The 56,040-nt window shown below is 64.2% G+C and carries 55 protein-coding genes, 6 tRNA genes and 1 pseudogene (2 of these 62 cut by a window edge); 43 read left to right on the forward strand and 19 right to left on the reverse strand.

Annotation, left to right across the window (positions count from 1 at the left end; all coding sequences use genetic code 11):
* From rplB to P7644_RS02125, 8 genes are all read left to right on the forward strand, one after another.
* A protein-coding gene (gene rplB, locus P7644_RS02090) for a 50S ribosomal protein L2 (RefSeq protein WP_404301365.1) crosses the window boundary here: on the forward strand, positions 1–804 show its 3' portion. The gene continues 21 nt to the left of window position 1, outside the view; 804 of the gene's 825 nt are visible here — the last part of the coding sequence; the start codon falls outside the window, past its left edge; the stop codon is at positions 802–804.
* 9 nt (positions 805–813) lie between these two features.
* Positions 814–1,092, forward strand: a complete 279-nt coding sequence (rpsS, locus tag P7644_RS02095; RefSeq protein WP_024813777.1) for a 30S ribosomal protein S19 — start codon at positions 814–816, stop codon at positions 1,090–1,092.
* A gap of 9 nt (positions 1,093–1,101) precedes the next feature.
* Complete coding sequence (rplV, locus tag P7644_RS02100; RefSeq protein ID WP_020229468.1) at positions 1,102–1,434, forward strand: 50S ribosomal protein L22; 333 nt, start codon at positions 1,102–1,104, stop codon at positions 1,432–1,434.
* Positions 1,435–1,450: 16 nt separating this feature from the next.
* Positions 1,451–2,320: a 30S ribosomal protein S3 gene (rpsC, locus tag P7644_RS02105; RefSeq protein ID WP_404301366.1), complete on the forward strand. Its 870-nt coding sequence runs from the start codon at positions 1,451–1,453 to the stop codon at positions 2,318–2,320.
* Positions 2,321–2,322: 2 nt separating this feature from the next.
* On the forward strand, positions 2,323–2,739 hold the full coding sequence (rplP, locus tag P7644_RS02110; RefSeq protein ID WP_013517326.1) for a 50S ribosomal protein L16: 417 nt from the start codon (positions 2,323–2,325) through the stop codon (positions 2,737–2,739).
* An 11-nt stretch (positions 2,740–2,750) separates the two neighbouring features.
* The gene (gene rpmC, locus P7644_RS02115) at positions 2,751–2,948 is read left to right on the forward strand and encodes a 50S ribosomal protein L29 (RefSeq protein ID WP_187735275.1); all 198 of its coding nucleotides are present in this window, start codon (positions 2,751–2,753) and stop codon (positions 2,946–2,948) included.
* Between the two features lie 13 nt (positions 2,949–2,961).
* Positions 2,962–3,231 (forward strand): 30S ribosomal protein S17, encoded by a 270-nt coding sequence (rpsQ, locus tag P7644_RS02120; protein ID WP_317700493.1) that lies wholly within the window; start codon positions 2,962–2,964, stop codon positions 3,229–3,231.
* A 116-nt stretch (positions 3,232–3,347) separates the two neighbouring features.
* Positions 3,348–3,854, forward strand: a complete 507-nt coding sequence (locus P7644_RS02125; RefSeq protein ID WP_404301367.1) for a peroxiredoxin — start codon at positions 3,348–3,350, stop codon at positions 3,852–3,854.
* Positions 3,855–3,968: 114 nt separating this feature from the next.
* Here the strand turns inward: P7644_RS02125 and P7644_RS02130 are convergent, their stop codons facing one another.
* Together P7644_RS02130 and P7644_RS02135 are read right to left on the reverse strand one after the other, a co-directional pair.
* Positions 3,969–4,412 carry a GNAT family N-acetyltransferase gene (locus P7644_RS02130; protein ID WP_404303103.1) on the reverse strand — a complete coding sequence of 148 codons (444 nt, stop codon included), beginning with the start codon at positions 4,410–4,412 and terminating at the stop codon, positions 3,969–3,971.
* Between the two features lie 213 nt (positions 4,413–4,625).
* Entirely contained in the window at positions 4,626–5,129 is a 504-nt protein-coding gene (locus P7644_RS02135) for a TlpA disulfide reductase family protein (RefSeq protein ID WP_404301368.1), read from the reverse strand.
* 237 nt (positions 5,130–5,366) lie between these two features.
* On the opposite strand from P7644_RS02135, the pseudogene P7644_RS02140 reads away from it, so the two are divergent.
* The 3 genes and pseudogenes from P7644_RS02140 to ptsP all read left to right on the forward strand — a co-directional run.
* Positions 5,367–5,814: pseudogene (locus P7644_RS02140) on the forward strand (PTS sugar transporter subunit IIA); the annotation flags it as partial.
* Positions 5,786–6,055 (forward strand): HPr family phosphocarrier protein, encoded by a 270-nt coding sequence (locus tag P7644_RS02145; RefSeq protein ID WP_404301369.1) that lies wholly within the window; start codon positions 5,786–5,788, stop codon positions 6,053–6,055. The pseudogene P7644_RS02140 and the gene P7644_RS02145, both read left to right, overlap by 29 nt.
* A gap of 21 nt (positions 6,056–6,076) precedes the next feature.
* Positions 6,077–7,846, forward strand: a complete 1,770-nt coding sequence (ptsP, locus tag P7644_RS02150; protein WP_404301370.1) for a phosphoenolpyruvate--protein phosphotransferase — start codon at positions 6,077–6,079, stop codon at positions 7,844–7,846.
* Positions 7,847–7,976: 130 nt separating this feature from the next.
* On the opposite strand, the gene lipB is transcribed toward ptsP, so the two are convergent.
* Positions 7,977–8,669 carry a lipoyl(octanoyl) transferase LipB gene (lipB, locus tag P7644_RS02155; protein ID WP_404301371.1) on the reverse strand — a complete coding sequence of 231 codons (693 nt, stop codon included), beginning with the start codon at positions 8,667–8,669 and terminating at the stop codon, positions 7,977–7,979.
* Positions 8,670–8,680: 11 nt separating this feature from the next.
* A complete protein-coding gene (locus P7644_RS02160; protein ID WP_404301372.1) occupies positions 8,681–8,977 on the reverse strand; it encodes a YbeD family protein in 297 nt (98 codons plus the stop codon).
* 233 nt (positions 8,978–9,210) lie between these two features.
* On the opposite strand from P7644_RS02160, the gene P7644_RS02165 reads away from it, so the two are divergent.
* From P7644_RS02165 to P7644_RS02205, 9 genes are all read left to right on the forward strand, one after another.
* On the forward strand, positions 9,211–9,699 hold the full coding sequence (locus P7644_RS02165; protein WP_404301373.1) for an ATP synthase subunit I: 489 nt from the start codon (positions 9,211–9,213) through the stop codon (positions 9,697–9,699).
* Positions 9,700–9,721: 22 nt separating this feature from the next.
* Positions 9,722–10,585 (forward strand): F0F1 ATP synthase subunit A, encoded by an 864-nt coding sequence (gene atpB / locus P7644_RS02170; RefSeq protein ID WP_404301374.1) that lies wholly within the window; start codon positions 9,722–9,724, stop codon positions 10,583–10,585.
* 51 nt (positions 10,586–10,636) lie between these two features.
* A complete protein-coding gene (gene atpE / locus P7644_RS02175) occupies positions 10,637–10,885 on the forward strand; it encodes a F0F1 ATP synthase subunit C (protein ID WP_011803767.1) in 249 nt (82 codons plus the stop codon).
* Positions 10,886–10,923: 38 nt separating this feature from the next.
* Complete coding sequence (locus P7644_RS02180; protein ID WP_404301375.1) at positions 10,924–11,394, forward strand: F0F1 ATP synthase subunit B; 471 nt, start codon at positions 10,924–10,926, stop codon at positions 11,392–11,394.
* A 10-nt stretch (positions 11,395–11,404) separates the two neighbouring features.
* Positions 11,405–11,947 carry a F0F1 ATP synthase subunit delta gene (locus P7644_RS02185; protein WP_404301376.1) on the forward strand — a complete coding sequence of 181 codons (543 nt, stop codon included), beginning with the start codon at positions 11,405–11,407 and terminating at the stop codon, positions 11,945–11,947.
* 45 nt (positions 11,948–11,992) lie between these two features.
* Positions 11,993–13,552: a F0F1 ATP synthase subunit alpha gene (gene atpA / locus P7644_RS02190; RefSeq protein WP_404301377.1), complete on the forward strand. Its 1,560-nt coding sequence runs from the start codon at positions 11,993–11,995 to the stop codon at positions 13,550–13,552.
* 18 nt (positions 13,553–13,570) lie between these two features.
* Positions 13,571–14,437, forward strand: a complete 867-nt coding sequence (atpG, locus tag P7644_RS02195) for a F0F1 ATP synthase subunit gamma (protein WP_404301378.1) — start codon at positions 13,571–13,573, stop codon at positions 14,435–14,437.
* 33 nt (positions 14,438–14,470) lie between these two features.
* Positions 14,471–15,877, forward strand: a complete 1,407-nt coding sequence (gene atpD, locus P7644_RS02200; RefSeq protein ID WP_404301379.1) for a F0F1 ATP synthase subunit beta — start codon at positions 14,471–14,473, stop codon at positions 15,875–15,877.
* 84 nt (positions 15,878–15,961) lie between these two features.
* Positions 15,962–16,378, forward strand: a complete 417-nt coding sequence (locus P7644_RS02205) for a F0F1 ATP synthase subunit epsilon (protein WP_404301380.1) — start codon at positions 15,962–15,964, stop codon at positions 16,376–16,378.
* Between the two features lie 148 nt (positions 16,379–16,526).
* Here the strand turns inward: P7644_RS02205 and tnpC are convergent, their stop codons facing one another.
* The 6 genes from tnpC to P7644_RS02235 all read right to left on the reverse strand — a co-directional run bounded on the left by tnpC (position 16,527) and on the right by P7644_RS02235 (position 21,109).
* Positions 16,527–18,041, reverse strand: coding sequence for an IS66 family transposase (tnpC, locus tag P7644_RS02210; protein ID WP_404299153.1), 1,515 nt, complete (start codon positions 18,039–18,041; stop codon positions 16,527–16,529).
* A gap of 82 nt (positions 18,042–18,123) precedes the next feature.
* Positions 18,124–18,456, reverse strand: coding sequence for an IS66 family insertion sequence element accessory protein TnpB (tnpB, locus tag P7644_RS02215; RefSeq protein WP_404299152.1), 333 nt, complete (start codon positions 18,454–18,456; stop codon positions 18,124–18,126).
* A gap of 7 nt (positions 18,457–18,463) precedes the next feature.
* Positions 18,464–18,892, reverse strand: coding sequence for an IS66-like element accessory protein TnpA (tnpA, locus tag P7644_RS02220; protein ID WP_404299151.1), 429 nt, complete (start codon positions 18,890–18,892; stop codon positions 18,464–18,466).
* Between the two features lie 104 nt (positions 18,893–18,996).
* Entirely contained in the window at positions 18,997–19,548 is a 552-nt protein-coding gene (locus P7644_RS02225; RefSeq protein ID WP_404301381.1) for a TPM domain-containing protein, read from the reverse strand.
* A gap of 28 nt (positions 19,549–19,576) precedes the next feature.
* Positions 19,577–20,482 (reverse strand): TPM domain-containing protein, encoded by a 906-nt coding sequence (locus P7644_RS02230; RefSeq protein WP_404301382.1) that lies wholly within the window; start codon positions 20,480–20,482, stop codon positions 19,577–19,579.
* A gap of 21 nt (positions 20,483–20,503) precedes the next feature.
* Complete coding sequence (locus P7644_RS02235; RefSeq protein WP_404301383.1) at positions 20,504–21,109, reverse strand: LemA family protein; 606 nt, start codon at positions 21,107–21,109, stop codon at positions 20,504–20,506.
* A 138-nt stretch (positions 21,110–21,247) separates the two neighbouring features.
* Here P7644_RS02235 and P7644_RS02240 point away from each other — a divergent pair, with 138 nt between their 5' ends.
* Together P7644_RS02240 and P7644_RS02245 are read left to right on the forward strand one after the other, a co-directional pair.
* Positions 21,248–21,694 carry a YybH family protein gene (locus P7644_RS02240; RefSeq protein ID WP_404301384.1) on the forward strand — a complete coding sequence of 149 codons (447 nt, stop codon included), beginning with the start codon at positions 21,248–21,250 and terminating at the stop codon, positions 21,692–21,694.
* Positions 21,695–21,738: 44 nt separating this feature from the next.
* Positions 21,739–22,269 (forward strand): DUF2946 family protein, encoded by a 531-nt coding sequence (locus P7644_RS02245; RefSeq protein WP_404301385.1) that lies wholly within the window; start codon positions 21,739–21,741, stop codon positions 22,267–22,269.
* 54 nt (positions 22,270–22,323) lie between these two features.
* Here P7644_RS02245 and P7644_RS02250 read toward each other — a convergent pair whose 3' ends face one another.
* The 4 genes from P7644_RS02250 to P7644_RS02265 form a co-directional block, all read right to left on the reverse strand.
* Positions 22,324–22,842 carry a c-type cytochrome gene (locus tag P7644_RS02250; protein WP_404301386.1) on the reverse strand — a complete coding sequence of 173 codons (519 nt, stop codon included), beginning with the start codon at positions 22,840–22,842 and terminating at the stop codon, positions 22,324–22,326.
* A 121-nt stretch (positions 22,843–22,963) separates the two neighbouring features.
* Positions 22,964–24,406 carry an efflux transporter outer membrane subunit gene (locus P7644_RS02255; protein WP_404301387.1) on the reverse strand — a complete coding sequence of 481 codons (1,443 nt, stop codon included), beginning with the start codon at positions 24,404–24,406 and terminating at the stop codon, positions 22,964–22,966.
* A 24-nt stretch (positions 24,407–24,430) separates the two neighbouring features.
* The gene (locus P7644_RS02260) at positions 24,431–27,583 is read right to left on the reverse strand and encodes an efflux RND transporter permease subunit (RefSeq protein ID WP_404301388.1); all 3,153 of its coding nucleotides are present in this window, start codon (positions 27,581–27,583) and stop codon (positions 24,431–24,433) included.
* 17 nt (positions 27,584–27,600) lie between these two features.
* The gene (locus P7644_RS02265; RefSeq protein WP_404301389.1) at positions 27,601–28,854 is read right to left on the reverse strand and encodes an efflux RND transporter periplasmic adaptor subunit; all 1,254 of its coding nucleotides are present in this window, start codon (positions 28,852–28,854) and stop codon (positions 27,601–27,603) included.
* A gap of 176 nt (positions 28,855–29,030) precedes the next feature.
* Between P7644_RS02265 and P7644_RS02270 the strand changes: the two genes are divergently transcribed.
* From P7644_RS02270 to P7644_RS02370, 21 genes are all read left to right on the forward strand, one after another.
* Positions 29,031–29,651, forward strand: coding sequence for a TetR family transcriptional regulator (locus P7644_RS02270; protein ID WP_404301390.1), 621 nt, complete (start codon positions 29,031–29,033; stop codon positions 29,649–29,651).
* Between the two features lie 78 nt (positions 29,652–29,729).
* Positions 29,730–29,805, forward strand: a tRNA-Arg gene (locus tag P7644_RS02275).
* Positions 29,806–29,889: 84 nt separating this feature from the next.
* Positions 29,890–29,975, forward strand: a tRNA-Tyr gene (locus P7644_RS02280).
* Positions 29,976–30,022: 47 nt separating this feature from the next.
* A tRNA-Gly gene (locus tag P7644_RS02285) sits at positions 30,023–30,096 on the forward strand.
* A 38-nt stretch (positions 30,097–30,134) separates the two neighbouring features.
* Positions 30,135–30,209 (forward strand) — tRNA-Thr (locus tag P7644_RS02290).
* Positions 30,210–30,256: 47 nt separating this feature from the next.
* On the forward strand, positions 30,257–31,447 hold the full coding sequence (tuf, locus tag P7644_RS02295; protein ID WP_317700467.1) for an elongation factor Tu: 1,191 nt from the start codon (positions 30,257–30,259) through the stop codon (positions 31,445–31,447).
* A gap of 12 nt (positions 31,448–31,459) precedes the next feature.
* Positions 31,460–31,535 (forward strand) — tRNA-Trp (locus P7644_RS02300).
* A gap of 89 nt (positions 31,536–31,624) precedes the next feature.
* Positions 31,625–32,008: a preprotein translocase subunit SecE gene (gene secE / locus P7644_RS02305; protein WP_404301391.1), complete on the forward strand. Its 384-nt coding sequence runs from the start codon at positions 31,625–31,627 to the stop codon at positions 32,006–32,008.
* On the forward strand, positions 32,008–32,598 hold the full coding sequence (gene nusG / locus P7644_RS02310) for a transcription termination/antitermination protein NusG (protein WP_404301392.1): 591 nt from the start codon (positions 32,008–32,010) through the stop codon (positions 32,596–32,598). Before secE ends, nusG begins: the two co-directional genes overlap by 1 nt.
* 126 nt (positions 32,599–32,724) lie before the next feature.
* Positions 32,725–33,156 (forward strand): 50S ribosomal protein L11, encoded by a 432-nt coding sequence (rplK, locus tag P7644_RS02315; RefSeq protein WP_404301393.1) that lies wholly within the window; start codon positions 32,725–32,727, stop codon positions 33,154–33,156.
* 1 nt (position 33,157) lies between these two features.
* Positions 33,158–33,853 (forward strand): 50S ribosomal protein L1, encoded by a 696-nt coding sequence (rplA, locus tag P7644_RS02320; RefSeq protein ID WP_404301394.1) that lies wholly within the window; start codon positions 33,158–33,160, stop codon positions 33,851–33,853.
* Positions 33,854–34,091: 238 nt separating this feature from the next.
* Positions 34,092–34,598 carry a 50S ribosomal protein L10 gene (rplJ, locus tag P7644_RS02325; RefSeq protein WP_011797539.1) on the forward strand — a complete coding sequence of 169 codons (507 nt, stop codon included), beginning with the start codon at positions 34,092–34,094 and terminating at the stop codon, positions 34,596–34,598.
* Between the two features lie 50 nt (positions 34,599–34,648).
* The gene (rplL, locus tag P7644_RS02330) at positions 34,649–35,023 is read left to right on the forward strand and encodes a 50S ribosomal protein L7/L12 (RefSeq protein ID WP_404301395.1); all 375 of its coding nucleotides are present in this window, start codon (positions 34,649–34,651) and stop codon (positions 35,021–35,023) included.
* A gap of 320 nt (positions 35,024–35,343) precedes the next feature.
* A complete protein-coding gene (rpoB, locus tag P7644_RS02335) occupies positions 35,344–39,468 on the forward strand; it encodes a DNA-directed RNA polymerase subunit beta (RefSeq protein ID WP_404301396.1) in 4,125 nt (1,374 codons plus the stop codon).
* A gap of 132 nt (positions 39,469–39,600) precedes the next feature.
* Positions 39,601–43,830: a DNA-directed RNA polymerase subunit beta' gene (gene rpoC / locus P7644_RS02340; RefSeq protein ID WP_404301397.1), complete on the forward strand. Its 4,230-nt coding sequence runs from the start codon at positions 39,601–39,603 to the stop codon at positions 43,828–43,830.
* 139 nt (positions 43,831–43,969) lie between these two features.
* Positions 43,970–44,521, forward strand: coding sequence for a LemA family protein (locus P7644_RS02345; protein ID WP_404301398.1), 552 nt, complete (start codon positions 43,970–43,972; stop codon positions 44,519–44,521).
* Positions 44,522–44,565: 44 nt separating this feature from the next.
* Positions 44,566–45,888, forward strand: coding sequence for a 16S rRNA (cytosine(967)-C(5))-methyltransferase RsmB (gene rsmB, locus P7644_RS02350; RefSeq protein ID WP_404301399.1), 1,323 nt, complete (start codon positions 44,566–44,568; stop codon positions 45,886–45,888).
* Positions 45,833–46,492 carry a DUF4390 domain-containing protein gene (locus P7644_RS02355; RefSeq protein WP_404303104.1) on the forward strand — a complete coding sequence of 220 codons (660 nt, stop codon included), beginning with the start codon at positions 45,833–45,835 and terminating at the stop codon, positions 46,490–46,492. The genes rsmB and P7644_RS02355 overlap by 56 nt, the downstream gene beginning before the upstream one ends.
* Positions 46,489–48,777 (forward strand): ATP-binding protein, encoded by a 2,289-nt coding sequence (locus tag P7644_RS02360; RefSeq protein WP_404301400.1) that lies wholly within the window; start codon positions 46,489–46,491, stop codon positions 48,775–48,777. Before P7644_RS02355 ends, P7644_RS02360 begins: the two co-directional genes overlap by 4 nt.
* A gap of 39 nt (positions 48,778–48,816) precedes the next feature.
* The gene (locus P7644_RS02365) at positions 48,817–49,509 is read left to right on the forward strand and encodes a response regulator (RefSeq protein ID WP_404301401.1); all 693 of its coding nucleotides are present in this window, start codon (positions 48,817–48,819) and stop codon (positions 49,507–49,509) included.
* A gap of 64 nt (positions 49,510–49,573) precedes the next feature.
* A tRNA-Phe gene (locus P7644_RS02370) sits at positions 49,574–49,649 on the forward strand.
* 517 nt (positions 49,650–50,166) lie between these two features.
* Here P7644_RS02370 and P7644_RS02375 read toward each other — a convergent pair.
* The 5 genes from P7644_RS02375 to P7644_RS02395 form a co-directional block, all read right to left on the reverse strand.
* Positions 50,167–51,273, reverse strand: coding sequence for a hypothetical protein (locus P7644_RS02375; RefSeq protein WP_404301402.1), 1,107 nt, complete (start codon positions 51,271–51,273; stop codon positions 50,167–50,169).
* 269 nt (positions 51,274–51,542) lie between these two features.
* A complete protein-coding gene (locus P7644_RS02380) occupies positions 51,543–53,339 on the reverse strand; it encodes a CotH kinase family protein (RefSeq protein WP_404301403.1) in 1,797 nt (598 codons plus the stop codon).
* Between the two features lie 69 nt (positions 53,340–53,408).
* A complete protein-coding gene (gene proC / locus P7644_RS02385) occupies positions 53,409–54,251 on the reverse strand; it encodes a pyrroline-5-carboxylate reductase (RefSeq protein WP_404301404.1) in 843 nt (280 codons plus the stop codon).
* 127 nt (positions 54,252–54,378) lie between these two features.
* Positions 54,379–55,884: a glycerol kinase GlpK gene (gene glpK / locus P7644_RS02390; RefSeq protein WP_404301405.1), complete on the reverse strand. Its 1,506-nt coding sequence runs from the start codon at positions 55,882–55,884 to the stop codon at positions 54,379–54,381.
* 20 nt (positions 55,885–55,904) lie between these two features.
* On the reverse strand, positions 55,905–56,040 hold the final stretch of the coding sequence (locus P7644_RS02395; protein ID WP_404301406.1) for a DeoR/GlpR family DNA-binding transcription regulator. The gene runs 635 nt beyond the window's last position; only the last 136 of its 771 coding nucleotides appear in the window; the start codon falls outside the window, past its right edge; the stop codon is at positions 55,905–55,907.

Below are 56,040 nucleotides of genomic sequence, written 5' to 3' on the forward strand. Positions count from 1 at the left end.
CCGACTTCCCCGGGCCGTCGCGGCACGGTGAAGATCTCGCGTGACCACCTGCACAAGGGAGAGGCGTTCGCTGCGCTGCTGGAGCCCCAGTTCCAGAAGGCCGGCCGCAACAACAACGGTCACATCACCACCCGTCACAAGGGCGGTGGCCACAAGCACCACTACCGCGTGGTGGACTTCCGTCGCAACAAGGACGCCATCCCCGCCAAGGTGGAGCGCATCGAGTACGACCCCAACCGCTCGGCCCACATCGCCCTGGTGTGCTATGCCGACGGCGAGCGTCGCTACATCATCGCCCCGCGCAACCTGGAAGTGGGCGCCTCCATCGTGAGCGGCTCCGAAGCCCCGATCCGCGTCGGCAACACGCTGCCGATCCGCAACATCCCGGTGGGTTCGACCATTCACTGCATTGAGCTCAAGGCCGGTGCCGGTGCGCAAATCGCCCGCTCGGCCGGCACGTCCGCCACGCTGCTGGCGCGCGAAGGCATGTACGCCCAGGTGCGCATGCGTTCGGGCGAAGTGCGCAAGATCCATATCGAGTGCCGCGCCACGATTGGCGAAGTCGCCAACGGCGAACACAGCCTGCGCCAGCTCGGCAAGGCCGGTGTCAAGCGCTGGATGGGCATTCGTCCGACGGTGCGTGGTGTGGCCATGAACCCGATCGACCACCCGCACGGTGGTGGTGAAGGCCGTACCGGCGAAGGCCGTCACGCAGTTGACCCATGGGGCAATCTGACGAAGGGCTACCGCACCCGTAACAACAAGCGTACGCAGACCATGATCGTGTCGCGTCGCAAGAAGTAAGGCAAGCAAATGACTCGTTCTCTCAAAAAGGGTCCGTTTGTTGACCATCACTTGCTGGCTAAGGTCGAAAAGGCCATCGCCACCAAGGACAAGAAACCAGTCAAGACCTGGTCGCGTCGCTCCATGGTTCTGCCCGAGTTCATCGGACTGACCATTGCCGTGCACAACGGAAAACAGCACGTGCCGGTTTATGTCACCGACCAGATGGTGGGCCACAAGCTGGGCGAGTTCGCCCTGACGCGCACCTTCAAGGGTCACCCCGCGGACAAAAAAGTCCAGAAGAAGTAAGGAACGACCATGTCTGAAACACGTGCAGTCCTCCGGGGCGTCCGTCTGTCGGTGGACAAGGGTCGCCTGGTTGCTGACCTGATCCGCGGCAAGAAGGTGGATCAGGCTCTGAACATCCTGGCTTTCACGCAGAAAAAAGCAGCCGTGATCGTCAAGAAGGTGCTGGAGTCCGCCATTGCCAACGCCGAGCACAACGACGGCGCCGATATCGACGAACTGAAGGTCAAGACCATCTTCGTCGAGCAGGGCACCACGCTCAAGCGCTTCACGGCGCGAGCCAAGGGCCGCGGCAATCGCATCAGCAAGCCGACCTGCCACATCTATGTGACCGTGGGTAACTAAGGGCCAGAGGAAGAATATGGGACAGAAAATCCATCCTACCGGCTTTCGCCTGTCGGTCAGCCGCAACTGGGCCAGCCGCTGGTACGCGAGCAACCGTGACTTCGCCGGCATGCTGGCCGAAGACATCAAGGTGCGCGAGTTCCTGAAGGCCAAGCTGAAAAACGCCGCCGTCTCGCGCATCCTGATCGAGCGCCCCGCCAAGAACGCGCGCATCACCATCTTCTCGGCACGTCCGGGCGTGGTGATCGGCAAGAAGGGCGAGGACATCGAGAACCTGAAGAAGGAACTCGCCACGCGCCTGGGCGTGCCGGTGGCCGTGAACATCGAGGAAGTGCGCAAGCCCGAGATCGATGCCAAGCTGATCGCCGACTCGATCACCCAGCAGCTCGAGAAGCGCATCATGTTCCGCCGCGCCATGAAGCGCGCCATGCAGAACGCCATGCGCCTGGGCGCCCAGGGCATCAAGATCATGTCCGCCGGCCGCCTGAACGGCATCGAAATCGCCCGTACCGAGTGGTACCGCGAAGGTCGTGTGCCCCTGCACACCCTGCGCGCCGATATCGACTACGGCACCTCTGAAGCCAAGACCACCTACGGTGTGATCGGCGTGAAGGTGTGGGTCTACAAGGGCGACACGCTGGGCCGCAATGATCTGCCCGCCGCTGAGACGCCGCGCCCTGAAGAGGAGCGCCGTCCCCGCGGTCCGCGCCGCGACGGCCGTGGTGATGGCCGCCGTGACGGCGCCGGCCGTGGTGGCCGCCGCCCCATGGGCGCTAATGCAGCCCCTGCCGACGGTAGCGATAAGCCTGCCGGCGCCGGTGGCGATTCCGTTAAGCGCGTCAAGAGCGCGCCCGCTGCCGCAGCGGCGGACGGCAAAGGAGAATAAACATGCTGCAACCTGCTCGCCGCAAGTTCCGTAAGGAGCAAAAAGGCCGCAACACCGGTATCGCCACGCGTGGTAATTCGGTGGCTTTTGGTGACTTCGGTCTGAAGTGCACGGATCGTGGCCGTTTGACGGCCCGCCAGATTGAGGCCGCACGTCGTGCGATCTCGCGTCACGTCAAGCGTGGCGGTCGTATCTGGATCCGCGTCTTCCCCGACAAGCCGATTTCCACCAAGCCCGCCGAAGTGCGTATGGGTAACGGCAAGGGCAACCCCGAGTACTACGTGGCCGAGATCCAACCCGGCAAGGTGGTGTTCGAGATCGTTGGCGTGCCCGAAGAACTGGCCCGCGAAGCGTTCCGCCTGGCTGCTGCCAAGCTGCCGCTGCGCACCACCTTCGTTGCCCGTCAGATTGGCGCCTAAGGAGAATCAACATGACTAAAGCTGCTGAACTCCGCCAAAAAGACGTGGCCGGCCTGGAAGCCGAAATCAAGTCGCTGCAAAAGGCCCACTTTGGCCTGCGCATGCAAAAAGCCACGCAACAACTGGGCAATACCAATACGCTGCGTACCACGCGCCGTGACATTGCCCGCGCCAAGACCATTCTTGCTGAAAAGCAAGCCGCCAAGTAATCCAGGAGCGAACATGACGGAAGCTAAACCATCCCTCAAGCGCACCTTGGTTGGCAAGGTGGTCAGCGACAAGCGTACCAAGACCGTGACCGTGCTCGTGGAGCGCCGTGTCAAGCACCCCATCTACGACAAGATCATGATCAAGTCGAGCAAGTATCACGCCCACGACGAAAACGGCGAGTACAAGATGGGCGACACCATCGAGATCACGGAAAGCCGTCCGCTTTCCAAGACCAAGAACTGGGTGGCCACGCGCCTGGTGCAAAAGGCCGCACTGGTCTAAGTCTTAGCCGGCCTAGCGCCTGCATGACAACGAGAAACGACCCACAATGTGGGTCGTTTTTCTTTTTGGGGTTTGCGCTTGTGCGCCCCTGTCAACCTTGCAACCAGGAGAGTCACATGATCCAAGTTGGTGATCAGCTGCCCGCCATCACGCTGATGGAGTATTCGGAAGTCGAGGGCAATGGCTGTAGCCTAGGCCCCAACCCCGTGGATGTGCAAAAGGCGGCCGCCGGCAAGACGATCGCCCTGTTTGCCGTGCCGGGCGCATTCACGCCCACCTGTTCGGCCAAGCATGTGCCGGGCTATGTGGCGCAGGCCGAGGCCCTCAAGGCCGCCGGTGTGGATGAGATCTGGTGCCTGTCGGTGAATGATGCCTTTGTCATGGGCGCCTGGGCGCGCGACCAGAAGGTCGAGGGCAAGCTGCGCATGCTGGCCGACGGCGATGCCGCGTTTGCCAAGGCCACGGGCCTGACGCTGGACTTGAACGGCAAGGGCCTGGGCCTGCGCAGCAACCGCTATTCGATGCTGGTCAAGGATGGCAGGGTGAGCGTACTGAACGTGGAGGCACCAGGCAAGTTCGAGGTCAGCGACGCTGCCACTCTGCTGGCCCAGACGAAGGCCTGATCAGGCCCCGTGAATACCGTGCAGGCCCGTGGGTTTGCACGGTATTTGCAACTAAAATGATAGCTTTATACGCTTGTTGGACGTGCGTTTTGCTCGAAAATAACCCTGCAAGCATCAGCTGATGTCGGCCTTCAGATAATGCGACCCGGCCACAGGGTTGTGGTAGTAGGGCGGTATCTCGACGAACCCCAGTTCGGCATACAGTGCGCGCGCGGCCTCCATGCCGTCCAGCGTATCCAGCAGCACGCAGGCGTAGCCGACCTGGTGGGCGGCGTCCAAAATCGCCTCGGCCAGCTGGCGCCCCAGGCCGAAGCCACGAAATGGCTTGCGCACGTACAGGCGCTTCATCTCTCCGGCGTTGGCGTAGTCCACGTTGTCCAGCGGCCGCAGGGCGCAGCAGCCGGCGATGCTGCCGTCCACCTCGGCCAGTAACAGCCGGCCGCGGGGTGCTGCGTATTCGCCCGGCAATTGGGCGAGTTCGTCGCTGAAGCCCTGGAACTCCAGATCTACGTCCAGACTGTCCGCATATTCTTGGAAGATGGCCCGTACGGCATCCATCTCATGGGGCTGGTCGGGGGTGAACAGACGAATGGGGGGCGAGGGATCCACTGCTTGAAAACGAGGGTGGTTATGGGCGATGTCTCAGTTTAGCGGCAAGTCAGGTGGCCCTCAGACCCGATACCCACCACGCCAATGCGGTGCTCGGTGCTGCCACCACCGCCGCGCTGCACAGGTCCAAGCCCAATGTGCAGGCCGAGCATGCCGGGGTCGTCAGGCTTCGGCCAGCAGTCGTTCTATGAGCTTGTGCAACTCCCCGAAGTCAGGCGCGCCCACGTAGCTTTTAACGATCTCGCCGCGCTTGTTGACGATGTAGGTGGTGGGCGTGAGCTTCACATCTCCCCAGGCCTTGGCCACGGCGCCGGTGTTGTCTATGGCCACCTTGAACGGCAGTTTGCGCGTTTCGGTGAAGTTCACCACGTAGCTTGGCGGGTCATAGCTCATGGCCACGGCCAAGGTTTCAAAGCCCTGTTCCTTGTATTTTTCGTAGGTGGCGACGATTTCCGGCATTTCGGCGACGCAGGTGGTGCAGCTGGTAGCCCAGAAGTTCACCAGGGTCACCTTGCCCTTGAGGTCGGCCGTGGTGTTCTGCGAACCGTCGAGCAGCACAAAGGTTGTTTGCGGCGCCTGTGATGTGCCCGAACCCCATACGACCACCGCGCCGATGACGGCACATGCGGCCACTGCGCCGGCCACGAGCCACTGTTTGATTTGCATACCACGTTCCTTACTGTGCGCCGGATCAGGGCGCTGCCTGCGGGCGATTGTGCCGCAGGCAGCGATACACCCCGTTGATCATGGGATTGGCTCGCAAGCGGAAAGTTCGCCCGCCCGTGCCGTGCCGGAGTCCTTGGGAAGAATCGCCCTCATGCTTGCCAGCCTGATGATGCAGTGATGGGCCAGCCGGCACGGCGCATGATGGGCACGGCGATAATGCGTGACATTGTTGCCGCCATGAATACACGCATCCTCCTCATTGCCCACGCCCCCTTGGCCAACGCGCTGCGCGAATGCGCGCTGCATGTGTTTCCCGACTGTGCCGATGATGTGCTGGCGCTGGACGTTCCGCCCCGTGAGCCACCGGAGCAGACGCTGGCCGCTGCCCGGGACCTGCTGGCGCGCCAGGGGCCGGCGTCCGTGCTGGTGCTGGCGGATGTGCTTGGCGCCACGCCGTGCAACGTGGCCCAGCGACTGGTCGACGATGAGCACTCGCGTCTTGTCGCCGGCGTGAATCTGCCCATGCTGCTGCGTGCCGTGTGCTATCGCAGCGAGCCGCTGGCGGCCTTGGCGGTACGCGCCTTGGCCGGCGCCACCCAAGGGGTGGTGCAGGTGGCTGCGGCCAGCTCAGCAAGCCCCAAACCGACTTGCCTTTCATGATCAAGAACAGTATCACCATCAGCAACAAGCTGGGCCTGCACGCCCGCGCCTCGGCCAAGCTCACCAAGCTCGCAGGCAGTTATCCCTGTGATGTGTGGATGAGCAAGGGCGAGCGCCGCATCAACGCCAAGAGCATCATGGGAGTAATGATGCTGGCGGCGGGCCTGGGTTCTCAGGTCGAGATCGAGACCGACGGCGCGCAGGAGGGCGAGGCCATGCAGGCGCTGCTGACGCTGATCGACGGCAAGTTTGGCGAGGGCGAATAGGTAGCAAGCAAAGGGACGCGCATGACCTTCTCCATTCATGGCCTGGCAGTCGCACGCGGCATTGCCATAGGACGTGCGGTGCTGGCAGCCTCCAGCCGCATGGAGGTGGCGCATTACTTCATCGAGCCGCAGCAGGTGCAGGACGAGATTGCGCGCGTGCGCAACGGCCGCAACGCCGTCATAGAGGAACTGCAGCGCCTGCGCGCCGACATGCCCCAGGATGCTCCGCCCGAGCTTGCTGCACTGCTGGACGTGCACCTGATGCTGCTGCAGGACGAGATGCTGGTCAGCGGCGTCAAGTACTGGATCACCGACCGTCTCTACAACGCCGAATGGGCGCTGACCACGCAGCTGGAGATCATCAGCCGCCAGTTTGACGAAATGGAGGACGACTATCTGCGCGAGCGCAAGGCCGACCTGGAACAGGTGGTGGAGCGCATCCTGCGCCGCATGAAGGGCGTGGCCGGACCCGTCGCGCCGCCGCCCGCAGGCCCGCGCCGCCAGGCCGAGGCCGGTGCCGAGGCCGAGTACCTGCAGGGTGACGCCGTCGACGTGCCGCTGGTGCTGGTGGCGCACGACCTGTCACCCGCCGACATGCTGCAATTCAAGCAGAGCGTATTCGCCGGTTTCATCACCGACGTGGGTGGCAAAACCAGCCACACGGCCATCGTGGCGCGCAGCATGGACATCCCGGCCGTTGTCGGCGCACGCGGCGCGAGCCAGCTGGTGCGCCAGGACGACTGGATCATCATCGACGGGGATGCCGGCGCAATCATCGTCGATCCTTCGCCCATCATCCTGGCCGAATACGGGTTTCGTCAACGCCAGATCAATCTGGAGCGCGAGCGCCTGACGCGACTGCGCCATACGCCGGCCGTGACGCTCGATGCCCAGGCCATAGAGCTGCTGGCCAACATCGAGCAACCGGGGGATGTCGCCGCAGCCCTGCGCGCGGGGGCGGCGGGTGTCGGGCTGTTTCGCAGCGAGTTTCTGTTCATGGGGCGCAACGGTCGCCTGCCCGATGAGGAGGAGCAATACCGCGCCTACCGAGAGGCGGTGGAGGGCATGCAGGGCCTGCCCGTGACCATACGCACCATCGACGTGGGGGCTGACAAGCCGCTGGACAAGGGGCACAAGGACAGCTCGCTGAACCCTGCGTTGGGCCTGCGCGCAATTCGCTGGAGCCTGGCCGATCCGGCCATGTTCCGCACCCAGCTGCGTGCCGTGCTGCGCGCCGCCGTGCATGGGCCGGTGCGGCTGTTGTTTCCCATGCTGGCGCATGTGAGCGAGATTCGCCAGACCCTGGCCCAGGTGGACCTGGCGCGCGCCGAACTCAATGCACGCGGCGCCGTCTATGGGGCGGTGCAGCTGGGCGCGATGATCGAGGTGCCGGCCGCGGCGCTGATGGTGCGGCAGTTCCTGCGCTACTTCGACTATTTGTCCATAGGCACCAACGACCTGATCCAGTACACGCTGGCCATAGACCGGGCCGACGAGGCCGTGGCCGACCTGTACGACCCGCTGCACCCGGCCGTGCTACGCCTGGTGGCCGACGTGATCGCCGCAGGTGCAAGCCAGGGCAAGAGCGTGAGCGTGTGCGGCGAGATGGCCGGCGACGTGGCCATGACCCGGTTGCTGCTGGGGCTGGGGCTGCGCAGCTTCTCCATGCAGCCTGCGCAAATCCTGGCCGTCAAGCAGGAAGTGCTGCGTGCCGACGTGCGCAAGCTGACCGAATGGGCGCAGCAGGTGCTGGCCGCGGACGACCCAGGCGTCTGCCTGGCTGCCTCCTAGCTATTTAATCAGTAGCTGATTGCGCCATTACGGCGCGCGTTGGCGCCTATTTCTCTTTAATTTTGGTGAATGGCTTTGCCCATCGCTCTCGCCTACGGCAGGCGCAAGCCCAGAGGACCGGCAATCCATGTCAGGGCGCGAGACGGATGGCCAGCTGCTGGCCCAGCACGCTCGCCACGTCGTCCCAGGTCGTGTGCACGCCGACCGTGCGCAAGTCCACCGTCTGCAGCCCTGCGTAGCCACAAGGGTTGATGCGGGAATAGGGCTCCAGATCCATGGCCACGTTTAACGCCAGGCCGTGGTAGGTGCAGTGGCGCGAAACCTTGATGCCGAGCGCGGCGATCTTGCCCAGGCCGGTGAATATGGGTTCGGGGCGCTTGCCGTCCGCGCCGCGTCTTTGTGGACGCTGCGCCAGCATGGCGTGGCCGCCAGGGTCGTTCAGGCGCACATAGATGCCGGGCGCTCCATCCACGCGGTGACCGGTGACGCCATAGTGGGCCAGAGTGCGGATCACGGCTTCTTCGAGCCGGTAGACATATTCCTTGACGTAGTAGCCGGCGCGCTGCAGGTCGACAAGCGGGTAGGCCAGCACCTGGCCGGGGCCGTGGTAGGTGACCTGGCCGCCACGGTTGGTGGCCACTACAGGGATGGTGCCAGCTGCCAGTATGTGATTGTTTTTGCCAGCAAAGCCTTGTGTATAAACCGCTGGATGCTCGCATATCCATAGCTCATCCAGGGTGTCGCTGTCGCGCTCCTCGGTAAAGCGCTGCATGGCGCCAAGGGTCTCGCTATAGTCCACGCGGCCAAGGGTGCGCAGTTGCATGGCAGAGCGGCTCACAGCACAACCTTGACCATGGGGTGCGCAGACAGGGCGTGGTACAGGCCGTCGAGCTGCTCGCGGCTGGTGGCGGTGACGGTGATGGTCACGCCCAGGTAGTTGCCCGCGCGGCTGTCGCGCAGTTCGATGGTGGAGGCGTCAAACTCCGGGTCGAAGCGGCGCGCCACCTCCGTGACCGCATGCACAAAGCCATTCACATTGGCGCCCATGACCTTGATGGGAAAGCGCGATGGATATTCGATCAAGGAGTCTTTGCGAGGGTCGGCGGTGGGCTTGTCGGTTGGTGTTGTCATGGTGTGGCTTTCTGGGGTGTGCGAGGGCGGCTGGCAGCAGGTGGAGCAGTGGTTAGGTCATGCGGATGCCGCGGCATGTCCGGCGCGATGATTCTGGCGGTGTGCGGCGGCGGTCGTTGGTGTGACGCCACACTCGCACTGCGGCACCTCGGTTTCGCGTGCTGTCGGCGACGCCATTGTGGAATAGGCGGGGTTTTTACCTATAATGAAGAGCTTTGTGAGAGTTCTGGTCCGTGGCGCAGGAATCCACCCGCGAGAAATCAACCGCCTCTGAGGCTGAATCTGAGGCTGAAGATTCCGACTTCAAGCCCCTGACTGCGCGGCAGGCTCAGGAGTGGCGCAAGCGCCAAGTTCCGCTGTCGGTCTGGCGCATTGTCGCCATTCAGGCGGTGATGGGTGTGCTGGTGGCGCTGCTGGCCTGGTGGCTGACGGGGCGCCCGCAAGTGGCCTGGTCTGCTGGGTATGGGGCCTTATCCGTGGTATTGCCTGCGGCGCTGTTTGCGCGTGGCGTGTCGCGTTCGCGCTCATCCGCCGGGGCGGCCATGGTGGGTCTCTTCGGCTGGGAGCTGGTGAAGATTGCTTTGACCGTCGCCATGCTGGTGGCGGCGCCCAGGCTGGTGCCGGGGCTTAGTTGGCTAGCGTTGCTGGCCGGCATGGTAGTAGTCATGAAAACGTACTGGATCGCGCTGCTGGCGCGGCCCGGTGTCCGACGAACCGATTGATATTTGAGAGAAGAGTTGTCCGATGGCCGCAGAAGCGAATGCACCGACCGCCAGTGAATACATCGTTCACCACCTGCAGCATCTGCAGAACGTCAAGCAGGGTTTCATCGTTGACTTTTCGGTGGTCAACCTCGATTCCATCGCCGTCAGTGTGCTGCTTGGCGTGCTGATGCTGCTGGTCTTCTGGTCTGCTGCGCGCAAGGCCAGTTCGGGCGTGCCAGGGCGTTTCCAGGCTGCTGTCGAGATCATGGTCGAAATGGTGGATAACCAGGCCAAGGCCAACATCCACAATGCCCAGAGCCGCAAGTTCATTGCCCCGCTGGCGCTCACCGTGTTCGTCTGGATTTTCCTGATGAACGCCATGGACATGCTGCCCGTCGATCTGCTGCCCGTGCTGTGGCAGGGCGCCACGGGCGATCACCATGCCTATCTGCGTGTGGTTCCCACGGCCGACCTGTCCACCACGCTGGGCTTGTCCTCTGCCGTGCTGTTGCTGTGCTTTTATTACAGCATCAAGATCAAGGGCCTGGGCGGCTGGATTCACGAGCTGTTCACGGCGCCGTTCGGCACCAGCAAGAACCCGCTGTTCGCAGCCATCCTCGGCGTGGTGAATTTCGCCATGCAGGTCATCGAATACCTTGCCAAGACGGTCTCGCATGGCATGCGACTGTTTGGCAACATGTACGCTGGTGAGTTGGTGTTCATGCTGATCGCCCTGATGGGCGGCGCGGCTGCCATGTCGCTCTCTGGTGTGTTGCTCCCTCTGGGGCACATCATTGCGGGCTCTATCTGGGCGATCTTTCACATTCTGATCATCACCCTGCAGGCCTTCATTTTCATGATGCTGGCGCTGATTTACCTCGGCCAGGCGCATGACGCTCACTGAGCTTTTCCTTTCCTTTCTCAACCTTTCTTTCTTTTCATCCTAGGAGTCATCATGGAAAACATTCTCGGCCTCGTCGCTCTGGCTTGCGGTCTGATCGTTGGTCTCGGTGCCATCGGCGCCTCGATCGGTATCGCTCTGATGGGCGGCAAGTTCCTGGAATCGTCGGCTCGCCAGCCTGAGCTGATCAACGAGCTGCAAACCAAGATGTTCATCTTGGCCGGTCTGATCGACGCGGCCTTCCTGATCGGTGTGGCCATCGCGCTGCTGTTCGCCTTCGCCAACCCCTTCGTCCTGGCCTGAGCGCTCCGATCAACGCCAACGAATAGAAAGGTGTTGCCGTGAGTATCAACGCGACCCTGTTCGTTCAGGCCATAGTCTTTCTGATTCTGGTGTGGTTCACGATGACCTTCGTGTGGCCCCCGATCGCGAAGGCTCTGGATGAGCGAGCCCAGAAAATCGCCGATGGTCTCGCCGCTGCCGATCGTGCCAAGACCGAGCTCGCCGCTGCAGACCAGCGCGTGAAGCAGGAACTGGCCGCCGCCAGCAACGAAACCGCGACCCGCCTGGCTGACGCCGAGCGCCGCGCCCAGGCCATCATCGAAGAGGCCAAGGCGCGCGCCACCGACGAAGGCAACAAGATCGTCGCTGCCGCCCGTGCCGAGGCCGAGCAGCAGGCCATGGCCGCACGTGAGGCCCTGCGTGAGCAGGTGGCCGCACTGGCTGTCAAGGGTGCCGAGCAGATTCTCCGCAAGGAAGTCAACGCCGGCGTGCATGCCGATCTGCTCAATCGCCTCAAGACCGAGCTGTAAGGAACGCAACATGGCAGAACTCGCCACCATTGCCCGCCCTTACGCCGAGGCGCTGTACAAGGCCTGCACCGGCAAAGCCGGTGTCGATCTTGGCGGCTCCGCAGCCTGGGTGGACGAGCTGGCGGCGATTGCCGCCAATCCCCAATTGCGTCAGTTGCTGGACAATCCCAAGGTGTCGGCCGAACAGTTGTTTGCGCTTATCACTGGGGTGGCCCGTGCGGCTTTGCCGGACATGGCGCACAACTTCCTGCGCACCCTGATCGACAACGGTCGTGTGCAGGTGCTGCCCGAGATCGCGGCACAGTTCCGCGCGCTGGTGAATCAAGGCAACGGATCTTCGGATGCCGTCGTCTACAGCGCCTTCCCCCTGGATGCCAATGCCCTGACCGAGCTTAGTGCCACGCTGCAAAAGCGCTTCGGCCGCACGCTCAACCTCACCGTGCAGACGGATGAGTCCCTGATCGGCGGCGTGCGCGTGGTGGTGGGCGACGAGGTGCTCGACACTTCCGTCAAGGCACGTCTGGAACAAATGAAAGCGGCCCTCATTGCCTGATCGGGTGGTGAGGTCTGGGCTTATTAAAGAAAGAAGGAAAGAGTCATGCAACTCAATCCCGCAGAAATTTCTGAACTGATCAAGAGCCGCATCGAAGGGCTGGCAGCCAGCAGCGACATCCGCAACCAGGGCACCGTGGTGTCCGTGACCGACGGTATCGTGCGCATCCATGGCCTGTCGGACGTGATGCAAGGTGAAATGCTGGAATTCCCCGCCGACGCGGACGGCCAGCCCAGCTTCGGCCTGGCGCTGAACCTGGAGCGCGACTCCGTGGGCGCCGTGATTCTGGGGGCCTACGAGCACATCTCCGAAGGCGACACCGTCAAGTGCACGGGCCGCATTCTGGAAGTGCCGGTGGGCCCCGAACTGGTGGGCCGCGTGGTCAACGCCCTGGGCCAGCCGATCGACGGCAAGGGTCCGATCAATGCCAAGATGACGGACGTGATCGAGAAGGTCGCTCCCGGCGTGATCGCACGCCAGTCCGTGGACCAGCCGCTGGCCACCGGCCAGAAGTCCATCGACTCCATGGTTCCCGTGGGCCGCGGCCAGCGCGAGCTGATCATCGGTGACCGCCAGACCGGCAAGACCGCCGTGGCCATCGACGCCATCATTGCCCAGAAGGGCCAGGGCGTGACCTGTATCTACGTTGCCATCGGCCAGAAGGCTTCGTCGATCAAGAACGTGGTGCGCTCGCTGGAGCAGGCCGGCGCCATGGACTACACCATCGTGGTAGCCGCCTCGGCCTCCGAATCTGCTGCGATGCAGTATGTGTCGGCCTATTCCGGCTGCACCATGGGCGAATACTTCCGCGACCGCGGCCAGGATGCGCTGATCGTCTACGACGACCTGTCCAAGCAGGCCGTGGCTTACCGCCAGGTGTCGTTGCTGCTGCGCCGCCCGCCGGGCCGCGAAGCCTTCCCCGGCGACGTGTTCTATCTCCACAGCCGCCTGCTGGAGCGCGCTGCACGTGTGAACGCCGACTACGTCGAAGCCTTCACCAAGGGTGAGGTCAAGGGCAAGACCGGTTCGCTGACGGCCCTGCCGGTGATCGAAACCCAGGCCGGCGACGTGTCCGCCTTCGTGCCGACCAACGTGATTTCGATCACCGACGGCCAGATCTTCCTGGAAACCAGTCTGTTCAACGCCGGTATCCGCCCCGCCATCAACGCCGGTATCTCGGTGTCGCGCGTCGGTGGCGCCGCCCAGACCAAACTGATCAAGGGCCTGTCCGGCGGTATCCGTACCGACCTGGCGCAGTACCGTGAGCTGGCAGCGTTTGCGCAGTTCGCCTCCGACCTGGACGAGGCCACCCGCAAGCAGCTCGATCGCGGTGCACGCGTGACCGAACTGCTCAAGCAGCCGCAATACAGCCCGCTGCCCATCAGCCTGATGGCCGCCTCGCTGTTTGCGGTGAATAAGGGCTTCCTGGACGACGTGGACGTGAAGAAGGTGCTGTCCTTCGAATCCGGCCTGCACCAGTTTCTCAAGACCAGCCACGCTGCCTTGCTGGAGCGCCTGGAAGCCAACCGCGCCTTCGACAAGGAGGGCAAGGACGAGGCCGAACTGACGCAAGCCATTACCGCGTTCAAGAAGTCCTTCGTTTAACCCGGACGAGGAACCGACATGGCAGCAGGCAAGGAAATACGCGGCAAGATCAAATCGGTGGAAAACACCAAGAAGATCACCAAGGCCATGGAAATGGTGGCCGCGTCCAAGATGCGCAAGGCGCAGGATCGCATGCGCGCCGCCCGTCCCTATGCCGAGAAGGTCCGCAATATCGCGGCTCATCTCGGTCAGGCCAACCCCGAGTATGTTCACCCCTTCATGAAGGTGAACGATGCAAAAACGGCCGGCGTCATCGTGGTGACGACAGACAAGGGTCTGTGCGGCGGCATGAACACCAACGTGCTGCGTGCCGTCACCACCAAGCTGCGTGACCTGCAGGCCGCTGGCATGCAAACGCAGGCCGTGGCCATCGGCAACAAGGGATTGGGCTTTCTCAACCGCGTTGGTGCCAAGGTCGTGGCGCAGTCTGTCGGCCTGGGTGACACGCCGCATCTCGACAAGCTCATTGGCCCCGTCAAGGTGCTGCTGGACGCATATGCCGAAGGCAAGATCAACGTGGTGTACCTCGCGTACACCAAGTTCATCAATACCATGAAGCAGGAATCGGTGGTGGAGCAGTTGCTGCCCCTGTCCTCCGAGCAGCTGCAGGCCGACAAGTCCGGCCACGGGTGGGACTACATCTATGAGCCCGACGCGCAAAGCGTGATTGATGAGCTGTTGGTGCGCTATGTCGAGTCGCTGATCTATCAGGCTGTGGCCGAGAACATGGCCTCGGAGCAGTCGGCGCGCATGGTGGCCATGAAGGCCGCTACCGACAATGCGGGCAACGTCATCAACGAGCTCAAGCTGGTCTACAACAAGACGCGCCAGGCCGCGATCACGAAGGAACTTTCGGAGATCGTCGCAGGGGCCGCGGCCGTTTAACGCCGACCCGGTTTAAATTTTTGGAGCAAACAAATGGCTCAAGTGCAAGGCAAGATTGTTCAATGTATCGGCGCCGTGGTGGACGTGGAGTTCCCGCGTGACCAGATGCCCAAGGTCTACGACGCCCTCAAGCTCGAAGGCTCGGCCCTGACGCTGGAAGTGCAGCAGCAGCTGGGCGACGGCATCGTGCGTACCATTGCCCTCGGCTCGTCCGACGGTCTGAAGCGCGGCATCATGGTGACCAACACCGGCAACCCCATCACCGTGCCCGTGGGCAAGGCCACCCTGGGCCGCATCATGGACGTGCTGGGCAACCCCATCGACGAGCGCGGCCCGGTCAGCCAGGAGCTCACCGCCTCCATCCACCGCAAGGCTCCGGCGTACGACGAACTGTCGCCGTCGCAGGAACTGCTGGAAACCGGCATCAAGGTGATCGACCTGGTGTGCCCGTTCGCCAAGGGCGGCAAGGTCGGCCTGTTCGGCGGCGCCGGCGTGGGCAAGACCGTGAACATGATGGAGCTCATCAACAACATCGCCAAGGCGCACTCGGGTCTGTCCGTGTTCGCCGGCGTGGGTGAGCGTACCCGCGAGGGCAACGACTTCTATCATGAAATGTCGGACTCCAAGGTCGTGGTGCAGGAAGACCTGAGCCAGTCCAAGGTGGCCATGGTCTACGGCCAGATGAACGAGCCTCCGGGCAACCGCCTGCGCGTGGCCCTGACCGGACTGACCATCGCCGAGTCCTTCCGCGACGAAGGCCGTGACGTGCTGTTCTTCGTGGATAACATTTACCGCTACACCCTGGCCGGCACCGAAGTGTCCGCCCTGCTGGGCCGCATGCCTTCCGCCGTGGGCTATCAGCCGACGCTGGCCGAGGAAATGGGCCGCCTGCAAGAGCGTATTACCTCCACCAAGGTGGGTTCGATCACCTCGATCCAGGCCGTGTACGTGCCTGCCGACGACTTGACCGACCCTTCGCCCGCGACAACCTTCGCCCACTTGGATTCCACCGTGGTGCTGTCGCGTGACATCGCCGCCCTGGGTATCTACCCCGCAGTCGATCCGCTGGACTCCACCAGCCGCCAGCTCGACCCCCATGTGGTGGGCGAGGAGCACTACAACGTCGCCCGCCAGGTGCAGGGCACGTTGCAGCGCTACAAGGAACTGCGCGACATCATCGCCATTCTGGGCATGGACGAGCTGGCCCCCGAGGACAAGCTCACCGTGGCCCGCGCGCGCAAGATCCAGCGCTTCCTGTCGCAGCCCTTCCACGTGGCCGAAGTGTTTACGGGTTCGCCCGGCAAGTACGTCCCCTTGTCGGAGACCATCCGTGGCTTCAAGATGATCGTCGCCGGCGAGTGCGATCACCTGCCCGAGCAGGCCTTCTACATGGTTGGCACCATCGACGAAGCCTTCGAGAAGGCCAAGAAGCTGGCGTGATATGAGGTTGAGCGTTGAGTGTTGAGGGTTCAGCGTGACCTGCACTCAACGCCAGACGCAAAACGCTCAACCCAAGGAGTTTTCATGAACACCATCCACGTCGATGTGGTCAGCGCCGAAGAGTCCATCTTCTCCGGCGAAGCGCGCTTTGTTGCGCTGCCGGGCGAGGCGGGCGAATTGGGTATTTATCCACGCCACACACCGCTTATCACCCGTATCAAGCCAGGTTCGGTGCGTATCGAACTGCCCGACGGCAACGAAGAGTTTGTTTTCGTGGCCGGTGGCATTCTGGAAGTGCAGCCCAACTGCGTGACCGTGCTGTCCGATACGGCCATTCGCGGCCGTGACCTGGACGACCAGAAGGCACAAGAGGCCAAGGCTGCCGCTGAAGAAGCGCTGAAGAACGCCAAGAGTGAGATCGATTTGGCACGCGCCCAGTCTGAACTTGCCATCATGGCCGCGCAGATCGCGGCGCTGCGCAAGTTCCGCCAGAAGCACTGAGGCGCCAGGGCGCCAAGGCCTTGCCACCAAACCTAGAGGAACGCTTGTCGCGTTCCTTTTTTTTGGAGTTAGGGGTATCCCCATCGCTCCATGGCGGTAAGCGCGCGGCAAACCCATGTTGACCGCCGCTGGCGGCCATGGCTGATGATCAGATGTCGATGGGTTGCCAGCGATGCGGCAGCAGTTCTTCAATCCGGCTGGCCTTGTGCGTGGGCAGCCGGGTCAGCACATCCTTGAGATAGGCATATGGGTCGTGCCCGTTCATGCGCGCTGACTGGATCAGGCTCATCACGGCGGCCGCCCGCTGGCCCGCGCGCAGGCTTCCTGCGAATAACCAATTCGAGCGCCCCAGGGCCACAGGCCTGATCTGGTTTTCGATCCAATTGTTGTCCGGCGGCAGCTGCGGGTCATCAACGAAGCGCGTGAGCGCAGCCCATCGCTTGAGGCTGTAGTCCAGCGCCTTGGCCGTCGCCGAGTTGCCCGCCACCTGCTGGCGTTGCAGCACCATCCACTGGTGCAACGCGTCCAGAATGGGCCGACTGTGCTGCTGGCGCACCTGCAGCCGCTCTGGTGCCGCCAGGGGCTGAACTTGCCGTTCGATCTCATAGACCCGGGCGAACTGCGCCAGGGCCAATTCGGCGATCTCGCTCTTGCCCGCCGCGTGCAGGTCGAAGAACTTGCGCCGGGCGTGTGCCAGGCAACCGGCTTCGGTCACGCCCTGGCTAAAGCTGGCCTTGTAGCCGGCATAGTCGTCACAGATCAGGCTGCCGCGCCACTCACCCAGGAAGGCGCGGGCGTGTTCTCCGGCGCGGGACTCGCAGAAGTCATAGACCACGGCCCGCGTGGCTTCAAACGCTCCCGGGGCATAGGCCCACAGGTAGGCCCGGTGCGTTTTACCGTTGCCCGGCTTGAGCATGGCCACCGGGGTCTCATCACCGTGCAACACCCGGTGGCCGAGCACCTCGGCCTTCAGGGCATCGACCAGCGGTTGCAGCCGCGCACCGCAGGTGCCCACCCACTGCGCCAGGGTGGATCTTGGAATCGCCAGACCGGCGCGACCAAAGATGTTCTCCTGCCGGTACAAGGGCTGGTGATCCTGGTACTTGGCCACCAGCACCTGGGCCAGCAGGCCGGCAGTCGGGATGCCTTTATCGATCACATGGGCCTCGACCGGCGCCTGGGTGATGGTTTCGCACTGGGTGCACGCCCACTTGCCACGGATGTAGCGCTCCACGGTGAACACGCCCGGCACGTAGTCCAGCTTCTCGGCCACGTCTTCGCCGATGCGCTTCATTTGGCAGCCGCAGGCGCAGGTGGTCGACTCAGGCTCGTGGCGGATCTCGCGGCGCGGCAGGTGGGCAGGCAGGCTCTGGCGTTTGGGCTGTTGCTTGGCTTCGGGCGCAGCCGCAAGCGGCTGGAGTTGCTCAATCTCGACGGCGACCGCCGCCAGGTCGGCATCGATCTCGTCTTCCAGCAGGCTCCTCTGATCGGCGCTGTGCCGCTCGGATTGGGCGGCGAACTTCAGCCGCTTGAGCAGCGCGCACTCATAGGTGAGCTTCTCGTTGAGCGCGCGCTGGTGACGCAGTTCGGCCAGCAGGCGCTGGGTCACTTCGCGCAGTTGCTCTGCGTCCAGCTCGCTCAGGGCTTGCTCGTCGATCACCATGGCTGGCAGTGTGCCCGCTCACCCTGGGTCCAGCCATTGACGCATCTCCCGATTGCCACGGCCACGCCCTTACGCCGACGATTCAGACCACGGTGATGGCACCTTGCGAGCCCACACGCTGCCAGGGCAGGCCCAGCACCAGGGCGTTGAGCTGGGCGTGTTCCAACGCCACGTTCGGACTGCCCGCAGGTGCCCAGACAAACTTGCCCTGGTGCAGCCGGCGCGCGGCCAGCCACAGTCCCACGCCGTCATGTACCAGGACTTTCAGGCGGTTGGCGCGCTGGTTGGCGAAGACGTACGCATGATGTGGCTGGGCCGCGCCGAAGGTGGCGATCACCCGCGCCAGGGCGGTGTCGGTGCCCGCGCGCATGTCCAGCGGGGTGGTGGCCAGCCAGGCCGCGTCGATCCTGATCATGTGCGAATCACCGCAGTAATTCGCGCAGCATCTGGGCGCACTCGGTCGCAGCGGATAAGGGCCAGTGCACGGTCACGGACATGCCGGGGCGCTGGCATTCGATGCGGATGCCATCCGCTGGCGTTGGCAAGGACGCGGATGGTAGCTCACCAGCAGACGCCTGCGGTACTGCGCTCAGGTCGATGGGGATAAAGGCCGGGGGTTGGGAAGCAACGACCGCAGTGCTGACGCCAACTTCAAGACGGTGAAGTCCCTGCGCCCATTCCTTGAGCCAGCGGTGTAGCACGTTGGCGTTCATGCCATGTTGCAGGGCCACCGCCGCGACCGATGCGCCTGGCTGTCGGCAGGCAGCCACCAGCTCGGCCTTGAATTGCGGGGTGTAGGTGCGGTGCGTACGCCGCTGCGCATAGCGCGGGGTCTGAGGGTCTTTGAGCATCGTGTCCACGCCAATGTTGCGTGCACACGATCTTGCTCAGCCTTACCACCTCATTCAAGATGGGTTCGCCAGCCGCATACCCATGGCGGGCAGGCCGCACGGCTTCAGGGCGCGACCACGGGAGCGTCCGGCAGTTCATTGCCCCTGTCGCCAGAGTCCTGCGCCGCATCCCGCGGAAAGTACCTGACCAGTAGAGCGGACACCTCGGAAAGCGCCTGCGTCAATCCATCCTCATAGCGCCCGGCGCGAAAGGCTGCGCGCATCTGCGTCACCAGCGTGTGCCAGGTGGCGGGGGCAACATATGAGGTGAGACCGCGATCAGCGACGATCTCGATGGCATGCTCGGCCAGCAGCAGATAGATCAGCACGCCGTTGTTGTATTCCGTGTCCCACACACGCAGCTTGCCGAACTGCGTGATGGCACGTTCGCGTGCGCCGGCGCCACGCCAGATGTAGGACAGGGGCAGGCCGCCTTCCACGCAGATACGAATCTGGCCCGTGTGGCGTCGCTCGCTGGCCGTGATGCGCTGCCCGAGCCGCTGCAGCATGTCGGGCGGCAGCGTCTGGTGCAGCCCGCCATCGGCCCAGCGATGGCGCAGCAGGCGCGCCAGACCGCGCAAGGCAGAGGGTGGTGTATGTGGCGTGGATGAAATCATGGTGATTGTGATGCCCCTTGTGCCCCGCCTACCAGTCGCCGGAGGCGCCGCCACCGCCAAAATCCCCACCGCCGCCGGAGCCGAAACCGCCGCCAAAACCGCCGCCGGAATCGCTTCCCCAGCCGCCGCGACCGCCACTGCGGATGCCGCCATGGCCTATGGCGGGCATGCTGCGGCCGGCGAAGATCCAGGTGTAGAGCAGCGCTGCGAGCGCCGCGCCGCCGGCCAACAGCAGGCTGGAGGTGAGGACAAAGGCCAGCACGCCCGCAGCAGTGCCCATGACGAAACCGCCCAGGCGCTGGCCGAACAAGCGCCGGACCATGGGGCCGGCGACCATGACGCCGAAGAACAGGAAGATGGCCAGATCGGTCCAATTCGTGTCGTCCAGCTGCGGCGTACCGCGCCCTTGATTGGCGCCCTGGGGCAGCGGCAGGCCTTCGCCGGCGATGCGCGCGCCTATCTGCTGCACGGCCGCGTCCAGGCCGCCGGCAAAGTCCCCCGTGCGAAAGCGCGGCTTCATCGCATCATCGATGATGCGCGCGGCGGCAATGTCGGGGATGGCGCCTTCCAATGCCTTGGCGACCTCGATGCGCATGCGCCTGTCGTCCTTGGCCACGACCACCAGCACGCCGTCGCCCACCTGTTTGCGCCCGATCTTCCAGGCATTGCCCACGCGGTTGGCAAAGCTTGCAATGTCCTCGGGGGCGGTGCTGGGCACCATCAGCAGCACCACCTGCGAGCCATGCTGCTGCTCTATGGCGGCCAGCCGTGCGTCCAGTGACTGCCGCTGGGCGTCGCTGAGCGTGCCGGTTTCGTCGATGACGCGGGCGCTCAGAGCCGGGATGTCGCGCAGTGGCTGAGCTCCTGCCGAAGGCATGCCGATAGCTATTAAAAATATAGCTATTAGCGCTTGAATAGCAGGCGCTAGAGGCATATTTTCATCAAAATAAAAGTATCAGGGCTTGGCGGCCGGTGCGGGGCTGGAAAAGTCGACCTTGGGCGGGGTGCTGATCTCGGCTTCGTTCTGTACCGTGAAGCTGGGCTTGGGCGCATAGCTGAACACCATGGCCGTGACATTGGTGGGGAAGCTGCGCGCGAGCACGTTGTACTCCTGCACCGACTGGATATAGCGGTTGCGTGCCACGGTGATGCGGTTTTCCGTGCCTTCCAGCGTCACGCGCAGATCGCGGAAACCCTGGTTGGCCTGCAGCTGGGGATAGCGCTCGGCCACCACCATCAGGCGCGACAGCGCGCTGGACAGCTCGCCCTGGGCCTGCTGGAATTTGTTGAATGCCTCGGGATTGTTCAAGGTCTCGGGCGTGACCTGAATCGAGGTGGCCTTGGCGCGCGCCTCGACCACGCGTGTCAGCGTCTCCTGCTCGAAGGCGGCCTCGCCCTTCACGGAGGCGACGATGTTGGGCACCAGGTCGGCGCGGCGCTGGTACTGGTTGAGCACCTCGCTCCATGCGGCCTTGGATTGCTCGTCCAGGCGCTGGAAGTCGTTGTAGCCACAGCCCGACAAAAGCAGTGCGGCGGCGAGGGTGGCGATGAGGCGTTTCATGGTGTGCGGGGCATTGCAATGGTGGAGCAAGGGCATGTGCCGTGCATAGCCGGCATTGTGCATGCATTGCATCGCTCCGTGACAGGCGAGGCTTGGGTGCTGACAATGGCAGCTTGATCGCAGCTACCGCATTTCGTCATGACCCGCTCTTCCTTGCGTGCCGTTCTTGCCGGCAGTCCCGATGAACTTGAAGCCGCTTTCTACGCTGCCCTGCAGCAGGGCGATATAGAGCGTGTGATGGCCTGCTGGGCCGATGAGGATGAGATTGTCTGCGTACACCCCGGCGGTGCACGCCTGCTGGGGCCGGTGGCGATCCGCGCGGCCTACACGGCCATGCTGGAGCGCGGGGGCCTGCAGGTGCGCCCGGCACAGGAGGTGCGCGTGCAGGCGCTGGCCAGCAGCGTTCATAGCGTGCAAGAGCAGGTGCGCATCGTGCTGCCTGACGGAGTGCGCGAGACCGTGGTCCAGGCCACCAATGTCTATCACAAGACTCCCAAGGGCTGGCGCCTGGTGGCACACCACGCGAGTGCCGCAGAGATGCGTGATACGCCCGCACCAACGCCCGCCGCGCATATGCTGCATTGACCCGCATGCAGCAATGCGGTGCGGACAAGAAGCACAATCACCCCATGGATGACATCGTCAAACAGGCCATTGCCAAGTGGCCCCATGTTCCCCACTGCTATGGCTGGCTGGGCCTGGATGCGCGTGGTCAGTGGTATTTACGTGATGCGGCCACGCAGGCGCTGGGCGGCTTTCACGCCGCGCGCGGCAGCCGGCTGCAGCACGCCAAGCTGATTGAATTCATCCACCGCAACTACCAGGCCGACGCGTGCGGCCGCTGGTACTTTCAGAACGGGCCGCAGCGGGTGTATGTCGAGCTGGAGGCCGCGCCGCTGATCTGGCGCCTGGATCCCGATGGTGCGCCCGTGGCCCATACCGGCCAGCGCGCGGATGGGGTGCAGGAATGCCTGGTGGATGAATGCGGGCGTGTGTACCTGGCCTGCGCCTTAGGCCTGGGCCTGGTGCACAGCCTGGACGTGGCCGTCGTGGCGCAGCAGATTGAGCAGGGCCGTTGGCTGGCGCGCGAGGTGTGCGCTGCCGATCTGCCTGCTGCCTACGGCTTTGTCCTGAGCCCGGCGAGTTTGCCGCAGACCTGAAAACAAACAAGCCGGCGCGTGGCCGGCTTGTGCACAGGGACGGCGTGGCGCTTCTTACTTGCCGGCTTCGCCCTCGGCCGTGGGGCGCTCGGGCTCTGCAAACTTCGCGCCGGCCGCGTTGGCCATGTAGGCCGCGCCGCGGGCGATTTCGGTGTCGTCAAAGTCGCCGCCACCTTGCGGGGCCATGGCGCCCTTGCCCTTGAGCGCGGATTGCACCAGGGCCTCAAAACCCGTCTTGATGCGCGGCCCCCAGGCGGCTGCGTCGCCGAGCTTCGGAGCGCCGGCGGCCCCCGTGGCGTGGCACGCAGCGCACTGGCCCTTGTACACCTCTTCGCCGGCGCGCAGCGGGCGGTTGGCATCGCGCACTTCCACGTTGCCGATCTTCTGGATGCGCTGCGCAATCGCCAGCTCGGGGTTGCCCACGCCGGTCATGGGCTTGGTGCCCGAAGTCACGAACATCACCAGGCCGATGATGATGAATATCGGCACTACGAAGGCAAGGATGGTGGATGTCAGGAACTGCTTCGGGTTCTTGATGGCGCCGGTATGCGCATCGTCAGGGGTGTCGCTCATGGATTCCTCAGGTGACTTGATTTGTGGTTCTGGCGGCAGAAAGAAAACCGGGGCGATTATAGGAGTCGCCCTCGCCCCGCGCTCGAGGGACGCCAATGACGGACACCCCCTTGCTGGCGTTTCAAGAGCGCGGTGCCGCGCTCGTATCCGTCCAGCCTCCACCCAGTACCTTGTACAGCGACACCTGGTTTTGTAGCTGCTGCAATTGGGTCAGCACCAGTGCCTGCTCGGTGGCGAACAGCGAACGCTGGGCGTCCAGCAGATCCAGGTAGCTCGCCACCCCGTTGCGATAGCGCAGATCGGACAGTTGCAGGCGCTTGCTGTCTGCCTGTACCTGTGCGCGCTGGGCATCGGCTTGCTGCTGCAGCGTGGCCTGGCCGGCCAACGCGTCGGACACTTCGCGGAAAGCGGTCTGTATGGATTTTTCGTACTGCGCCATGGCGATCTCGCGACCGGCACGCGCGGATTCCAGGCCGGCCTGATTGCGCCCGGCATCGAAGATCGGCAGGGCCAGTTGTGGCGCCAGAGAGAATGCCCACGAGCCGCTCTTGAATAAGCCGGACAGCTCATTGCTCACCGTGCCTGCCTGCGCCGTGAGCGAGATGCGCGGAAAGAATGCCGCGCGTGCCGCCCCGATGTTGGCATTGGCGCCGATCAGCAACTGTTCGGCCTGGCGTATGTCGGGGCGGCGCTCCAGCAGGTCCGATGGCAGGCCCGCAGGCAGCGCCTGCATGGGGGCCGCAGTGGTTAGGCGCGCCGAGGGCAGGCTGGCGCGGATTTCGTCGGGCAGCGGCTGACCCAGCAGCAGGGCGAGGGCGTTTTCATCGAGCAGGCGCTGGCGCTGCTGCTGGGCGTAGGTGGCGCGTGCTGCCTGGGCCAGGCTTTCGGCCTGGTAGCTGTCCAGCTCGGAGCTCACGCCATGCTCCAGCCGCAGACGCGTGAGCCTGACGGACTCCTCGCGCGTGTCCAGCGTGCGTCGCGAGATGTCGAGCAACTCCTCATCGGCCATCAGAGTCAGCCAGCCCGATGCCACGGCAGCGACCAGGCTGATCTGCGCCGATTTGCGTGCCTCTGCCGTAGCCAGGTATTGGGCCAAGGCCTGCTCCTTGAGGGCCGCGATGCGGCCGAAGAAATCCATCTCCCAGGCCGAGATGCCCAGGCCCGCCTGGTACAGATTGCTGTAGCCGTCACCCGAGGTCTTGGGCTGGCGCGTACTGCTGGCAATGGCATTCACCACGGGCCACTGGTTGGCGCGCTGAATCTGGAACTGCGCGCGTGCCTGCTCGACGTTGAGCATGGCCACGCGCAGGTCGCGGTTGTTGCCCAGTGCGATACCGATGAGCCGTTGCAGGCGTGGATCGGTGAAGTAGTCCTTCCAGTCGATGTCGGCAGCAGTCTTGGCGGCAGCCGGCGCTTCACTGCCGGCCAGGGCAAAGGCCTCAGGTACCGGTGCCGCAGGGCGCTCGTACTTGGGTATGAAGCTGCAGCCGGCCAGCAAGGTTGCGATTGCCAGAGGCAAGAGGGTACGAGTTGGGCGCGTGCGGGGCAGGTTGTGCTTGTGCATGTTGTTGTACTCCGGTGGCTCGGGTCAGGCAGCACTGTCGTTGTGGTGCTGCATGGCATGCTTGGCGTCATGTGCGTGCTGGCGCTGGCTGCCCTTGAAGAAGCCGCGCACCAGCACGAAGAACACCGGCACGAAGATCACTGCCAGAACGGTGCCCGAGATCATTCCGCCGATCACGCCGGTGCCGATGGCCCGCTGGCTGGCGGAACTGGCGCCGGTGGCCAGGAACAGCGGCACCACGCCCAGCGTGAAGGCCAGCGAGGTCATGATGATGGGGCGAAAGCGCAGGTGCGCCGCCTCCAGCGCGGCATCGATGATGCTCTTGCCCGAGGCCTGCAGGTCCTTGGCGAATTCGATGATCAGGATCGCGTTCTTCGCCGACAGGCCGATGATGGTCACCAGGCCGATCTGGAAGTACACGTCGTTGGACATGCCGCGCGCCAGCGTGCCCAGCAGCACGCCGAGCACGCCCAGCGGTACCACCAACAGCACCGAGAACGGAATGGACCAGCTCTCGTAGAGCGCCGCCAGGCTCAGGAACACGGCCAGCAGCGAGAACGCATACAGCACCATGGCCTGCGAGCCGGCGAGCTTTTCCTCGCGCGACTGGCCCGTCCACTCGAAGCCAAAGCCCTCGGGCAACTGGGCCACCAGGCGCTCCATCTCCCGCATGGCATCGCCGGTGCTGAAGCCGGGTGCCGCGCCACCTGCGATCTTCATCGCCGGATAGCCGTTGTAACGCACGGTCTGCATGGCGCCGGTGACCCAGCGCGTGGTCGCGAAGGTGGACAGCGGAAGCACCTGCCCCTGGTTGTTGAGCACCGGTAGGTCCAGCACCCCTTCAGGCTGCATGCGCGCCGGGGCGTCGGCCTGCACCACCACGCGCTGCAGGCGACCCTGGTTCGGGAAGTCGTTGATGTAGGACGAACCAAGCGCCGTGGACAAGGCGCTGTTGATGGTGTCGAACGACACGCCCAGGGCATTGGCTTTGTCGCGGTCGATGTCGATCTGCATCTGTGGCGCGTCTTCCATGCCATCCGGGCGCACCTGGGCTAGCACCTTGCTCTGCGCAGCCATGCCCAGCAACTGGTTGCGTGCGGCGACCAGCGCATCATGGCCCTTGGCGCCACGATCCTGCAGGCGGAAGGTGAAGCCCGACGCCGAGCCCAGCTCGGGGATGGGTGGCGGGCTGAGGGCGAAGATGAATGCATCGCGAAAGCCTGACAGCGCGCCCATGGCTCGGCCCGCCACGGCATCGGCGGAATGCTCGGCGCCGGGGCGCTCGCTCCAATTCTTCAGGGGGATGAAGGAAATACCCGCGTTTTGTCCCTGGCCAGAGAACGAGAAACCGGCCACGGTGATGACGTCCTGCACCTCGGGTTGTTTCATGGCGAATTGCTCCACTGCCAGCAATGCCGACTGTGTGCGCTCCAGTGATGCGCCCGGGGGCAACTGGACGTTGGCGATCAGGTAGCCCTGGTCTTCATTGGGCAGGAAAGAGGTGGGCAGGCGCATGTACACGAAGCTCACGGCGCCGATCAGGGCCGCGTAGATGATCAGCATGCGGCCGCCCCGGCGCACTAGGCGTGACAGTCCGGCTTCGTAGCGGTGCGTGGTGCTCTTGAACATGCGGTTGAACCAGCCGAAGAAGCCCTTTTTCTCGTGATGCTCTCCGGACACGGGCTTGAGCAGGGTGCCGCACAGTGCCGGCGTGAGCGATAGCGCCAGGAAGGCGGAGAACGCGATCGACGTAGCCATCGTGGCCGCGAACTGGCGATAGATGTTGCCCGTGGAGCCGGCAAAGAAGGCCAGTGGCACGAACACCGAGATCAGCACCACGGTGATGCCCACGATGGCGCCGGAAATTTGGCCCATCGCCTTGCGCGTTGCCTCCAGCGGCGGAAGGCCCTCTTCGGCCATGATGCGCTCGACGTTTTCCACCACCACGATAGCGTCGTCCACGACGATGCCGATGACCAGCACCATGCCGAACATGGTCAGCACGTTGATCGAGAAGCCCATGGCCAGCAGCGCGCCGAACGTGCCCAGCAGCGCCACCGGCACGACGATGGTGGGAATGATGGTGTAGCGGAAGTTCTGCAGGAACAGGAACATCACCAGGAACACCAGCGCCACTGCCTCGAGCAGCGTATGCACCACCTTCTCGATGGAGACCGAGATAAAGGTGGAAGTGTCATACGGGATGGTGTACTTGACGCCCTGCGGAAAGTACTGTTGCAGCTGCTCCAGCTTGGCCTTCGCGGCCTTGGCCGTGGCCAGTGCATTGGCCTTCGAGGTAAGCTGCACGCCCATGCCAACGGCAGGGGAGCCATTGAGCCGCGCACTGGTGCTGTAGCTCTGCGAGCCCAGCTCAATACGCGCCACGTCTTTCAGGCGCACGGTAGAACCGTCGGTGTTGGCGCGCAGCACCACGTTACCGAACTGTTCGGCCGAGGAGAGTTGCCCCTGCACGACGATGGTCGCCGCCATACTCTGTCCGGGGATGCTGGGCAGGTCGCCCAGGTTGCCGGCGGAGACTTGCAGGTTCTGCCCGCGGATGGCGGCATTCACCTGATCCAACGACAGGTTGAAACCCTTGAGCTTGGCAGGGTCGATCCAGACGCGCATGGCACGCTCGGAGCCGAACTGCGTGACCGCACCCACGCCCGGCAGGCGCTGCAGCTCAGGTACTACGTTACGTGCCGCGTAGTCGTTGAGTGCCTCGATGCTGATGTTCGGGTTGTCCGTGGTGAGCATGGAAAACAGCAGGAAGTTGGAGCGTGACTTGTCTACGCGCACGCCCTGCTGCGTCACCGCCGCAGGCAGGCGGGGGGTGGCGCGTGACAGGCGGTTCTGCACGTCCACCTGGGCCAGGTCATCGTTGGTGCCGGGCTCGAAGCTCAGCACGATGGTGCCGGTCCCGTTGGCCTGGCTGGTGGTTTCCATGTAGGCCAACCCTGTGGCTCCGTTCATCTCGCGTTCGATGACGGACAACACGCTGTCTTCCAGTGTTTGGGCTGTTGCCCCGGGATAGGCGACTGACACCTGGATGGTGGGTGGTGCCACGGCCGGGTACTGTGCAATGGGCAGTTGTGTGATGGCGACGGCGCCAATCACCATGATGAAGATTGCGATCACCCACGCGAAGATGGGGCGCTCGATGAAAAACTTGGCCATGTGCCGCGCTCCTGGTCTTAGCGTTTGGTTGGCGTAGCGGCAGGTTCGCTGGGGGCGGATGTGGCGGCACTATCGGCCTGCCAGGGGACGGGTTTAACCACCACAGGCTCGCCGGGTTTGCCGCGCGGCAGTTTCTGGAACCCGTCCACCATGACCTGCTCGCCGGACTTCAGGCCATCGAGCACCACCCAGTGGGTGCCTTGGGTAGGCCCGAGCTTCACCACGCGCGGTGCGACCTGGTTGTCTGTATTCACCACCATCACGGTGTCAGCCTTGCCCGAGCGGGTGACCGCCTGCTGGGGCAGCAAAATGCCGTTGTCCACCTGCGCCTGTTCCAGGCGTACCCGCACATACAGGCCTGGTAATAGCGCGCGGTCGCGATTGGGCACCTCGGCACGTAGAGTTACCTGGCCGCTGCTGGGATCGACTGTGAGGTCGGTGAACAGCAGGCGGCCGGCCTGCGGGTAAAGGCTGCCATCCTCGAGCACCACACGCACCTGGGCTGCGCCGGCGCCGGCTTGCTTGTACTTGCCGCTGGCCACCGCAGCACGCAGCTTGAGTGCGTCGGCGGCAGACTGTGTGAAATTGATGTACAGCGGGTCGATTTGCTGGATCACGGCCAGCTCGGTCGGTGTGCCCTGACCGACCAGGGCGCCCTCGGTCACCAGTGCGCGGCCAATGCGGCCGGAAATAGGTGCCGTCACGGTGGCGTAACCCAGGTTGATGCGGGCCGTAGTTACCGCGGCCTTGGCTGCAGCCACATTGGCCTGTGCCGTCTTTTGTGCGGCTACGGCATTGTCATATTCCTGTTTGCTGATGGCATTCACCGCCACCAGGGGGCGGTAGCGTTCTGCCAGCGCACGGGATTGGGCGAGGCTGGCTTCGGCCTGGGCCACACTGGCCTCGGCCTGGGCCAGGCTGGCCTGGTAGGGCGCGCTGTCGATCAAGAACAGCTGCTGGCCTGCCTTCACATCGCTGCCCTCTTTGAATACGCGTTTTTGCAGAATCCCAGCAGCCCGCGCGCGCACCTGGGCGACGCGTGATGCTTCCAGCCTGCCCGGCAGCTCGGTGACCAGGCCGATGTCGCCCGCCTGTACGGCCACGACGCCAACCTCTGGCGTCCGCGGGGCGGCAGTTGCTCCTGCGGGAGCATCTACCTTCTGGCCGCAAGCGCCCATGGCCAGCACCACTGCCAGAGCCATTGATAGGACTGAGGCGGAGTGATGCCTGGGGAGGGCATGGCGAGTGTTCTTGTCGTTGGGATGTGGCATGGTGGGCCTTTGAAGACGGAATGCGTCGGATGTCATGAAAGACGGTCGCGAATGGCGGCGCCGGCCAAGAGTGATGCCGGAAGAAGGCGAATTATACATACATTCATGAATGTATAATTGCAGCCGTAGTCGCGGCCTGATGCTGCGTCACGTCGCATAAAGGAGATTCAGTATTCATGGCACGACGCACTAAGGAAGATGCGGATACTACGCGCAACAACCTGCTCGATGCCGCCGAGCGTGTGTTCTATGAAAAAGGTGTGGCGCGCGCATCGTTGGGTGAGATTGCGCAGGCTGCGGGCGCAACGCGCGGTGCCATCTATTGGCATTTCAAGGACAAAGTGGCCCTGTTTAATGCAATGATGGACCGTGTCTCCCTGCCTCTGGAGGAGGCCTGCGGCGAAGGCGGCGTGTCGGACCGGTCTGCCCCGCTGGCGCGGCTACTGGCTATGGTCGAGCGTGTGATCCTCATCGTAATGAGCGACGAGCGCACGCGCCGCGTATGCGAGATTGCGTTCTACAGGGTGGAGTATGTGGATGAGCTTATGGCTGCTCGCGAGCGGCACTTGGCCTCCCGTGCGCGCTTTCATGCCTTGCTGGCTCGTGATTTGTGTTTGGCTGCGGACGAGCGGGAGCTGAGTCTGCCGATGGATGCTGCGGTGGCGGCTACGGGCCTCCAGGCACTGTTTGATGGGCTGCTGCATGCTTGGATTTTGGGTGGCGAACGCTTTGATTTGCTGGTCGTAGGCCGTGCAACGGTAACGGCTTACTTGCGAGGTCTTGGGTTTGACGCCTAGCCGTCATGCAATAATGCGGCGCTTGTATCTGGGCCCGTTGTCATGCGTTCATGGTCAGTCGGGTGCAGTGCTTTCCGAGCGGCTGTAGCTCAGTGGATAGAGTATCGGCCTCCGAAGCCGAGGGTCGTGGGTTCGATCCCCGCCAGCCGCGCCACTTATGCTGAGAATCGGTGAGTGCAACCTTTTTTCTTGTGATTCATTGAATTTTAAAAAAGGCTGCTACAATAGCAAATTCTTCGGAGGGGTGCCCGAGTGGCTAAAGGGGGCAGACTGTAAATCTGTTGGCTTACGCCTACACTGGTTCGAATCCAGTCCCCTCCACCAAAATTGTGAGTTGAGGCGTTGGGTCGCGATTGCGCAAGCTTCGGTTTGCGGGAGTAGTTCAATGGTAGAACCCTAGCCTTCCAAGCTAATGACGCGGGTTCGATTCCCGTCTCCCGCTCCATAATTTTGAATTTGCTTTCGAGGTTTTGCCTTGAAATTGCCCATGTGGCTCAGTGGTAGAGCACTCCCTTGGTAAGGGAGAGGTCGCGGGTCCGATTCCCGCCATGGGCACCAAAATTTGTATTTGTCTTGCTGGTGTAGCTTTTTTCGGAGTCGAAAAGATGGCAAAAGGTAAATTCGAACGTACCAAGCCCCACGTGAACGTGGGCACGATCGGTCACGTGGACCATGGCAAGACGACGCTGACGGCGGCCATTGCCACGGTGCTGTCCAAGAAGTTCGGCGGCGAAGCCAAGGGCTACGACCAGATCGACAACGCTCCTGAAGAAAAGGCGCGCGGCATCACCATCAACACCTCGCACGTCGAGTACGAAACGGCCAACCGCCACTATGCCCACGTGGACTGCCCCGGCCACGCCGACTATGTGAAGAACATGATCACCGGCGCCGCCCAGATGGACGGCGCCATCCTGGTGTGCTCGGCCGCCGACGGCCCGATGCCCCAGACGCGCGAGCACATCCTGCTGGCCCGCCAGGTGGGCGTGCCCTACATCATCGTGTTCCTGAACAAGTGCGACATGGTGGACGACGAAGAGCTGCTCGAGCTGGTGGAAATGGAAGTGCGCGAGCTGCTGGACAAGTACGACTTCCCCGGGGACGACACCCCCATCATCCGCGGCTCTGCCAAGCTGGCCCTGGAAGGCGACCAATCCGACAAGGGTGAGCCCGCCATCCTCAAGCTCGCCGAAGCCCTGGACACCTACATCCCCACGCCCGAGCGCGCCGTGGACGGCGCCTTCCTGATGCCCGTGGAAGACGTGTTCTCCATCTCTGGCCGCGGCACCGTGGTCACGGGTCGTGTCGAGCGCGGCATCATCAAGGTCGGCGAGGAAATCGAAATCGTCGGTATCCGCGACACGCAAAAGACCACCTGCACCGGCGTGGAAATGTTCCGCAAGCTGCTGGACCAGGGCCAGGCCGGCGACAACGTGGGCCTGCTGCTGCGCGGCACCAAGCGCGAAGACGTCGAGCGCGGCCAGGTGCTGTGCAAGCCCGGCTCCATCAAGCCGCACACCCACTTCACGGCCGAGGTGTATGTTTTGAGCAAGGACGAAGGCGGCCGCCATACGCCCTTCTTCAACAACTACCGCCCCCAGTTCTACTTCCGCACCACCGACGTGACCGGCTCCATCGAGCTGCCCGCGGACAAGGAAATGGTCATGCCCGGCGACAACGTGTCGATCACCGTCAAGCTGATCGCCCCCATCGCCATGGAAGAAGGCCTGCGTTTTGCCATCCGTGAAGGCGGCCGTACCGTCGGCGCCGGCGTCGTGGCCAAGATCATTGCGTAATTCAGGGATCAAAGGGGTATAGCTCAATTGGCAGAGCGTCGGTCTCCAAAACCGAAGGTTGTAGGTTCGATTCCTACTGCCCCTGCCACCTGATAATGGTGGTTAACAAGCCCGCCAGAATCTGGCGGGCTTCGGCGTCTTGTAAGGCGTTAGATCAAGAAGGCGAAAATCTCATCTATGGCCACTTCCCAGGTTGAAACGGTCACTACCGGTGCGGACAAGGCAAAGCTGTTCGCGGCTGTAGCTATCGTTCTTGCTTCTATTGCTGGTTTTTATGTGCTAGGCAAGCAAGGGCCCTTGGTCCAATGGGCTGCATTGCTGTTGGGGTTGGCGCTCGCCGTGGCGATGTTCTTGGTTTCTGAGCATGGCCGCCAGTTCATTGCCTTTGCGCGTGATGCATCGCGTGAGGTCAAGAAAGTGGTTTGGCCGACACGCAAGGAATCGCTGCAGATGACGGGCTATGTGTTCGCATTTGTCGTTCTAATGGCGCTCTTCCTCTGGTTTACAGACAAGACCTTGGAGTGGGTCTTGTACGATTTGATTTTGGGTTGGAGGAAGTAATGGTGGATACCGTCCAGGCCGGTGGTGATCAGCCTCCAGTGGGCGCAGCGGTGAATCCCGATCTGCGGTGGTACATCGTGCACGCCTATTCCGGAATGGAAAAAGCGGTAGAGCGCAACATTCAGGAGCGTATTGCCCGCGCGGGCATGCAGCAGAAGTTCGGCCGCATTCTGGTTCCGACCGAAGAGGTCGTGGAGATGAAGAACGGCCAGCGCAAGACGACAGAGCGTCGTTTGTTTCCTGGCTATGTGTTCGTCGAGATGGTGATGGATGACGACACTTGGCATTTGGTGAAGCACACGAGCAAGGTGACGGGGTTCGTGGGGGGAGTGAAAAACCGCCCTGCACCAATTTCTGAAGAGGAAGTTCAGAAGATCGTCAGCCAAATGCAGCAAGGCACTGACAAGCCGCGTCACAAGATCGAGTTCATGGTCGGTGAACTGGTGCGCGTCAAAGAAGGTCCTTTCACGGACTTCAATGGCTCGGTGGAAGAAGTCAACTACGAAAAGAGCCGCCTACGCGTATCGGTCATGATTTTTGGCCGTTCAACGCCCGTGGAGTTGGAGTTTGCTCAGGTCGAAAAAACATAGGCTTTTCGGCAAAGCTTGATTGGGCAAGTGAGTTCGCGTTTTTCGACTCGGCGCGATAAAAAATGAGTCGGTAACCCCGGGGAGCCTGGCTGTTCAGCCAGGCGTCATCACCCGCAAGGAGCAACTATGGCGAAGAAAATCGTCGGCTTCATCAAGCTGCAAGTGCCAGCTGGTAAGGCCAACCCGTCCCCCCCGATCGGCCCTGCGCTCGGTCAGCGCGGTCTCAACATCATGGAGTTCTGCAAGGCATTCAATGCCCAGACCCAAGGCGTTGAGCCGGGCCTGCCCCTGCCCGTGGTAATCACGGCGTTTGCCGACAAGAGTTTCACCTTCATCATCAAGACACCGCCCGCAACGGTGCTGATCAAGAAGGCCATCAAGTTGGACAAGGGCTCCTCGAATGCCAAGTCCACCAAGGTGGGAAAGATCACCCGCGAGCAGCTGGAAGAAATCGCCAAGACCAAGCTCAAGGACATGAACGCCGCCAACGTGAACGCCGCCGTGCGCACGCTGGCTGGCTCTGCCCGTTCCATGGGCGTGACGGTGGAGGGTCTCTGAAATGGCTAAGCTGACCAAGAAGCAAAAGGCCCTGCAGGGCAAGGTCGACAGCACCAAGCTGTATCCGTTTGCCGAGGCCGTGGCCCTGGTGAAGGAGGCGGCTACCGCCAAGTTCGACGAATCCATCGACGTGGCCGTGCAACTGGGCGTGGATGCCAAGAAATCCGATCAGGTGGTGCGTGGCGCCGTCGTGCTGCCCAACGGTACCGGCAAGACCTCCCGCGTGGCCGTGTTTGCGCAAGGCGCAAAGGCGGAAGAGGCCAGGGCAGCTGGTGCCGACATCGTTGGCATGGACGACCTGGCAGCCCAGGTCAAGGCCGGTGACATGCCATTCGACGTGGTGATCGCAGCCCCTGATGCCATGCGCGTTGTGGGTACCCTGGGCCAGATCCTGGGCCCGCGCGGTCTGATGCCTAACCCCAAGGTTGGCACCGTGACGCCCGACGTGGCCACGGCAGTGAAGAATGCCAAGGCCGGTCAGGTGCAATTTCGTGTCGACAAGGCAGGCATCATCCACACGACCATTGGTCGCCGCTCGTTTGGTGACGACAAGCTGCAGGGCAACCTCGTGGCCTTGATCGAGGCCTTGAACAAGGCCAAGCCTGCAACCAGCAAGGGTGTCTACCTGCGCAAGGTGGCCGTGTCCTCGACCATGGGCGTCGGCGTTCGCGTCGACACGCAAACCATCGCAGCCTGATTGCGATAGATCTTGAAGTGCTCGCAAGAGCGCTTCGGTGGTGGGCTGATGCAGCGATGCTGCATCGGGCCATCCAAGACCGTTGGTGTGCAAACCGATTGCACTTAAACCCATGAGGGCCAACGCAGATGGCGATCCCGCTGCAGATGGAAACAGATATTCCAAAACAGTTGGTCGCTGCAAACCAAGAGCGCGCACGGCTGGATTTGTCCGAAGTGCGCATATGAAGGAGTAGACCTTGAGTCTTAATCGCAGTGAGAAAGAAGCGGTCATCAATGAAGTGACCAGCCTCGCCGCTAAAGCTCAAACGCTCGTGATCGCGGAATACCGTGGCATCACGGTCGCCGACATGACCAAACTGCGCGTTGATGCTCGCAGCAAGGGTGTTTCCTTGAGTGTTCTGAAGAACACCCTGGCACGCCGTGCTGTGGCTGGCAGCCAGTTTGACGTGGTGGCCGACCAGATGACTGGTCCCTTGATCTATGGCTTCTCCGAAGACGCTGTGGCCGCCGCCAAGGTGGTGGCCGATTTCGCGAAGACCAATGACAAGCTGGTCATTCGCGGCGGCGCTTTCGCGGGCAAGGCCCTGGACGTGAACGGCGTGAAGCAACTGGCCAACATCCCTTCCAAGGAAGTGTTGCTGGCTCAGCTGTGTGGCTTGCTGATGTCGCCTATCTCCCGCACCGCCGTGGTGCTGGGTGCCCTGGCGGCCAAAAAAGGCGAAGGCGAAGCTGCTGCGGCCTGATTTCAGGCCGTGCAGTCGCATCCCCCAATCAATTGTTTTAGGAAATCAAAATGGCATTCGATAAAGACGCATTCTTGACCGCGCTGGACAGCATGACGGTCATGGAACTCAATGACCTGGTCAAGGCCATTGAAGAGAAGTTCGGCGTGAGCGCAGCCGCCATGGCCGCTCCTGCTGCAGGTGGTGGCGCTGCTGCCCCGGCTGCTGAAGAGAAGACCGAGTTCAACGTAGTGCTGACCGAAGCCGGCGCCAACAAGGTCTCCGTCATCAAGGCCGTGCGCGAAATCACGGGCCTGGGCCTGAAGGAAGCCAAGGATCTGGTGGATGGCGCACCCAAGAACGTCAAGGAAGGCATTGCCAAGGCTGACGCCGAAGCCGCCGTCAAGAAGCTGGTGGAAGCCGGCGCCAAGGCCGAACTCAAGTAATTGGGTTTGTTCCTTCGGGCTGGGGGCCTTGCAAAAGGCCTCCAGCCTTTGGTGCTTATGGAACATGTTTTCAGAGCGCACCAGAAAACCGGCTCAGGGTCGGTTTACCCAAGGCCCAAGGCCGAGGGCAAGCTCCTGAGCCAGCTTTCTAGTGTCTTCTGACCCACCCGACAGCAGAAGACGCCTTGGTTCGGGCGATGTGCAATGCATCGCCGTCCGCCATGGTTGGTAGTGGCCAACCGCCAAGCCCGCAGGCAGTGCCTTGTGGGGCAGTAGTAGTCGTCGAAGACCCCATCGTCATGTCTTTGCCCGGAGATCTCATGGCCCAAACATCCACGTACAGCTATACCGAACGCAAGCGCATCCGCAAGAGTTTCGGTAGCCGTGACAGCGTGCTCGAAGTACCCTATTTGCTGCAGATGCAGCGCGATGCCTACACCGCGTTCCTGCAGGCAGACAAGCCCGCGCAAAAGCGCAGCATCGAAGGTCTGCAGGCGGCCTTCAACTCCGCCTTCCCCATCGTCTCCCACAACGGCTTCGTGGAGATGAAATTCGTCGAATACAACCTCGCCAAGCCGGCTTTCGACGTGCGCGAGTGCCAGACGCGTGGCTTGACGTTTTCGTCTGCCGTGCGCGCCAAGGTGCAGCTCATTATTTACGACCGTGAATCGTCCACCTCCCAGAACAAGGTGGTGAAGGAGGTCAAGGAGCAAGAGGTCTACATGGGCGAGGTGCCCCTGATGACCGACAAGGGCTCGTTCATCATCAACGGCACGGAGCGCGTGATCGTCTCCCAGCTGCACCGCTCGCCGGGTGTGTTCTTCGAGCATGACAAGGGCAAGACCCACAGCTCGGGCAAGTTGCTGTTCTCGGCACGCATCATCCCCTACCGCGGCTCCTGGCTGGACTTTGAATTCGACCCCAAGGACATCCTGTATTTCCGTGTCGACCGCCGCCGCAAGATGCCGGTCACGATTCTGCTCAAGGCCATCGGCCTGAACCCGGAATCCATCCTGGCGAACTTCTTCGTCAACGACAACTTCCGCCTCATGGACAGCGGCGCACAGCTGGAGTTCGTACCCGAGCGCCTGCGCGGCGAGGTGGCGCGTTTCGACATCACCGACAAGTCCGGCAAGGTGGTGGTGGCCAAGGACAAGCGCGTCACCGCCCGCCACACCCGTGAACTGGAGCAGTCGGGCACCACGCACATCAGCGTGCCGGAGGACTTCCTGATCGGCCGTGTCGTGGCGCGCAACATCGTCGACCCCGACACCGGTGAGATTCTGGCCAAGGCCAACGAGGAGCTGACCGAGGCCTTGCTCAAGAAGCTGCGCTCGGCCGGCGTGCAGGAACTGCAGGCCATCTATACCAACGAGCTCGACCAGGGCGCCTACATCTCGCAGACGCTGCGCATCGACGAAACGGTGGATGAGTTTGCCGCGCGCGTGGCCATCTACCGCATGATGCGCCCCGGCGAGCCGCCGACGGAAGACGCCGTGCAGGCCCTGTTCCAGCGCCTGTTCTACAACCCCGACACCTACGACCTGTCGCGCGTGGGTCGCATGAAGTTCAACGCCAAGATCGGCAACAGCGAGGCCACCGGCCCCATGGTGCTGTCCAACGACGACATCCTGGCCGTGGTGAAGATCCTGGTGGACCTGCGCAACGGCAAGGGCGAGGTGGACGACATTGACCACCTGGGCAACCGCCGTGTGCGCTGCGTCGGCGAGCTGGCCGAGAACCAGTACCGCACCGGCCTGGCGCGCATCGAGAAGGCCGTGAAGGAGCGCCTGGGCCAGGCCGAGCAAGAGCCGCTGATGCCGCATGACCTGATCAACTCCAAGCCGATTTCCGCGGCCCTGAAGGAGTTCTTCGGCGCCTCGCAGCTGTCGCAGTTCATGGACCAGACGAATCCGCTGGCCGAGATCACGCACAAGCGCCGCGTCTCGGCCCTGGGCCCGGGCGGTTTGACGCGCGAGCGCGCCGGCTTCGAGGTGCGCGACGTGCACGTCACCCACTACGGCCGTGTCTGCCCTATCGAGACACCGGAAGGCCCGAACATCGGCCTGATCAACTCGCTGGCCCTGTACGCGCGCCTGAACGAATACGGCTTCATCGAGACGCCCTACCGCCGTGTGGTGGACGGCAAGGTGACGATGGAGATCGACTACCTGTCGGCCATCGAGGAAGGCAAATACATCATTGCCCAGGCCAACGCCACGCTGGACAAGGACGGCAAGCTGACTGGCGACCTGGTGTCGGCGCGTGAGAAGGGCGAATCCACCCTGGTGTCGGCCGAGCGCGTGGAATACATGGATGTGTCGCCGGCGCAGATCGTCTCGGTGGCGGCATCGCTCGTGCCCTTCCTGGAGCATGACGACGCGAACCGCGCCTTGATGGGCGCCAACATGTCGCGCCAGGCCGTGCCCGTGCTGCGTCCCGAGAAGCCCATGGTGGGCACCGGCATCGAGCGTGTCGCGGCCGTCGACTCGGGCACCGTGGTCACCGCCAAGCGCGGCGGCGTGGTGGATTATGTGGATGCCACCCGCATCGTGGTGCGCGTACATGATGCCGAAGCCGTGGCCGGCGAGGTGGGTGTGGACATCTACAACCTCATCAAGTACCAGCGTTCCAACCAGAACACCAACATCCACCAGCGCCCCATCGTCAAGCGCGGTGACGTGCTGGCCAAGGGCGACGTGATCGCCGACGGCGCCTCGACCGACCTGGGCGAGATCGCCATCGGCCAGAACATGCTGATCGCCTTCATGCCCTGGAACGGCTACAACTTCGAGGACTCGATCCTGATCAGCGAGCGCGTGGTGGCCGAAGACCGCTACACCTCGATCCACATCGAGGAACTGGTGGTGATGGCGCGCGACACCAAGCTCGGTGCCGAGGAAATCACGCGCGACATTCCGAACCTGTCGGAGCAGCAGCTGAACCGCCTGGACGAGTCCGGCATCATCTACGTCGGCGCCGAGGTGCAGCCTGGCGACACGCTGGTCGGCAAGGTCACGCCCAAGGGCGAAACCACGCTCACGCCGGAAGAAAAGCTGCTGCGCGCCATCTTCGGCGAGAAGGCGTCCGACGTGAAGGACACCTCGCTGCGTGTGGACCAGGGCAGCTCGGGCACCGTGATCGACGTGCAGGTGTTCACCCGCGAAGGCATCCAGCGCGACAAGCGCGCCCAGCAGATCATCGACGATGAGCTCAAGCGCTTCCGCCTGGACCTGAACGACCAGCTGCGCATCGTCGAGGCCGACGCCTTCGACCGTATCGAGAAGCTGCTCGTGGGCAAGGTGGCGAACGGCGGCCCGCAGAAGCTGGCCAAGGGCACGACCATCGACAAGGCCTATCTGGACGGCGTGGAGAAGTTCCACTGGTTCGACATCCGCCCGGCCGACGAGGCCGTGGCCGCGCAGCTCGAATCCATGAAGAATGCCATGGAGCAGACGCGCCACAGCTTCGACCTGGCGTTCGAGGAAAAGCGCAAGAAGCTCACGCAGGGCGACGAGCTGCCCGCGGGCGTGCTGAAGATGGTCAAGGTCTATCTGGCCGTCAAGCGCCGCCTGCAACCCGGCGACAAGATGGCCGGCCGCCACGGCAACAAGGGTGTGGTCTCGAAGATCGTTCCGGTCGAAGACATGCCCTACATGGCCGACGGCACGCCCGCCGACATCGTGCTCAATCCGCTGGGCGTGCCGTCGCGCATGAACATCGGCCAGGTGCTGGAAGTGCACCTGGGCTGGGCCGGCAAGGGCATGGGCCAGCGCATTGGCGACATGCTGCAACGCGAGGCCAAGGCGGCCGAGCTGCGTAAATACCTTGAGGAGATCTACAACTCGCGCGGCCGCAAGGAAGAGCTCTCGCAGTTCAGCGACGACGAGATCATGGCCATGGCGCGCGAGCTGACCACCGGCGTGCCCTTTGCCTCGCCCGTGTTCGACGGTGCCTCCGAGGCCGAGATCAAGGACATGCTCAAGCTGGCCTATCCCGACGACATCAAGGCGCGCAAGGGCCTGACCGACACGCGCACCCAGGCCTATCTGTACGACGGCCGCACGGGCGAGCGCTTCGAGCGCCCGACCACCATCGGCTACATGCACTACCTCAAGCTGCACCACCTTGTCGATGACAAGATGCACGCACGCTCCACCGGCCCGTACTCGCTGGTCACGCAGCAGCCGCTGGGCGGCAAGGCGCAGTTCGGCGGCCAGCGTTTCGGTGAGATGGAAGTGTGGGCGCTGGAGGCCTATGGCGCTGCCTATGTGCTGCAGGAAATGCTCACCGTGAAGTCCGACGACGTGCAGGGCCGTACCAAGGTGTACGAGTCCATCGTCAAGGGCGAACACGCCATCGAGGCCGGCATGCCGGAGTCGTTCAATGTGCTGGTCAAGGAAATCCGTTCCCTGGGCCTGGATATCGAGTTGGAACGCTCCTGATCGGGGCAGGTTTAATAGAAAAAAGTGAGCTGCTGGCGCTTGTTCATCAAGGCATTCGATGTCTTTTGATGCTCAAGCTCCCGTTTATCAAGCGCTAGCAGCTACGATTTTTGATACAAGGGAAAGAGTCACATGAAATCGCTACTCGACCTGTTCAAGCAATTCACGCCGGATGAGCATTTCGATGCCATCAAGATCGGCATGGCCTCGCCCGAGAAGATCCGTTCCTGGTCTTTCGGTGAGGTGAAGAAGCCCGAGACCATCAACTACCGCACCTTCAAGCCCGAACGTGACGGTTTGTTCTGCGCCAAGATCTTCGGCCCGATCAAGGACTACGAGTGCCTGTGCGGCAAGTACAAGCGCCTGAAGCACCGCGGCGTGATCTGCGAGAAGTGCGGCGTGGAGGTCACGCAGACCAAGGTGCGCCGCGAGCGCATGGGCCACATCGACCTGGCCGCGCCCTGTGCTCACATCTGGTTCCTGAAGAGCCTGCCCTCGCGCCTGGGCCTGGTGCTGGACATGACGCTGCGCGACATCGAGCGCGTGCTGTACTTCGAGGCCTACGTCGTCACCGACCCCGGCATGACCCCGCTGAAGAAGTTCAGCATCATGAGCGAGGACGACTACGATGCCAAGCGCAAGGAATACGGCGATGAATTCATCGCCAAGATGGGCGCCGAGGGCATCAAGGAACTGCTCGAAGGCATAGACATCGAGATCGAGATCGAGCGCCTGCGCGGCGATCTGACCGGCTCCGAGGTCAAGGTTAAGAAGAACGCCAAGCGCCTGAAGGTGCTGGAGGCCTTCCGCAAGTCCGGCATCAAGCCCGAGTGGATGGTGCTGGAAGTGCTGCCCGTGCTGCCGCCGGACCTGCGTCCGCTGGTGCCGCTCGATGGCGGGCGCTTTGCCACCTCCGACCTGAACGACCTGTACCGCCGCGTCATCAACCGCAACTCGCGCCTGCGCCGCCTGCTGGAGCTCAAGGCCCCGGAAATCATCGCGCGCAACGAAAAGCGCATGCTGCAGGAGGCCGTGGACTCGCTGCTGGACAACGGCCGCCGCGGTAAGGCCATGACCGGCGCCAACAAGCGCGCGCTGAAGTCCCTGGCCGACATGATCAAGGGCAAGGGCGGGCGTTTCCGCCAGAACCTGCTGGGCAAGCGCGTGGACTACTCGGGTCGTTCGGTGATCACCGTGGGCCCGACGCTCAAGCTGCACCAGTGCGGCCTGCCGAAGCTGATGGCGCTCGAACTCTTCAAGCCCTTCATCTTCTCGCGCCTGGAAGCCATGGGCATCGCCACCACCATCAAGGCGGCGAAGAAGGAAGTGGAAGCCGGCACGCCCGTGGTGTGGGACATCCTGGAAGAGGTCATCAAGGAGCATCCGGTCATGTTGAACCGTGCTCCCACGCTGCACCGCCTGGGCATCCAGGCCTTCGAGCCCATCCTCATCGAAGGCAAGGCCATCCAGCTGCACCCGCTGGTCTGCGCGGCCTTCAACGCCGACTTCGACGGTGACCAGATGGCCGTGCACGTGCCGCTGTCCGTCGAGGCGCAGCTGGAGGCGCGCACGCTGATGCTGGCGTCCAACAACGTGCTCTTCCCGGCCTCGGGCGAGCCCTCCATCGTGCCCTCGCAGGACGTGGTGCTGGGCCTGTACCACGCCACGCGCGAGAAGATCAACGGCAAGGGCGAGGGCATGGTGTTTACCGACACCGCCGAGGTCCAGCGCGCCCTGGATGCGGGCGAGGTCGAGCTGGCCACCAAGATCAGCGTGCGTCTGGTCGAGTGGAACAAGAACAAGGACTCGGGCGCGTTCGAGCCCGAAACCAAGCTGATCGAGACCACGGTGGGCCGCGCCCTGCTGTCCGAGATCCTGCCCAAGGGCCTGGCGTTCAGCAACCTGAACAAGGCGCTCAAGAAGAAGGAAATCTCCCGGCTCATCAACGCCAGCTTCCGCAAGTGCGGCCTGAAGGAAACCGTGGTGTTTGCCGACAAGCTGCTGCAAAACGGCTTCCGCCTGGCCACGCGTGCCGGTATTTCGATCTGCGTGGACGACATGCTGGTACCGGCGCAAAAGACCGAAATCATCGGCCGCGCCGAAAAGGAAGTGAAGGAAATCGAGCAGCAGTACGTCTCCGGCCTGGTCACGGCCGGCGAGCGCTACAACAAGGTGGTGGACATCTGGGGCAAGGCCGGCGATGACATCTCCAAGGTCATGATGGATCACCTGAAGAAGGAAAAGACCATCGACCGCCACGGCAAGGAGGTGGACCAGGAATCCTTCAACTCCATCTACATGATGGCCGACTCGGGTGCCCGCGGTAGCGCGGCGCAGATCCGCCAGCTGGCCGGCATGCGCGGCCTGATGGCCAAGCCCGATGGCTCCATCATCGAGACCCCCATCACGGCCAACTTCCGTGAAGGCCTGAACGTGCTGCAGTACTTCATCTCCACGCACGGCGCCCGCAAGGGCCTGGCTGACACGGCGCTGAAGACCGCGAACTCCGGCTACCTGACGCGCCGCCTGGTGGACGTGACGCAGGACCTGGTGGTGACCGAGGACGATTGCGGCACCTCCAATGGCTCGCTGATGCGCGCCATCGTCGAGGGCGGCGAGGTCATCGAGTCGCTGCGCGAACGTATCCTCGGCCGTGTCGTGGCCGAAGACGTGCTGGATCCCGAAACGCGTGACGTGCTGGTGGCTGCGGGCCGCATGCTGGACGAAGACACGATCGAGGAGATCGAGACCGCCGGCGTGGACGAGGTCAAGGTGCGCACCGCGCTGACCTGCGAGACCCGCTACGGCCTGTGCGCCAAGTGCTACGGCCGCGACCTGGGCCGCGGCGGCCTGATCAACCTCGGCGAGGCCGTGGGTGTGATCGCCGCCCAGTCCATCGGCGAGCCCGGCACGCAGCTGACCATGCGTACCTTCCACATCGGTGGCGCGGCTTCGCGTGCGGCCATCGCCTCCAGCGTCGAGGCCAAGTCCAACGGCGTCATCGCCTTCAACGCCACGATGCGCTACGTGACCAACACCAAGGGCGAGCTGGTGGTGATCGCCCGCTCGGGTGAGGTCATCATCCAGGACGAGCATGGCCGCGAGCGCGAGCGCCACAAGGTGCCTTATGGCGCGACGCTGACGGTGAAGGCCGACCAGCAGATCAAGGCCGGCACCATCCTGGCCAACTGGGATCCGCTGACGCGCCCCATCATCACGGAATTCGCCGGCCAGGCGAAGTTCGAGAACGTGGAAGAGGGCCTCACCGTGGCCAAGCAGGTGGACGATGTCACCGGCCTGTCTACGCTGGTGGTGATCGACCCCAAGCGCCGCGGCTCGGCCAAGGTGGTGCGCCCGCTGGTCAAGCTGATCGACGCCAATGGCCAGGAGGTGAAGATTCCGGGCACCGACCACGCGGTGGCCATCGGCTTCCAGATTGGCGCGCTGATCCAGGTGCGCGACGGCCAGGAAGTGGGCCCCGGCGAGGTGCTGGCGCGTATCCCCGTGGAAGGCCAGAAGACGCGCGACATCACCGGCGGTCTGCCGCGCGTGGCCGAGCTGTTCGAGGCCCGCAGCCCCAAGGACAAGGGCATGCTGGCCGAGATGACCGGCACCATCTCCTTCGGCAAGGAAACCAAGGGCAAGGTGCGCCTGCAGATCACCGACCCCGAAGGCCATGTCTGGGACGAGCTGGTGCCCAAGGAAAAGAACGTGCTGGTGCACGAAGGCCAGGTGGTCAACAAGGGCGAGCTGATCGTCGACGGCCCGGCCGATCCGCAGGACATCCTGCGCCTCTTGGGCATCGAGGAGCTGGCACGCTACATCGTCGATGAAGTGCAGGACGTGTACCGCTTGCAGGGCGTGAAGATCAACGACAAGCACATCGAGGTCATCGTGCGCCAGATGCTGCGCCGCGTCGTGGTCGAGGCCCCGGGCGAGACCGGCTACATCCAGGGCGAGCAGGTCGAGCGCTCGGAGATCCTCAACACGAACGAGGCGGCGCAGAGGGATGGCAAGATCCCGGCCACCTACTCCAACGTGCTGCTGGGCATCACCAAGGCCTCGCTGTCCACCGACTCCTTCATCTCCGCGGCCTCGTTCCAGGAGACGACGCGCGTGCTGACCGAGGCGGCCATCATGGGCAAGCGCGACGAGCTGCGCGGCCTGAAGGAAAACGTCATCGTGGGCCGCCTGATCCCCGCCGGCACGGGCCTGGCCTACCACCAGGCACGCAAGGCCAAGGACGCCATGGACGAGGCCGAGCGCCGCGCCATCGCCGAGGCCGAGGCCGAGGAGCTGGCCAATGCCGGTGCCGAAGGTGCGGCCGCCGAGCTTGACGGCAGCGCCGACCTGGCCGACTAAACGGCCGGCCCCGCCGCTCGTATGCGGGCAGTGAATGCTCCCGGCTTGCCAGTCTGGCGGGTCGGGAGTTTCTTTTTGGCAGCCACCGCCTGGCGGGGCCGATGGCCATGCGCCAGCCGGCGCCCTGGGCCGTGAATATATGTGGACCTCCTGGATCTTCCTGGCGCTGCTGCTGTTTTGGGCGGTGGGAGCCTACAACCGGCTGATTCGCCTGCGCTCGGTGGCATTGCAGGCCTTTGGGGTGCTGGATGCGCAGCTGCTGCGCTGGATCGCCCTGCTGGCGGAATACGAGGCGACGCGGGCTGCGCCGCAAGAGCCCGGTGCGCTCCCGGACCGTGCCAGCGATGCGCATGCAGCCCTGGAGGCGGCAGCGACACAGCTGGGCGCCTCGCTCGCCGCGGCGCGTGCGCGGCCGTTGGATGAGGGTGCGGCAGCGGCGCTGGCGGCGGCAGCCCAGGTGCTGGACACGGCCTGGCAGGCCATGGTGCACGAGGCCGCATGGGCCGGCCAGGGCGTGGCGCCACCCGCCCTGGCGCCCTGGATACATCGGCGCGAGCAGCTGGCCCTGCACACCGGGGAGGCCAGGCGCCAGTTCAATGAGGCGGTCATGCAATACAACCATGGCATTGCGCAGTTCCCGGCCAGCCTGCTGGCCTGGCTGTTCGGCATGAAGAAGGGGCGTACGCTGTGACAGGCACCCATGCATCACTATCTAGCGGGGCCCCATCGGCTGCATTGAGCCGGCTGCTGGAGGCCACCGCCACGGCGCTGCAGTCCATACGCGCCGGCCAGTCGGGCACGGCCGCTCTCGACGCCACCCAGGCCGCCCTGCGCCCGGGCGTGCAGGCGCTGCTGTTCCAGGTGCTGCGCAACCTGGGGCGCGCCCAGGCACTGCGCAGCCAACTGGCGCCGCGCAAGCCGCCGCCTTGGGTGGACGCCCTGCTCTGCACCGCGCTGGCGCTGGCCTGGGATGCCGAGGCCGCGCCCTATGAGCCCTTCACCCTGGTGAATCAGGCGGTGGAGGCCGCCAAGCGCAACCCGTCGGCACGGGCCCAGGCGGCGTTCATCAATGCCAGCCTGCGGCGTTTCTTGCGCGAGCGCCAGGCCCTGGTGGCGGCCACGCAGGGCGATGAGGTCGCCGTATGGAACCACCCCGCATGGTGGATCAAGCAGCTGCGCCGCGACCATCCGCAGCAGTGGCAGCACATCTTGCAGGCCAACAATGCGCCGGCGCCCATGGTGCTCAGGGTTTCTCGATCAAAAACGACTCCAGCGCTTTACCAGAAAGCGCTTGCAGCTATCAATATTAATAGTCAATTGATGGGTGACTGGGGCCTGGTCCTGGGCCGTCCCGTGCCCGTGGCGCAATTGCCCGGTTTTGACCAGGGCCTGGTCTCGGTGCAGGATGCGGCCGCCCAGCTGGCGGCGCCGCTGCTGCTCGATGGACTGGATGCGGGACGGCCCCTGCGCCTGCTGGACGCCTGCGCCGCGCCCGGCGGCAAAACGGCGCATCTGCTCGAGTGGGCCGCGGCACTGCAGGCTCCGTGGCAGGTCACGGCGCTGGAGGTGGATGCGGCGCGCGCCGAGCGCATCCATGACAACCTGCGCCGCCTAGGCTTGCAGGCCCAGGTACTGGTGGCCGATGCGGGCGCGCCCCAGGATGGGTGGCTCCAGGCCAGTGGTGGCGAGCCCTTCGACGCCATCCTGCTTGATGCCCCGTGCACGGCTTCGGGCATCGTGCGCCGCCATCCCGATGTACGCTGGCTGCGCCGGGCCGGCGACGTGGCCCAGCTGGCCGCGCTGCAGGCGCGCCTGCTGGCCGCGCTGTGGCCGCTGCTGCGTGCCGGCGGGCGCATGCTGTACTGCACCTGCTCGGTGTTCCGCGCCGAGGGCGATGAGCAGGTCCGGGCGTTTCTTGCACACAACACCGATGCGCGTTTGCTGCCTTCTCCAGGCCACTTATTCCCCGGCGGCACGGACAAGCGCGATGCGCTCCAGGACAATGGACCGGGTGAACACGACGGTTTCTTTTACGCATTGCTGCAAAAAACCGCCTGAGCGCTCATCGCTCTGGCGTGCCGCCCTGGCCTGCCTGCTGGCCCTGTGGCTGGCCGCGCCGCTCGCGCAGGCGCAAAACCATGGCGAGGTCAGCGACCTGCAGCTGCAGCGCTCGGCCGATGGCCTGTATCTCACGGCCGCGTTGCAGCTGGAGTTGCCCGAGGTGGTGCAGGATGCGCTCTACAAGGGCATCTCCATGCTCTTCATCACCGAGGCCGAGGTGCTGCGCCAGCGCTGGTATTGGTCGGACAAGGTCGTAGTCCGGGCCACGCGCTTTCTGCGCCTGAGCTACCAGCCCCTGACGCGCCGCTGGCGCCTGGCCCAGTCGCCGGTGCCGTTTGCGGCGACGGGCCTCGGGGTATCGCTGGGACAAAACTTTGATGACCTGTCAGAGGCGCTGGCGGCCATGCAGCGCGTTGCGCGCTGGAAGATCGCGGAGGAGGGGGCTCTCGACGAAGGCACGCCCTACGAGGTGAACTTCCAGTTCCGCCTGGACATGTCCCAGTTGCCACGGCCGCTGCAGCTCGGGGCCGTGGGCCGATCAAACTGGAATATTGCGCTCTCGCGCAGCATGCGCCTGCCCGCCGTGGAGGCCGCGCGATGAGCACGCCCGAGCCGCGTCCCGCAGCCTCGGCGCGCCGGGCCGCCAGCCGTGCACGATCCACCCGCTGGGCCCTGGGCCTGGGGGTGGGCGTGATGAGTGCCATCGGCCTGGTGCTGCTGTTTCTGCTCACCCTGGCCACCAACAATCGCGTCCTGTACGAGCGCAACTTCACCTGGCTGCTGGCCGTGAACGTGCTGGTGGCCCTGGTGCTGCTGTCGGTGCTGATCTGGGGCGCGGTGCGCCTGGGCGTGCGTGTCAGGCGTGGGCGCTTCGGCAGTCACCTGCTGATCAAGCTGGCGGCCATCTTCGGGCTGGTGGGCGTGGTGCCGGGACTGCTGGTCTACGTCGTGTCCTACCAGTTCGTCTCGCGCTCTATCGAGAGCTGGTTCGACGTCAAGGTCGAGGGCGCATTGACGGCTGGCGTGAGCCTGGCGCGCGTCACGCTGGACACCATCGCCAGCGACCTGGCCACCAAGACACGCAGCGCCAGCAGCCAGCTCTCCCAGGTGCCCGACGCCGCGGCCGGCCTGGTGCTCGAGCGCATGCGCGACCAGCTCGGCGCTACCGACCTGGTGTTGTGGAATGCGGCAGGCCAGGCCGTGGCTGGCGTTGGCCAATCGCGCTACTCCCTCAACCCCGAGCGCCCGAGCGCCCAGCAGTTCCGCATGGCGCGCCAGGACCGCATCAGCTTTCAGATCGAGGGGCTGGACGACATCACCGACCCCATGGCGGCAGAAAACGCCCGCGTACGCGCCCTGGTGCTGATGGCCAACCCCGGCGTGGGCTTGCTGGCCGAGCCACGCTATGTGCAGGCCACGCTGCCGCTGCCCCAGGCCCTGGTGGCCAATGCCATTGCGGTGCAGGAGGCCAATCGCGAGTACCAGGAGCGCGCACTGGCCCGCGGCGGCCTGCGGCGCATGTACATAGGCACGCTGACGCTGGCCCTGTTCCTGGCCGTGTTTGGTGCGGTGCTGCTGGCCGTGGTGCTGGGCAACCAGCTGGCGCGCCCGTTGCTGGTGCTGGCCGACGGTGTGCGCGAGGTAGCCGCCGGCAACCTGGGCCCGAAGGCGGCGCTGCAGGGCCAGGACGAGCTGGGTGGACTCACGCGCGCCTTCGCCCTCATGACCCAGCAGCTGGCCGATGCGCGTGCGGCCGTGGAGCACAGCATGGGTGAACTGGATGCCGCGCGCAGCAACCTGCAGACCATTCTGGACAACCTCACGGCAGGCGTGATCGTGCTCGATCGGCTGGGCGTCATCCAGTCTTCCAACCCGGGCGCCACGCGCATCCTGCGTGCGCCACTGGCGGCCTACGAGGGCAAGCACTTGGCCGAAGTGCCGGGGCTGACGGAATTTGCGACCACGGTGCAGCAGCATTTCGACAGCTTTGCCCTCGAGCGCGATCACCACGGGCTGGATCATTGGCAGCATGCGTTTGAGCTGCATGTCTCGGGCAATGGCTTGAGCGTGCAGGGGACCAGCCTGGTGGCCCGCGGGGCAGAGCTGCCGAATCACGAGCGCCTGCTGGTGTTCGACGATATTTCCGAGATCGTCTCGGCCCAGCGCGCCCAGGCCTGGGGCGAGGTGGCACGGCGCCTGGCGCACGAGATCAAGAATCCGCTGACGCCCATACAGCTGTCGGCCGAGCGCCTGGAACTCAAGCTCGGTGGCAAACTGTCCGGCGCGGAGCAGGCCGTGCTGACCAAGTCGGTGAAGACCATCGTCGATCAGGTCGACGCCATGAAGCGCCTCGTCAATGAGTTTCGCGACTACGCCCGCCTGCCCGCAGCCGTGCTCCAGCCACTGGACCTCAACGCCCTGGTGGCCGACGTGCTGCACCTGTACGGTGCAGAGACCGCCCGGGTACCCGTACAGGCCGAGCTCGACCCGCGCTGTCCACGCATCATGGGCGACGCGCAACAGCTGCGCCAGGTGGTGCACAACCTGCTGCAGAACGCGCAGGACGCCACCATGCAGGCCGCCGAGCAGCAGGGCGCGTTGCAGGCGGCCGTGAACATCAGCACGCGCTGGAGCGAATCGGCGCAGCGCGTGCGGCTGACGGTCTCGGATTGCGGGCCGGGCTTTCCGCCGCATATCCTGCAACGTGCTTTCGAGCCCTATGTCACGACCAAGGTCCGCGGCACCGGGCTGGGCCTGGCGGTGGTCAAGAAAATCGTCGATGAACACGGAGCACGCATTGATCTGGCCAACCGCCTGGAAGGCAAGACGGTGACGGGCGCGCAAGTGTCGCTATCATTCGCCCCTGAGACGGTGGTGGCGCTCTAACAACACCGTGGTAGGCGCAGTAAGGGTGCATTTACATACATGGCAAACATTCTGGTAGTCGACGACGAACTGGGTATCCGGGATCTGTTGTCCGAAATCCTGAACGACGAGGGGCACAGTGTGGACCTGGCGGAAAACGCCATGCAGGCGCGCAATGCGCGCCAGTCCAGCAACTACGATCTGGTGCTGCTCGACATCTGGATGCCTGACACCGATGGCGTATCACTGCTCAAGGAATGGGCCATGGCCGGTACCTTGAGCATGCCTGTGATCATGATGAGCGGTCACGCCACGATAGACACAGCCGTGGAGGCCACGCGCATCGGGGCGATCTCGTTCCTTGAAAAACCCATCGCGATGCAAAAGCTGCTCAAGGCCGTGGAGCAAGGGCTGGCGCGCAGTAGCGGTGCGCAGCAGGCCGCCTCAGCGCCCGCGCATGTGCCCGCAGGCCTACCGTCTGGCGTGGTCGCCATGGGTAATGGCGCACAGTCTGTGGTGCATGCAATAGAGATAGCCGAGCAGTTGCCGGTATCGCACCAGGGCTTCAACCTTGATCGACCGCTGCGGGAGGCACGTGACGGCTTTGAAAAAGCCTATTTCGAATTCCACCTGGCCCGTGAAGGGGGCTCCATGACCCGTGTAGCGGAAAAAACGGGACTGGAACGCACCCACCTGTATCGCAAGTTGCGCCAGCTGGGTGTGGACTTGGGGCGCAACAAGCGCAATGGCTGATTCCGCGTAATTTTTCGAAATTTGGGATGATCTTGATTTTTTTAAGGTTAGAATCAAAAGCTCAGGCCCGGTAGCTCAGTCGGTAGAGCAGAGGATTGAAAATCCTTGTGTCGGCGGTTCGATTCCGTCCCAGGCCACCAAAAATTCCCTAAGCGCGACAAGTGCTTGGGAAAGACGGCGACTTCAGAAGAGTCGCCGTTTTGCTTTCCGGGGCGGATTTGTGCAGCTCGCTGTGCAAGTCCCCGATGCGGCCGGGTGCGGGATTTTGCGCAGCACAGTGCGAAATTGCTGCTCATTGCCGCAAAGGTTAAAGCGCTTCGCTTCACGTGACTCTCATTTTTGGAGTCACCATGACCGAGTTTTCCCGCCCTTTCGCTTGCAAACCCACCGGCGCGCCGCGCACCCCTTCGCTGCCCTATCGTCATGGCAAGGGCTGGGCCATCCGGCGCTCCTACAAGGGGCACGCGCTGTTTCTGAGCGGCTTCAGCACCGCAGCGGCTGCGTCCAAAGCGATGCGCCAGCAACAGCAGGATATCGATGGCCAGCAAAAGCCAGCGGGTTTCGGCCCCGAGCGCAGCTGCCTTGCGCAGGCGATGCAGGACTATGCACTGGAGCGCCTGCCGTTCAAGAAAGGTGCCGTGCAGGAGGTGCGTCGCATCAACGCTTACCCTGTCGGCCGTACGGTGGTGAATGGGCCGCACCTTCAGATCCACTGTCTTGAGCGAGCGAAACGCCCGCTCCACATGGGCCAGGTTCTTGTAGTTGCGCACGCACTCGGCCCCATCCATCCGATCCGCCTCCACCGAGGTGCGGATGATGTACACGCCATCGAGCGCCGCCTCGGCCGCAATGGCCTCGCGCTTGCGCGTGAAGGTCAGTGAGTCGGCACCAATTGACCACCTTGCTCACCCGTAGGCCAATGGCGTCCTGGCCGCCCAGCTTGCCCAGCTGGGGATTGCGGCAGGCCACCAGCCGCTCGCCCGGATAGTCGGGCGAGGACAGCTCCAGCAGATTGCGCTCATCGAACAAATCGAGCTGCAACTGCCCTTGCTCTACCAGCGTGCGGATGGATGCGCTCTTGAGGGCCGTGATCCAGGCAATGCCATTGTCCTGGCCCGCGCCCGCGTCCAAGCCAACACCGGCGCGCATCTCCTCAATGGCCCGGCTGGAGATCATGCCGCGGTCGCCCACCATCACCATCTGCTGCACGCCAAACTGCTCGCGCAGGCGTCTGACCTCGGGCAGGAAGGTCTGGCTGTCGGCCACATTGCCCTCGTGCACCGAGACGGCCACCGGGCAGCAACTGCCCTCCACATAGCTCGAAGACAGGTCGTAGAGCACCAAGGAGCCTTCACCCAGGTGGCGGCGGCTGAGCTTCTTCTGGATCCTGTCCTGGCGCTCGAGCAGCCAATCCATGGCCAGCACCAAATCGCGCTCGCGGCAGGGTTTGGCGGCCACAAGCGAGGCAAAGTCCAGGCGCTGCATGACCAGGCTGATGGCTTGCACATGGCCGTGGGAGCGCGAAGCGGTGATCTCAAAGGCCTGGCCCAGCGGCACAAAGGTCTCGCCCTGCAGCGAGCGGCGGATGAGGTCGATGAACTCCTCGGGCAGGTGCGAGAGATTGCCCAGGGTCTCGTTCTTGACGACGCCATCCTCGCGGTAGCTGCGCCGCAGCAGGTGGGTGCGGTAGACCCGATCCTTGTACTTGCGTGTCGTGGTGACGACGTGGGCTGTTCCGGTGCGAGCAGGCCTTACCGAATGCATAGGCGATAACTCGCCTGCATGCAAGCGGTTTTTGTGACTACAAAATGCCGTTAATTCATGAGGCTGAAAAGCTATATTTCTCAGGCGTGACAACGACTTGCGAACACATTGGTAACGACAGGGTGAGGGGGAACTTCAGCCTAGAAACGGCAGTTGACCGCTTGCCATCTTCACGAGAGCCGCATGGACATTGACTTTCGCTGCTTCGTTGGCCCTCACCCGTTGGGTGAACGCGCTACACCCTTGCCAGCACCGCGCTCGGGGCGTGGTTAGCAGGGCGTGGCACCGGGCATGGCCAGGCAGAGCGCGCCGTCCACGGTCTTGCCGTCAAGGACGGTGCTGTCAAAGGCGTTGCTGCGATTGCCGTCGGCGTCGCTGGCTGTGACGCGCACCAGGTACCTGCCGGCGGGCAGCGGCCCCAGGTTCAGCGCCGTGCGGCCCGAAACGGGCGCCGGCTGCAGTGCCATGGTGTCGGCGGCAAAGGCCTCTTTGCCGGCCACGGCGCGCGCCACCTCCACGCGGTAGCTGATGGGCTTGCCCTGGGGGTGGAAGGGCGCGGGCCAGCCCCAGTCCAGCTCCAGGCTGCCGGCCTTGTCGCTGCCCGCCAGCCAGAAGGGCATGGGGCGCTGCAGGCTCTCCAGGAAGAGGCCGTGGTTGGCGCCGATCACCGTCTGTAGGCGCTGGTATTCGGCGGTCCATTGCTGCATGGGCGTGCCCGAACCCCTGGCATCGAGCTGGTCGGCGTCGGGCGCGCGCGCCAGGAGCGGTTCGACGATGGGGCGGTAGCTGTCGAGCAGTTGCTTGACGGCGGCGTCGGTGAGGTATTTGCCGCGGATTTCCTCCACCGCCGCGCGCAGCAGGGCCAGGTTGCCGGGCGCCGAGAGAAAGCGCCGGTGCAGGGTGCTGTCCCACCAGCTGCTGAGCCCGCGGTTCCATGACGGATAGGCGGCGGCGCCGGGCTGCTGGGGGTAGCCCAGGGCGCCGTCGTAGTCCCAGGGCAGGAGGTAGAACCGGTCGCTGCCCAGCGGTTGGTACAGGCCGTAGTTCTGGCTCGCCGTGTCCCAATTGCCCAGCAGGATGGCCGTGGCCAGCCAGGCCAGGTAGTTGTTGCGGTCGAAGTAGCGCCCGAAGGTCGTCTGCAGCGGTGTCTCGTCGTCGCCCAGGGCCTTTACGGCGGCGACGATGGCCCGGTGGTTGCCGGAGTCCGACTCGATCTCCAGCAGCTGTTCAAAGCCCGGGCCGGCCTTGCCATCGGCCAGGGTCTGCAGCCTGGCGTCGGCATTGAAATTAAACGCGGCGACCTTGTAGACGTTCGAGCCGGCAACCCAGCCGCGGCGTTCCAGATAGCTTTTGCCGCCGAGTTTTTCGACATGGGTGAACAGGCCCATGGGCTGCGGCCCGGCGCCGTCGCCGGCGTCGTAGCGGATGTCCACGAACTGGGTGCGCAGGCTCTCGTGATAGGGCACGCTGCGCATCAGGTCGAAGGCCAGCTTGTTGCGCACGCGCGTCAGGTCGTAGGGGTGCTTGTTGAGGTTCAGGGTGTCCTCGCCCGACCAGGTCACGCCCTTGTCGAACTTGACGCGGTAGGACTTGAGCTGGGCCAGCCGCGTGCTGCTGCCGCGCAGGCGCATCTTGGCCGCGGCGCTTTTCACCTGCCCGTCGCCGCTGCTGGCCAGCACCTTGATCTCGGGCTCGCAGTCGTCGGCCTTGTCCTCGTCCAGGTTCACCGTGTCCAGCGTCACCATGCCACCGGGGTAGCTTGGCGGCGGGCCTGCCAGCTGCCGGCAGTTGCTCTTGTCCGCCAGGTACCAGCCGGAGCCGGACACCGGCGTCGGCTGGTAGACCAGGTCCAGCGCCAGCAGCGCCGGCGTGGCGTAGGGGTAGAGGCCCGGCGCATGCGGCAGGTCACCCGGCCCGGGCGTGAACGGGGCCTGGCTTTGCGGCGGCGCAGGGGGCGTGGGTGGCGACGCAGGCAGGCTCTCGTAGCCCCCGCCGCCGCAGGATGCCAGGGCCAGGCAGGCGCCGAGCAGGGTCAGGTGGAAGCGGGGGGAGGTTCTGCAATGCACGGGTGGTCCAGGCCTGGGGGTGCAAATATTTGCCCTGGGGCGGGCAAGGCGGGTATGGGGGAAGGACTCTCAGCCGCTTGCAGCGCCGCCAAACTCTTCGCCGAGCTCGCGCGCGCGGTGCTCCGCGGCATCGAGTGCGCGCATGAAGCGCTGCGCCACCTCATCGTCTTCCATGGACTGGATGGCGGCATGCGTGGTGCCGCCCTTGGAGGTGACGCGCTGGCGCAGCACGTCCAGAGGCTCGTCGGCGCGGCGCGCCAGCTCCGAGGCGCCCACGAAGGTGCCGACCGAGAGCTGCTGCGCCTGCTCCTGCGTCAGGCCCATGTCCACTCCGGCCTGGACCATGGCCTCCAGGAAATAGAACACGTAGGCCGGGCCGGAGCCCGACAGGGCCGTGACGGCGTCGAGCTGTGACTCCTGCTCCACCCACAGGTGTGCGCCGGTGGTGGCCACCACCTGTTCGACGAGGGCGCGCTCGGCCGGGGTGACGCCGGCGCGCGCGTACAGGCCGGTCATGCCCTGGCCGATGAGGGCTGGCGTATTCGGCATGGCGCGCACGATGCGTTCGCTGCCCAGCCACCGGGCCATGCTGTCCGAACGTATGCCGGCGGCCACGCTCAGGTGCAGCGCGCCCGCGGTGTGCGGCGCCGCCTGCCGCGCCGCCTCGCTGAAGGTCTGGGGCTTGACGGCCCAGACCACCAGGCGCGCGCGTGCCAGCGCTGCCGTGGCCGCGGGCTGCGCCGTGACGCCGAACTGCTGGCGCAGCGCGTCGCGCGCCGCCTCGAAGGGCTCGACGACCTCGATCTGGCCGGCCGGCAGGCCCTGCCGGATCAGGCCGCCGATGATGGCGCTGGCCATGTTGCCGCCGCCGATGAAGGCGATGGGAGGGAGAGGGGAGGCGCTGTCTGTCATGGATGGGGCAGAGACAAGGATGCGAGACGTGCCATTGTGCGCTGGCTGCGTCCCGTCGTGAAACTTCATATCATTTCCGACTAAAAGTAACCAGTATCAAGCGCGGGCAGCTATATTTTTAATAGCTTCAACCGTCTTTTGTGGGCAATACGGTCTGCGCCACGGCATGTTCCCAGCGTGCCATCAGGGCCTGGGCCTGATCGCGCGCGAGCGTGGGGACAAAGCGGCGCTCGGCCTGCCACAGGGCCGACAGCTCGTCCTCGCCGGCATACACGCCGCTGGTCAGGCCCGCCAGGTAGGCGGCGCCCAGGGCGGTGGTTTCGACCACGGCTGGGCGCACCACGGGAATGCCCAGCAGGTCGGCCTGGAACTGCATCAGCAGGTCGTTGACGCAGGCGCCGCCGTCCACGCGCAGCTCGCTCACCGGGGCGCCGCCCGCGGCCACGGCGTCGCGGCTCATGGCGCTGAGCAGGGCCGCGCTCTGGTAGGCAATGGATTCGAGCGCCGCGCGCGCGATGTGCGCCAGCGTGCTGCCGCGCGTCAGGCCGGTGATGGTGCCGCGCGCGTCGGGCTGCCAGTAGGGCGCGCCCAGGCCAGTGAAGGCCGGCACCAGCATCACGCCGCCCGAGTCGGGCACGCTTTGCGCCAGCTGCTGCACCTCGCTGCTGGCGCGTATCGCGTGCAGCCCGTCGCGCAGCCACTGCACCACGGCGCCGCCAACAAAGACGCTGCCCTCCAGCGCATAGGCGGGTGTGCTGCTGGGCTGGGCCGCGCTGGTGGTGATGAGGCCGTTGCGGCTGGTCTGGAACTGGTCGCCCGTGTGCATCAGCATGAAGCAGCCCGTGCCATAGGTGTTCTTGGCCATGCCGGCGCAAAAGCAGGCCTGGCCGAACAGCGCGGCCTGCTGGTCGCCGGCCACGCCGCCGATGGCGACGGGCTGGCCCAGGATGGCGGCGTCGGTGTGGCCGAAGTCACTGGCGGACGGCAGCACCTCGGGCAGCAGGCTGCGCGGAATGTTCATGAGCTGCAGCAGCTCGTCGTCCCACTGGTTGCTGTGCACGTTGAAGAGCATGGTGCGACTGGCGTTACTCACGTCGGTCACATGGCGCCGCCCGCCCGTGAGCTGCCAGATGAGCCAGCTGTCCACCGTGCCGAAGGCCAGCTCGCCGCGCTCGGCCTGGGCGCGTGCGCCGGGGATATGGTCCAGCAGCCATTGCAGCTTGGTGGCGGAGAAATAGGCATCCACCAGCAACCCGGTCTTGGCCTGGATGGCGGCGGCGTGGCCTTGCGCGCGCAGCTCGGCGCAGGCGGGCTCGGCGCGCCGGTCCTGCCAGACGATGGCGTGGTGCAGCGGCCGGCCCGTCTGGCGCTGCCACAGCACCGTGGTCTCGCGCTGGTTGGTGATGCCCAGGGCGCGGATATCGCGCGCCGCCAGGCCCGCCTGCGCCAGCGCCTGGCGCGCCGTGGCCAGCTGGGTGCGCCAGATTTCCATGGGGTCGTGTTCCACCCAGCCGGGGCGCGGGTAGATCTGGGGCAGCTCCTGCTGCGCCTGGGCTACCACCCGGCCCCGGGTGTCGAAGACGATGCTGCGCGAGCTGGAGGTGCCTTGGTCGAGGGCGAGCAGGTAGGTCATCTTTGGTGCGTGGTGAGTCGTCAGGGGTCCTGGGCGACGGTGCATTCGACGGCCGCGTCGTGCAGCAGGGTCGGGAAGGGATCGGGTGGCGGGGCGTCGGTGAACAGCCGGTCGATCTGTGCCAGTGTGGCTAGCTGCACCATGGCCGGGCGGCCA

This window comes from Alicycliphilus denitrificans (genome assembly GCF_044792555.1).
GTDB classification, from domain to species: domain Bacteria; phylum Pseudomonadota; class Gammaproteobacteria; order Burkholderiales; family Burkholderiaceae_C; genus Alicycliphilus; species Alicycliphilus denitrificans_A.

Coding starts and splice junctions, on each gene's coding strand:
- P7644_RS02270 (WP_404301390.1), top strand. CDS start 29,031: ATGGCACGACGCACTAAGGAAGATGCGGATACTACGCGCAACAACCTG.
- proC (WP_404301404.1), bottom strand. CDS start 54,251: ATGACAGACAGCGCCTCCCCTCTCCCTCCCATCGCCTTCATCGGCGGC.
- P7644_RS02135 (WP_404301368.1), bottom strand. CDS start 5,129: ATGCAAATCAAACAGTGGCTCGTGGCCGGCGCAGTGGCCGCATGTGCC.
- tnpC (WP_404299153.1), bottom strand. CDS start 18,041: ATGGTGATCGACGAGCAAGCCCTGAGCGAGCTGGACGCAGAGCAACTG.
- P7644_RS02355 (WP_404303104.1), top strand. CDS start 45,833: ATGGACCGGGTGAACACGACGGTTTCTTTTACGCATTGCTGCAAAAAA.
- atpA (WP_404301377.1), top strand. CDS start 11,993: ATGCAACTCAATCCCGCAGAAATTTCTGAACTGATCAAGAGCCGCATC.
- P7644_RS02205 (WP_404301380.1), top strand. CDS start 15,962: ATGAACACCATCCACGTCGATGTGGTCAGCGCCGAAGAGTCCATCTTC.
- tnpB (WP_404299152.1), bottom strand. CDS start 18,456: ATGATCAGGATCGACGCGGCCTGGCTGGCCACCACCCCGCTGGACATG.
- P7644_RS02240 (WP_404301384.1), top strand. CDS start 21,248: ATGACCCGCTCTTCCTTGCGTGCCGTTCTTGCCGGCAGTCCCGATGAA.
- P7644_RS02345 (WP_404301398.1), top strand. CDS start 43,970: ATGTGGACCTCCTGGATCTTCCTGGCGCTGCTGCTGTTTTGGGCGGTG.
- rpsS (WP_024813777.1), top strand. CDS start 814: ATGACTCGTTCTCTCAAAAAGGGTCCGTTTGTTGACCATCACTTGCTG.
- rplP (WP_013517326.1), top strand. CDS start 2,323: ATGCTGCAACCTGCTCGCCGCAAGTTCCGTAAGGAGCAAAAAGGCCGC.
- P7644_RS02265 (WP_404301389.1), bottom strand. CDS start 28,854: ATGCCACATCCCAACGACAAGAACACTCGCCATGCCCTCCCCAGGCAT.
- secE (WP_404301391.1), top strand. CDS start 31,625: ATGGCCACTTCCCAGGTTGAAACGGTCACTACCGGTGCGGACAAGGCA.
- P7644_RS02260 (WP_404301388.1), bottom strand. CDS start 27,583: ATGGCCAAGTTTTTCATCGAGCGCCCCATCTTCGCGTGGGTGATCGCA.
- P7644_RS02225 (WP_404301381.1), bottom strand. CDS start 19,548: ATGATTTCATCCACGCCACATACACCACCCTCTGCCTTGCGCGGTCTG.
- rplV (WP_020229468.1), top strand. CDS start 1,102: ATGTCTGAAACACGTGCAGTCCTCCGGGGCGTCCGTCTGTCGGTGGAC.
- atpB (WP_404301374.1), top strand. CDS start 9,722: ATGGCCGCAGAAGCGAATGCACCGACCGCCAGTGAATACATCGTTCAC.
- P7644_RS02255 (WP_404301387.1), bottom strand. CDS start 24,406: ATGCACAAGCACAACCTGCCCCGCACGCGCCCAACTCGTACCCTCTTG.
- P7644_RS02125 (WP_404301367.1), top strand. CDS start 3,348: ATGATCCAAGTTGGTGATCAGCTGCCCGCCATCACGCTGATGGAGTAT.
- P7644_RS02130 (WP_404303103.1), bottom strand. CDS start 4,412: ATGGATGCCGTACGGGCCATCTTCCAAGAATATGCGGACAGTCTGGAC.
- tuf (WP_317700467.1), top strand. CDS start 30,257: ATGGCAAAAGGTAAATTCGAACGTACCAAGCCCCACGTGAACGTGGGC.
- P7644_RS02145 (WP_404301369.1), top strand. CDS start 5,786: ATGATCAAGAACAGTATCACCATCAGCAACAAGCTGGGCCTGCACGCC.
- rplL (WP_404301395.1), top strand. CDS start 34,649: ATGGCATTCGATAAAGACGCATTCTTGACCGCGCTGGACAGCATGACG.
- glpK (WP_404301405.1), bottom strand. CDS start 55,884: ATGACCTACCTGCTCGCCCTCGACCAAGGCACCTCCAGCTCGCGCAGC.
- P7644_RS02230 (WP_404301382.1), bottom strand. CDS start 20,482: ATGCCTCTAGCGCCTGCTATTCAAGCGCTAATAGCTATATTTTTAATA.
- P7644_RS02235 (WP_404301383.1), bottom strand. CDS start 21,109: ATGAAACGCCTCATCGCCACCCTCGCCGCCGCACTGCTTTTGTCGGGC.
- P7644_RS02250 (WP_404301386.1), bottom strand. CDS start 22,842: ATGAGCGACACCCCTGACGATGCGCATACCGGCGCCATCAAGAACCCG.
- rpoC (WP_404301397.1), top strand. CDS start 39,601: ATGAAATCGCTACTCGACCTGTTCAAGCAATTCACGCCGGATGAGCAT.
- rpsC (WP_404301366.1), top strand. CDS start 1,451: ATGGGACAGAAAATCCATCCTACCGGCTTTCGCCTGTCGGTCAGCCGC.
- lipB (WP_404301371.1), bottom strand. CDS start 8,669: ATGCAACTGCGCACCCTTGGCCGCGTGGACTATAGCGAGACCCTTGGC.
- P7644_RS02185 (WP_404301376.1), top strand. CDS start 11,405: ATGGCAGAACTCGCCACCATTGCCCGCCCTTACGCCGAGGCGCTGTAC.
- P7644_RS02245 (WP_404301385.1), top strand. CDS start 21,739: ATGGATGACATCGTCAAACAGGCCATTGCCAAGTGGCCCCATGTTCCC.
- rpsQ (WP_317700493.1), top strand. CDS start 2,962: ATGACGGAAGCTAAACCATCCCTCAAGCGCACCTTGGTTGGCAAGGTG.
- rplA (WP_404301394.1), top strand. CDS start 33,158: ATGGCTAAGCTGACCAAGAAGCAAAAGGCCCTGCAGGGCAAGGTCGAC.
- P7644_RS02375 (WP_404301402.1), bottom strand. CDS start 51,273: ATGCATTCGGTAAGGCCTGCTCGCACCGGAACAGCCCACGTCGTCACC.
- P7644_RS02360 (WP_404301400.1), top strand. CDS start 46,489: ATGAGCACGCCCGAGCCGCGTCCCGCAGCCTCGGCGCGCCGGGCCGCC.
- atpG (WP_404301378.1), top strand. CDS start 13,571: ATGGCAGCAGGCAAGGAAATACGCGGCAAGATCAAATCGGTGGAAAAC.
- rplK (WP_404301393.1), top strand. CDS start 32,725: ATGGCGAAGAAAATCGTCGGCTTCATCAAGCTGCAAGTGCCAGCTGGT.
- rpoB (WP_404301396.1), top strand. CDS start 35,344: ATGGCCCAAACATCCACGTACAGCTATACCGAACGCAAGCGCATCCGC.
- nusG (WP_404301392.1), top strand. CDS start 32,008: ATGGTGGATACCGTCCAGGCCGGTGGTGATCAGCCTCCAGTGGGCGCA.
- tnpA (WP_404299151.1), bottom strand. CDS start 18,892: ATGCTCAAAGACCCTCAGACCCCGCGCTATGCGCAGCGGCGTACGCAC.
- ptsP (WP_404301370.1), top strand. CDS start 6,077: ATGACCTTCTCCATTCATGGCCTGGCAGTCGCACGCGGCATTGCCATA.
- atpD (WP_404301379.1), top strand. CDS start 14,471: ATGGCTCAAGTGCAAGGCAAGATTGTTCAATGTATCGGCGCCGTGGTG.
- rpmC (WP_187735275.1), top strand. CDS start 2,751: ATGACTAAAGCTGCTGAACTCCGCCAAAAAGACGTGGCCGGCCTGGAA.
- P7644_RS02160 (WP_404301372.1), bottom strand. CDS start 8,977: ATGACAACACCAACCGACAAGCCCACCGCCGACCCTCGCAAAGACTCC.
- atpE (WP_011803767.1), top strand. CDS start 10,637: ATGGAAAACATTCTCGGCCTCGTCGCTCTGGCTTGCGGTCTGATCGTT.
- P7644_RS02365 (WP_404301401.1), top strand. CDS start 48,817: ATGGCAAACATTCTGGTAGTCGACGACGAACTGGGTATCCGGGATCTG.